At 32.5% G+C, this 57,671-nt stretch carries 53 protein-coding genes (1 of these 53 running past the window's edge); 31 read left to right on the forward strand and 22 right to left on the reverse strand.

Features of this window, described 5'->3' with window-relative positions:
- Positions 1 to 265: 265 nt before the first annotated feature.
- From recG to AAGV28_RS02010, 6 genes are all read left to right on the forward strand, one after another.
- On the forward strand, positions 266 to 2,377 hold the full coding sequence (recG, locus tag AAGV28_RS01985; protein ID WP_373405154.1) for an ATP-dependent DNA helicase RecG: 2,112 nt from the start codon (positions 266 to 268) through the stop codon (positions 2,375 to 2,377).
- Between the two features lie 477 nt (positions 2,378 to 2,854).
- Complete coding sequence (locus AAGV28_RS01990; RefSeq protein ID WP_373405155.1) at positions 2,855 to 3,910, forward strand: efflux RND transporter periplasmic adaptor subunit; 1,056 nt, start codon at positions 2,855 to 2,857, stop codon at positions 3,908 to 3,910.
- Between the two features lie 93 nt (positions 3,911 to 4,003).
- The gene (locus AAGV28_RS01995; RefSeq protein ID WP_373405156.1) at positions 4,004 to 7,099 is read left to right on the forward strand and encodes an efflux RND transporter permease subunit; all 3,096 of its coding nucleotides are present in this window, start codon (positions 4,004 to 4,006) and stop codon (positions 7,097 to 7,099) included.
- 45 nt (positions 7,100 to 7,144) lie between these two features.
- Complete coding sequence (locus AAGV28_RS02000) at positions 7,145 to 8,455, forward strand: TolC family protein (RefSeq protein WP_373405157.1); 1,311 nt, start codon at positions 7,145 to 7,147, stop codon at positions 8,453 to 8,455.
- Positions 8,456 to 8,616: 161 nt separating this feature from the next.
- Complete coding sequence (locus AAGV28_RS02005) at positions 8,617 to 9,480, forward strand: bestrophin family protein (RefSeq protein WP_373405158.1); 864 nt, start codon at positions 8,617 to 8,619, stop codon at positions 9,478 to 9,480.
- Between the two features lie 78 nt (positions 9,481 to 9,558).
- Positions 9,559 to 10,482 (forward strand): AraC family transcriptional regulator, encoded by a 924-nt coding sequence (locus tag AAGV28_RS02010; protein WP_373405159.1) that lies wholly within the window; start codon positions 9,559 to 9,561, stop codon positions 10,480 to 10,482.
- A 1-nt stretch (position 10,483) separates the two neighbouring features.
- On the opposite strand, the gene AAGV28_RS02015 is transcribed toward AAGV28_RS02010, so the two are convergent.
- Positions 10,484 to 10,858 carry a DUF779 domain-containing protein gene (locus tag AAGV28_RS02015; RefSeq protein WP_373405160.1) on the reverse strand — a complete coding sequence of 125 codons (375 nt, stop codon included), beginning with the start codon at positions 10,856 to 10,858 and terminating at the stop codon, positions 10,484 to 10,486.
- Positions 10,859 to 10,927: 69 nt separating this feature from the next.
- Complete coding sequence (locus tag AAGV28_RS02020; protein WP_373405161.1) at positions 10,928 to 12,433, reverse strand: aldehyde dehydrogenase family protein; 1,506 nt, start codon at positions 12,431 to 12,433, stop codon at positions 10,928 to 10,930.
- A gap of 265 nt (positions 12,434 to 12,698) precedes the next feature.
- Between AAGV28_RS02020 and pheT the strand changes: the two genes are divergently transcribed.
- The gene (gene pheT, locus AAGV28_RS02025) at positions 12,699 to 15,119 is read left to right on the forward strand and encodes a phenylalanine--tRNA ligase subunit beta (RefSeq protein WP_373405162.1); all 2,421 of its coding nucleotides are present in this window, start codon (positions 12,699 to 12,701) and stop codon (positions 15,117 to 15,119) included.
- 85 nt (positions 15,120 to 15,204) lie between these two features.
- Here pheT and AAGV28_RS02030 read toward each other — a convergent pair whose 3' ends face one another.
- Positions 15,205 to 15,759: a fasciclin domain-containing protein gene (locus AAGV28_RS02030; RefSeq protein ID WP_373405163.1), complete on the reverse strand. Its 555-nt coding sequence runs from the start codon at positions 15,757 to 15,759 to the stop codon at positions 15,205 to 15,207.
- A 336-nt stretch (positions 15,760 to 16,095) separates the two neighbouring features.
- Here AAGV28_RS02030 and coaD point away from each other — a divergent pair, with 336 nt between their 5' ends.
- Positions 16,096 to 16,551: a pantetheine-phosphate adenylyltransferase gene (gene coaD, locus AAGV28_RS02035; protein WP_373405164.1), complete on the forward strand. Its 456-nt coding sequence runs from the start codon at positions 16,096 to 16,098 to the stop codon at positions 16,549 to 16,551.
- A 183-nt stretch (positions 16,552 to 16,734) separates the two neighbouring features.
- Entirely contained in the window at positions 16,735 to 17,313 is a 579-nt protein-coding gene (locus AAGV28_RS02040; RefSeq protein WP_373405165.1) for a PhnA domain-containing protein, read from the forward strand.
- Positions 17,314 to 17,491: 178 nt separating this feature from the next.
- Here the strand turns inward: AAGV28_RS02040 and AAGV28_RS02045 are convergent, their stop codons facing one another.
- A complete protein-coding gene (locus tag AAGV28_RS02045; protein WP_373405166.1) occupies positions 17,492 to 18,841 on the reverse strand; it encodes a DEAD/DEAH box helicase in 1,350 nt (449 codons plus the stop codon).
- A 161-nt stretch (positions 18,842 to 19,002) separates the two neighbouring features.
- On the opposite strand from AAGV28_RS02045, the gene AAGV28_RS02050 reads away from it, so the two are divergent.
- The gene (locus AAGV28_RS02050; RefSeq protein WP_373405167.1) at positions 19,003 to 19,530 is read left to right on the forward strand and encodes a superoxide dismutase family protein; all 528 of its coding nucleotides are present in this window, start codon (positions 19,003 to 19,005) and stop codon (positions 19,528 to 19,530) included.
- Positions 19,531 to 19,646: 116 nt separating this feature from the next.
- On the forward strand, positions 19,647 to 20,846 hold the full coding sequence (locus AAGV28_RS02055) for an LETM1-related biofilm-associated protein (protein ID WP_373405168.1): 1,200 nt from the start codon (positions 19,647 to 19,649) through the stop codon (positions 20,844 to 20,846).
- 30 nt (positions 20,847 to 20,876) lie between these two features.
- On the opposite strand, the gene can is transcribed toward AAGV28_RS02055, so the two are convergent.
- The 3 genes from can to AAGV28_RS02070 all read right to left on the reverse strand — a co-directional run bounded on the left by can (position 20,877) and on the right by AAGV28_RS02070 (position 23,615).
- Positions 20,877 to 21,512, reverse strand: a complete 636-nt coding sequence (gene can, locus AAGV28_RS02060; RefSeq protein WP_373405169.1) for a carbonate dehydratase — start codon at positions 21,510 to 21,512, stop codon at positions 20,877 to 20,879.
- A gap of 107 nt (positions 21,513 to 21,619) precedes the next feature.
- The gene (locus AAGV28_RS02065; protein ID WP_373405170.1) at positions 21,620 to 23,248 is read right to left on the reverse strand and encodes a SulP family inorganic anion transporter; all 1,629 of its coding nucleotides are present in this window, start codon (positions 23,246 to 23,248) and stop codon (positions 21,620 to 21,622) included.
- Between the two features lie 73 nt (positions 23,249 to 23,321).
- A complete protein-coding gene (locus AAGV28_RS02070) occupies positions 23,322 to 23,615 on the reverse strand; it encodes a hypothetical protein (RefSeq protein WP_373405171.1) in 294 nt (97 codons plus the stop codon).
- Positions 23,616 to 24,256: 641 nt separating this feature from the next.
- Between AAGV28_RS02070 and AAGV28_RS02075 the strand changes: the two genes are divergently transcribed.
- Entirely contained in the window at positions 24,257 to 25,198 is a 942-nt protein-coding gene (locus AAGV28_RS02075) for a LysR substrate-binding domain-containing protein (protein ID WP_373405172.1), read from the forward strand.
- Positions 25,199 to 25,233: 35 nt separating this feature from the next.
- On the opposite strand, the gene AAGV28_RS02080 is transcribed toward AAGV28_RS02075, so the two are convergent.
- From AAGV28_RS02080 to mnmC2, 3 genes are all read right to left on the reverse strand, one after another.
- On the reverse strand, positions 25,234 to 25,434 hold the full coding sequence (locus tag AAGV28_RS02080) for a hypothetical protein (RefSeq protein ID WP_373391236.1): 201 nt from the start codon (positions 25,432 to 25,434) through the stop codon (positions 25,234 to 25,236).
- Between the two features lie 234 nt (positions 25,435 to 25,668).
- Entirely contained in the window at positions 25,669 to 25,866 is a 198-nt protein-coding gene (locus AAGV28_RS02085) for a hypothetical protein (RefSeq protein WP_373405173.1), read from the reverse strand.
- Between the two features lie 129 nt (positions 25,867 to 25,995).
- Positions 25,996 to 26,664: a tRNA (5-methylaminomethyl-2-thiouridine)(34)-methyltransferase MnmC2 gene (gene mnmC2 / locus AAGV28_RS02090; protein WP_373405174.1), complete on the reverse strand. Its 669-nt coding sequence runs from the start codon at positions 26,662 to 26,664 to the stop codon at positions 25,996 to 25,998.
- 299 nt (positions 26,665 to 26,963) lie between these two features.
- Here mnmC2 and AAGV28_RS02095 point away from each other — a divergent pair, with 299 nt between their 5' ends.
- The gene (locus AAGV28_RS02095; RefSeq protein ID WP_373405175.1) at positions 26,964 to 28,031 is read left to right on the forward strand and encodes a branched-chain amino acid aminotransferase; all 1,068 of its coding nucleotides are present in this window, start codon (positions 26,964 to 26,966) and stop codon (positions 28,029 to 28,031) included.
- A gap of 76 nt (positions 28,032 to 28,107) precedes the next feature.
- Here AAGV28_RS02095 and AAGV28_RS02100 read toward each other — a convergent pair whose 3' ends face one another.
- Positions 28,108 to 28,497 carry a pyrophosphohydrolase domain-containing protein gene (locus tag AAGV28_RS02100; RefSeq protein ID WP_373405176.1) on the reverse strand — a complete coding sequence of 130 codons (390 nt, stop codon included), beginning with the start codon at positions 28,495 to 28,497 and terminating at the stop codon, positions 28,108 to 28,110.
- A gap of 79 nt (positions 28,498 to 28,576) precedes the next feature.
- Between AAGV28_RS02100 and AAGV28_RS02105 the strand changes: the two genes are divergently transcribed.
- From AAGV28_RS02105 to AAGV28_RS02135, 7 genes are all read left to right on the forward strand, one after another.
- Positions 28,577 to 28,765 carry a hypothetical protein gene (locus AAGV28_RS02105; RefSeq protein ID WP_373405393.1) on the forward strand — a complete coding sequence of 63 codons (189 nt, stop codon included), beginning with the start codon at positions 28,577 to 28,579 and terminating at the stop codon, positions 28,763 to 28,765.
- 211 nt (positions 28,766 to 28,976) lie between these two features.
- The gene (locus AAGV28_RS02110) at positions 28,977 to 30,110 is read left to right on the forward strand and encodes an SRPBCC family protein (protein ID WP_373405177.1); all 1,134 of its coding nucleotides are present in this window, start codon (positions 28,977 to 28,979) and stop codon (positions 30,108 to 30,110) included.
- Positions 30,111 to 30,170: 60 nt separating this feature from the next.
- Positions 30,171 to 30,713 (forward strand): RNA polymerase sigma factor, encoded by a 543-nt coding sequence (locus AAGV28_RS02115; RefSeq protein ID WP_373405178.1) that lies wholly within the window; start codon positions 30,171 to 30,173, stop codon positions 30,711 to 30,713.
- Between the two features lie 33 nt (positions 30,714 to 30,746).
- A complete protein-coding gene (locus tag AAGV28_RS02120; protein ID WP_373405179.1) occupies positions 30,747 to 31,163 on the forward strand; it encodes a hypothetical protein in 417 nt (138 codons plus the stop codon).
- Positions 31,164 to 31,183: 20 nt separating this feature from the next.
- Positions 31,184 to 31,639 carry a sensor of ECF-type sigma factor gene (locus AAGV28_RS02125; RefSeq protein WP_373405180.1) on the forward strand — a complete coding sequence of 152 codons (456 nt, stop codon included), beginning with the start codon at positions 31,184 to 31,186 and terminating at the stop codon, positions 31,637 to 31,639.
- Between the two features lie 179 nt (positions 31,640 to 31,818).
- Positions 31,819 to 33,207: a hypothetical protein gene (locus tag AAGV28_RS02130; protein ID WP_373405181.1), complete on the forward strand. Its 1,389-nt coding sequence runs from the start codon at positions 31,819 to 31,821 to the stop codon at positions 33,205 to 33,207.
- A gap of 120 nt (positions 33,208 to 33,327) precedes the next feature.
- A complete protein-coding gene (locus tag AAGV28_RS02135; protein WP_373405182.1) occupies positions 33,328 to 35,289 on the forward strand; it encodes a KUP/HAK/KT family potassium transporter in 1,962 nt (653 codons plus the stop codon).
- Between the two features lie 137 nt (positions 35,290 to 35,426).
- On the opposite strand, the gene guaB is transcribed toward AAGV28_RS02135, so the two are convergent.
- From guaB to AAGV28_RS02160, 5 genes are all read right to left on the reverse strand, one after another.
- A complete protein-coding gene (gene guaB, locus AAGV28_RS02140; protein WP_373405183.1) occupies positions 35,427 to 36,899 on the reverse strand; it encodes an IMP dehydrogenase in 1,473 nt (490 codons plus the stop codon).
- 123 nt (positions 36,900 to 37,022) lie between these two features.
- Positions 37,023 to 38,423, reverse strand: a complete 1,401-nt coding sequence (locus AAGV28_RS02145; RefSeq protein ID WP_373405184.1) for a DUF5723 family protein — start codon at positions 38,421 to 38,423, stop codon at positions 37,023 to 37,025.
- Complete coding sequence (locus AAGV28_RS02150) at positions 38,420 to 38,932, reverse strand: hypothetical protein (protein WP_373405185.1); 513 nt, start codon at positions 38,930 to 38,932, stop codon at positions 38,420 to 38,422. Before AAGV28_RS02150 ends, AAGV28_RS02145 begins: the two co-directional genes overlap by 4 nt.
- Before the next feature lie 106 nt (positions 38,933 to 39,038).
- Positions 39,039 to 39,902, reverse strand: a complete 864-nt coding sequence (locus tag AAGV28_RS02155) for a beta/alpha barrel domain-containing protein (RefSeq protein WP_373405186.1) — start codon at positions 39,900 to 39,902, stop codon at positions 39,039 to 39,041.
- 274 nt (positions 39,903 to 40,176) lie between these two features.
- On the reverse strand, positions 40,177 to 41,196 hold the full coding sequence (locus tag AAGV28_RS02160) for a quinone-dependent dihydroorotate dehydrogenase (protein WP_373405187.1): 1,020 nt from the start codon (positions 41,194 to 41,196) through the stop codon (positions 40,177 to 40,179).
- A 309-nt stretch (positions 41,197 to 41,505) separates the two neighbouring features.
- On the opposite strand from AAGV28_RS02160, the gene AAGV28_RS02165 reads away from it, so the two are divergent.
- From AAGV28_RS02165 to AAGV28_RS02175, 3 genes are all read left to right on the forward strand, one after another.
- On the forward strand, positions 41,506 to 42,066 hold the full coding sequence (locus tag AAGV28_RS02165) for a hypothetical protein (protein ID WP_373405188.1): 561 nt from the start codon (positions 41,506 to 41,508) through the stop codon (positions 42,064 to 42,066).
- Between the two features lie 165 nt (positions 42,067 to 42,231).
- Entirely contained in the window at positions 42,232 to 43,503 is a 1,272-nt protein-coding gene (gene pepT / locus AAGV28_RS02170) for a peptidase T (RefSeq protein ID WP_373405189.1), read from the forward strand.
- Positions 43,504 to 43,755: 252 nt separating this feature from the next.
- Positions 43,756 to 44,214 carry a hypothetical protein gene (locus AAGV28_RS02175; RefSeq protein ID WP_373405190.1) on the forward strand — a complete coding sequence of 153 codons (459 nt, stop codon included), beginning with the start codon at positions 43,756 to 43,758 and terminating at the stop codon, positions 44,212 to 44,214.
- Between the two features lie 67 nt (positions 44,215 to 44,281).
- Here AAGV28_RS02175 and yajC read toward each other — a convergent pair whose 3' ends face one another.
- Complete coding sequence (yajC, locus tag AAGV28_RS02180) at positions 44,282 to 44,554, reverse strand: preprotein translocase subunit YajC (RefSeq protein WP_373405191.1); 273 nt, start codon at positions 44,552 to 44,554, stop codon at positions 44,282 to 44,284.
- A 31-nt stretch (positions 44,555 to 44,585) separates the two neighbouring features.
- Positions 44,586 to 45,497, reverse strand: a complete 912-nt coding sequence (gene nusB / locus AAGV28_RS02185; RefSeq protein ID WP_373405192.1) for a transcription antitermination factor NusB — start codon at positions 45,495 to 45,497, stop codon at positions 44,586 to 44,588.
- A 390-nt stretch (positions 45,498 to 45,887) separates the two neighbouring features.
- Here nusB and AAGV28_RS02190 point away from each other — a divergent pair, with 390 nt between their 5' ends.
- The 3 genes from AAGV28_RS02190 to AAGV28_RS02200 all read left to right on the forward strand — a co-directional run bounded on the left by AAGV28_RS02190 (position 45,888) and on the right by AAGV28_RS02200 (position 49,020).
- Positions 45,888 to 47,648, forward strand: a complete 1,761-nt coding sequence (locus AAGV28_RS02190) for an ABC transporter ATP-binding protein (RefSeq protein ID WP_373405193.1) — start codon at positions 45,888 to 45,890, stop codon at positions 47,646 to 47,648.
- Between the two features lie 72 nt (positions 47,649 to 47,720).
- Entirely contained in the window at positions 47,721 to 48,107 is a 387-nt protein-coding gene (locus AAGV28_RS02195; RefSeq protein WP_373405194.1) for a PUR family DNA/RNA-binding protein, read from the forward strand.
- Between the two features lie 109 nt (positions 48,108 to 48,216).
- On the forward strand, positions 48,217 to 49,020 hold the full coding sequence (locus AAGV28_RS02200; protein WP_373405195.1) for a sulfurtransferase: 804 nt from the start codon (positions 48,217 to 48,219) through the stop codon (positions 49,018 to 49,020).
- Positions 49,021 to 49,030: 10 nt separating this feature from the next.
- Here the strand turns inward: AAGV28_RS02200 and AAGV28_RS02205 are convergent, their stop codons facing one another.
- Entirely contained in the window at positions 49,031 to 49,372 is a 342-nt protein-coding gene (locus tag AAGV28_RS02205) for a tRNA-binding protein (protein ID WP_373405196.1), read from the reverse strand.
- A gap of 94 nt (positions 49,373 to 49,466) precedes the next feature.
- On the opposite strand from AAGV28_RS02205, the gene AAGV28_RS02210 reads away from it, so the two are divergent.
- Complete coding sequence (locus tag AAGV28_RS02210; RefSeq protein ID WP_373405197.1) at positions 49,467 to 50,024, forward strand: thioredoxin family protein; 558 nt, start codon at positions 49,467 to 49,469, stop codon at positions 50,022 to 50,024.
- A gap of 339 nt (positions 50,025 to 50,363) precedes the next feature.
- Positions 50,364 to 50,753 carry a GreA/GreB family elongation factor gene (locus AAGV28_RS02215; RefSeq protein WP_373405198.1) on the forward strand — a complete coding sequence of 130 codons (390 nt, stop codon included), beginning with the start codon at positions 50,364 to 50,366 and terminating at the stop codon, positions 50,751 to 50,753.
- Between the two features lie 146 nt (positions 50,754 to 50,899).
- Here the strand turns inward: AAGV28_RS02215 and AAGV28_RS02220 are convergent, their stop codons facing one another.
- The 3 genes from AAGV28_RS02220 to AAGV28_RS02230 all read right to left on the reverse strand — a co-directional run bounded on the left by AAGV28_RS02220 (position 50,900) and on the right by AAGV28_RS02230 (position 55,261).
- Positions 50,900 to 51,832 (reverse strand): peptidylprolyl isomerase, encoded by a 933-nt coding sequence (locus AAGV28_RS02220; RefSeq protein ID WP_373405199.1) that lies wholly within the window; start codon positions 51,830 to 51,832, stop codon positions 50,900 to 50,902.
- A gap of 43 nt (positions 51,833 to 51,875) precedes the next feature.
- Positions 51,876 to 53,030, reverse strand: coding sequence for an MFS transporter (locus AAGV28_RS02225; RefSeq protein ID WP_373405200.1), 1,155 nt, complete (start codon positions 53,028 to 53,030; stop codon positions 51,876 to 51,878).
- A 140-nt stretch (positions 53,031 to 53,170) separates the two neighbouring features.
- Complete coding sequence (locus tag AAGV28_RS02230) at positions 53,171 to 55,261, reverse strand: M3 family metallopeptidase (protein ID WP_373405394.1); 2,091 nt, start codon at positions 55,259 to 55,261, stop codon at positions 53,171 to 53,173.
- Positions 55,262 to 55,676: 415 nt separating this feature from the next.
- On the opposite strand from AAGV28_RS02230, the gene trmD reads away from it, so the two are divergent.
- The 3 genes from trmD to AAGV28_RS02245 form a co-directional block, all read left to right on the forward strand.
- Positions 55,677 to 56,357, forward strand: coding sequence for a tRNA (guanosine(37)-N1)-methyltransferase TrmD (gene trmD, locus AAGV28_RS02235; RefSeq protein ID WP_373405395.1), 681 nt, complete (start codon positions 55,677 to 55,679; stop codon positions 56,355 to 56,357).
- A 183-nt stretch (positions 56,358 to 56,540) separates the two neighbouring features.
- Positions 56,541 to 56,891: a 50S ribosomal protein L19 gene (gene rplS / locus AAGV28_RS02240; protein ID WP_373390936.1), complete on the forward strand. Its 351-nt coding sequence runs from the start codon at positions 56,541 to 56,543 to the stop codon at positions 56,889 to 56,891.
- Positions 56,892 to 57,163: 272 nt separating this feature from the next.
- Positions 57,164 to 57,671, forward strand: the beginning of a protein-coding gene (locus tag AAGV28_RS02245; protein WP_373405201.1) for an NADP-dependent isocitrate dehydrogenase. 1,730 nt of this gene lie beyond the right edge of the window; 508 of the gene's 2,238 nt are visible here — the first part of the coding sequence; the start codon lies at positions 57,164 to 57,166; its stop codon lies off the right edge, out of view.

The following is a 57,671-nucleotide window of genomic DNA, read 5'->3' on the forward strand; positions in this document are numbered from 1 at the left end:
TATTTTCAGTCCCTTTATTTGAATAACGAATAGCTTCGAAATTAGTATTCATAGTACTAAGCTTCTTTAATTAAATGTGTAAAAACACCTGAAACCACTGTTTTAAAGTTTAATTCTAACATGTAGGAAACCAAAAGTCATCTTTAAATTTTGTGATTTTAAGACCCTAATTTGCATTTTCAAAATTCCAAATTATAAACTATCTTCGTTTTTAAATTGAAAGATTAGACAGCAGTCATTGTCATTTCTAAATCTAAATCCCTAAATGTCTTCCAATAATCTCCTACTCACTCCTATCGAATACCTAAAAGGCGTTGGTCCTAGCAGGGGCGAATTGCTGCGTAAAGAATTAGGGATTCATAAATACGGAGATTTGCTCAATTTATACCCTAACCGCTACATTGACAGAACCCGTTATTACAAAATCAACGAACTACAAAATAATGTTGCTGAGGTTCAAATTATTGGCAAGATTATCAATATTAAAACTGTAGAATTTGCCAAAGGCAGAAAACGACTCGTGGCTACTTTTATCGATGACACAGGACAAATGGAATTGGTTTGGTTTCAAGGTCACAAATGGATTCGGGAATCTTTAAAGTTGAATGAGGTGATAGTTATTTTTGGCAAATGTACTTCGTTCAGCGGCATGTACAACATGGCACATCCCGAAATTGAGCAATGGAGTGAGCACGAACAAAGTTTGCGTTCGGCAATGCAGGCCGTATATCCTTCAACCGAAGCCTTATCGAATAGAGGGATTTCTAATAAAGTGATCCATAAAATGATGCAGCAGTTGTTTTTAGAAACACAAGCCTCATTTTCCGAAACTTTACCCGATTTTCTAACCCAAGATTTGAAATTAATCCCAAAGAATGCTGCCTTATTCAATATCCATTTTCCTAAAAGTGCCGATGCTTTGGCGAAAGCCCAATTTCGATTAAAATTTGAAGAATTGTTTTTCATCCAGTTGCAACTGATTATGAAAAACCTGATTCAGAAACATAAAATTAAAGGACATCCGTTTACCAAAGTGGGTGCGTTTTTTAATGAATTTTATCAAAAATACCTGCCTTTTGATTTGACCAATGCTCAAAAAAGAGTAATCAAAGAAATCCGAAATGATATGGGTACCAATGCCCAAATGAATCGATTACTTCAAGGAGACGTAGGTTCCGGAAAAACCATTGTAGCTTTTATGAGTATGTTACTAGCAATGGATAATGGTTTTCAGGCTTGCTTGATGGCACCAACAGAAATCTTAGTTAATCAGCATTTTATTGGACTTTCAGAATTAGCTAAAAATTTAAACATAAATGTTAAGATACTTACTGGTTCAACTAAAACTTCAGATAGAAGAATTATCCATGAAGAACTAGAAAATGGTAGTTTACAAATTCTCATTGGCACACATGCCTTACTGGAAGATAAAGTAAAATTCCAGAATTTAGGCTTAGCCGTTATTGACGAACAACATCGTTTTGGGGTAGAGCAACGCTCTAAATTGTGGAAGAAAAACGACATTCCGCCACATATTTTGGTCATGACTGCCACTCCTATTCCGAGAACATTAGCTATGAGTTTGTATGGCGATTTAGATATTTCGGTTATTGACGAATTGCCTCCAGGACGAAAACCCATTCAAACCGTGCATCGTTATGATAGTAATCGTTTAAAAATTTGGAAATTTATTAGAGACGAAATTGCTTTGGGTCGCCAAATCTATATTGTTTATCCGTTGATTCAAGAATCAGAAAAAATGGATTACAAAGATTTGATGGACGGATACGAAAGTATTTCCCGAGATTTCCCGCTACCTACTTATTCCATTTCCATCGTTCATGGCAAGATGAAACCTGCTGATAAAGATGCCGAAATGAAACGTTTTTCAGAAGGAAAAACCAATATTATGGTGGCTACAACAGTAATTGAAGTGGGGGTAAATATCCCCAATGCTTCGGTAATGATTATCGAAAGTGCCGAACGTTTTGGGCTTTCGCAACTGCACCAATTGCGTGGACGCGTGGGTCGTGGTGCGGAGCAAAGTTATTGCATCTTAATTACCAGCCATAAATTGAGCGCCGACAGTAAAACCCGAATGGAAACCATGGTTCGCACTAACGATGGGTTTGAAATTGCCGAAGTCGATTTAAAATTACGTGGCCCTGGAAATTTGATGGGGACACAACAAAGCGGCGTATTGAACCTTCAAATTGCCGATATTGTTCGCGACAGAGATATTTTGGCTCTAGCCAGAGAAAAAGCACTAAAAATAGTTCGTGATGATACTCCATTACAAAAACCAGAACACGCAGTCTTAAAAACCGTTTATCTGGAATTGACTAAGAAAAAAAATATTTGGAACTACATTAGTTAAAATACTAATTTAAAACTGGTTAGTATTGTTACTAAAAGAAAATGCTTTTGTTTTTATAAAACTCACTAAGAGCCTGTTTAAATTTATTAAAAAAAAGAAATTTTCTTTTTCCCCATCCCTAAAGGGTGAAAATTTCTTAAAAATTCATCAAAATTACACCCTTTAGGGATAGGGGAAATTAATTTTGATGAATTTTAAACAGGCTCTAATAAACCTTTCTTAAAAAAAGAAGTCATAATTGGATGTAGCAAAGACAACACGCTTTAAACAGTTGTTAAAAACAGCTGAATTCTGATATTTTTTTCTACTCGAAATAAATAAAAGCTAACTTGCATATCATTAAATTTAAATAATTTATAAAACACTTTTTTTAGTAAATTATAGATTTAATTGGTTAAGAATTGTTATCAAAAATTCTTTTTTTTAAACAAAATTTAATAACAGAAATAGCTAGAATACAGAAAACAAATTACTTATATGAAAATAAAAAACTTAGTTTACGCATTACTAATTATCGGTTTAGGTTCATTTGTTACTTATCGAATTTTAGAAAACAAAAAAAAATCGGAAAAATCCAAAGGCACATCTGACAAAACAAATCCAATTGTAGTAAATGTAATTGTAATAAAACCACAGATTTTTGAAAACAACCTTTCTTTGTCTGGTTCTATTGAAGCTAATGAACAAGTAGAAATTCGTTCGGAAGTTTCAGGAATTGTTGAAAGTATTAATTTTAAAGAAGGAAGCAATGTTAATAAAGGACAATTGCTTTTTAAAGTGAATGATGCCGAACTAAGAGCACAACTAAGCCAAACTACAACCCAAGAAAAATTAGCCGCTGAAAACGAAAGAAGAGCCAGTCTTTTATTGCAAAAAGAAGCCATAAGTCAAGAAGAATATGATATTTCCCGAGCAGAATATGCTTCGGCTAAAGCACAAAGTCAGTTAATTAAGGCTCAAATTGCAAAAACTTCGGTAAGAGCGCCATTTTCTGGAAAAATTGGATTGCGTTCTATTTCATCAGGAACCTACATTACTCCTACTATTTTAGTTGCCAAATTAGTGAATATCGAAAAAGTAAAAATCAGTTTTTCTATCCCTGAAAAATATGCAGCTCAAGTAAAAATGGGCTCTGTCATCGACATTAATGTTTCAGGTTCTACTAAAAAATATACTGCAAAAATATACGCTATTGAGCCCGAAGTAGAAATTACAACGCGAACTTTAAAAATCCGTGCTATTGCTGATAATGTTGATGGAAAATTATTCCCAGGAACTTTTGCCGATGTAAAATTGTCTTTAAGCACTATTAAAGATGCGATTGTAGTCCCTACAGAAGCGATTGTACCAATACAAGAAGGTAAAAAAGTCTTTATTTCAAACATGGGAAAAGCCAAAGAAATAATGGTCGAGGCAACCACAAGAACCGACGCTTCTATTTTGATTCTTTCAGGATTAAAAGCGGGAGATACCTTAATAACCAGTGGCGTAATGTCTCTAAAGAATGGTACTCCTGTAAAAGTAAAGTTGTAAATTTTAAAGAAAGTTATAAGTTAAGAGTTAGGTGTAAAACTCTTAACTCTTAACTCTTATCCCATAACCCATAACTCAAAAATCTATAACTCGATGAGTTTATCCACCACAAGTATAAAAAGACCTGTTTTAACAATAGTACTGAACCTTTTAATTATATTATTTGGTTTAATTGGGTACAGTTTTTTAGGTGTTCGTGAATTTCCTTCAATTGATCCTGCACAAGTTTCTATTCGTACTAATTATACAGGAGCTAATTCGGATATTATTGAATCCCAAATTACCGAACCCCTAGAAAAAGCAGTAAATTCAATTGATGGAATTCGAAATATTACCTCTTCTAGCAATCAAGGAAGTAGTAATATTACTATCGAATTTAACTTAGATAAAGATCTTGAAAGTGCTGCCAATGATGTTCGTGACAAAGTTTCACAAGCCGTTAGAAACTTACCTAAAGATATTGATGCTCCGCCGGTAGTTTCTAAAGCAGATGCTGATAGTGAATCGATTATTTCGATGACGCTACAAAGTGACACACGAAATGCCTTAGAATTAAGCGATTATGCCGAAAATGTAATTTCACAGAGATTAGAAACCATTCCGGGAGTTAGTGGAGTTCAAATTTGGGGACAAAAACGCTATGCTATGCGTTTGTGGATTGATCCTGTTAAACTAGCCGCTTATGGTTGCACCGTCGCCGAAGTTCGTGATGCCTTGAATGCTCAAAATGTAGAATTACCCTCAGGAAAATTAACAGGCAATAATACCGAATTAGCGGTAAAAACGATCGGTAATTTATCCAATGCTGAAGAATTTAATAATATTATAATTCGCTCAGAAGGAGACAAAATTATACGTTTTAGCGATGTGGGAAAAGCTAGTTTAGGTGCCGAAAATATCGAAACACAACTGACACAATCAGGACTTCCAATGATTGGTATGGCCATAGTTCCCATGCCAGGAGCTAATTATTTAGATATTTCTAAAGAATTTTATAAAAAATACGAAGCACTACAAAAGGATTTGCCAAAAGACATGAAAATCAATATTGCACTTGATAATACTGCTTTTGTAAAAAAATCAGTACTAGAAGTAGTTGAGACTTTAGGCATTTCAATAGTTCTGGTTATTATTATTATCTACTTGTTTTTTAGAGACTGGGCTATTGCTTTTAGACCTTTAATCGATATTCCTGTTTCATTAATTGCTACTTTTTTTATCATGTGGCTTTTTGGTTTTTCGATTAATGTATTAACACTTTTAGCAATTGTTTTAGCCACAGGTTTAGTAGTAGATGACGGAATTGTAGTTACCGAGAACATCTATAAAAAAGTCGAAGAAGGAATGTCACCTATTGAAGCAGCTATAAAAGGTTCGAACGAAATTTTCTATGCGGTAATTTCGATTTCAGTGACTTTGGCAGCTGTATTTTTACCCGTAATTTTCTTAGAAGGTTTCGTAGGTCGACTCTTTCGGGAATTTGGAGTCGTAATTGGTGCTGCGGTATTAATTTCAGCTTTTGTCGCTTTGACCTTAACACCTATGCTGAATGCTTATTTGATGAAAGGAGGCGAACAAAAAAAGTCTAAATTCTACATAAGAACCCAGCCTTTTTTCGAAAATTTGAACAGTGGTTATGCCGATTCTTTGCAACGTTTTATGGCTAAAAAATGGATTAGCTTTCCTATTTTGATTGTTTGTTTTGGTATTATTTATTTATTTTTTACCATTTTACCAAAAGAAACCGCACCTTATGACGATCGAAGCTCGATAGTGATGCGAATGAATACTCCTGAAGGCTCTTCTTACGAATATACCGATCGCTTTATGCAGGAAATTTCAAAATTAGTAGATGATTCTATTCCTGAGAAAAAAGTAAGTTTAGTAATCTCTTCACCCGGATTTAGTTCCGCCTCTATTAATAGTGGTTTTATAAGACTCACATTAAAAGATGTTAGCGAAAGAGAAACTTCGCAAAAAGAAATTGCTGATAAATTATCGCAATGGACTAAACAATATCCAAACGCTAAAACATCCGTAATTCAGCAACCCACTATTGCAGTAAACCGACGTGGTGGTTTGCCCATTCAATATATCATTCAAGCTCCAACATTTGAAAAACTTCGAGAAAAAATTCCTGTTTTTATGGACGAAGTAGGCAAAAGTGATGTTTTTTCTATTACAGACGTGAATTTAAAATTTAACAAACCCGAAATCAATGTGACCATCAACCGTGAAAAGGCTGAAAGTTTGGGTATTTCTATACTCGATATTGCTCAAACTTTACAACTTTCTTTAAGCGGTCAGCGTTTTGGTTATTTTATAAAAAATGGAAAACAATACCAAGTAATTGGTCAATTTGATCAAAAAGACCGTTCCAAACCTTTGGATCTAACGTCGATGTTTGTCAAAAACAACAAAGGCGAATTAATTCAAATGGACAATGTGGTAACTGTTGAAGAACAAAGCAATCCACCACAATTGTATCATAATAATCGCTATATGTCGGCAACAGTTTCGGCTGGTTTGGCAACTGGTAAAAGTATTAGTGACGGAATTGATGCAATGAATGAAATAAAAGCTAAAGTTCTAGATGATACTTTTACTACCGATTTAAGTGGAGAATCCAGAGATTTTGTCGAGAGTAGTTCGAATACTTCATTTGCATTTGGATTGGCTTTATTGTTAATTTTCTTAATTTTAGCAGCACAATTTGAAAGTTTTATCGATCCATTAATTATTATTCTTACTGTACCAATGGCGGTGGCTGGAGCCTTATTTTCATTGTGGTTGTTTGGTCAAACTTGGAATATTTTTAGCCAAATTGGAACTGTAATGCTTATTGGATTGGTAACCAAAAATGGAATTTTAATTGTCGAATTTGCCAATCAATTACGAGAACAAGGAAAGCCCAAATATGAGGCTATTATGGAAGCTTCAGAAGCTCGTTTACGACCAATTTTGATGACGAGTTTAGCGATTGCTTTAGGTGCTTTACCAATTGCAATGTCACTTGGAGCGGCTTCTACTAGTAGAATTGGGATGGGAGTGGTTATTGTAGGAGGAACTATTTTCTCTTTAATATTAACCTTATTTATTATTCCTGCACTTTATTTTATGTGGTCCAGAGCTAAAAAACATTATCCTGAATTTGATCGTATTGACGAATACGAAAAAGAAAGCAAATAATTTATTGGTCACAAATTCAATAATTAGTGGCAAAAGAAAATATCTATGAATACAAAAACAGTAATCAGCAGCCTCATTTTATTCTTGTTTTGCATTATAAAAACAAATGCTCAACAATCTTTATCTATTGAAGATGCTATAAAAATTGCATTGGAAAACAATTACGAAATTAAAATTGCTACCAATGATTTAAGAGTAGATCAAACCAATAATGCTATTGGAAATGCAGGAATGCTTCCTACGCTAACGGCCAATGTTGTGGACAACAACAACATTCAAAATTTATCTCAAATTCGTATCGATGGAACAGAAAACAGCTTAGATAATGCTAAAAATAATAGCTTGAATTATGGTGTAAGTTTAGGTTGGACCATTTTTGACGGAATGGGAATGTTTGCTAAAAGAGAACAACTGCAAGAACTTCAAAAACTGGGTGAATCTCAATTAAAACTAAGTATTTTGACCAAAGTTTCTGATGTTTATACGATTTATTACGATTTAGTACAGCAGCAGCAGCAGCTAACAGCTTTAGACTCGACCCTTATTATTTCTAACCAAAGATTGATTTTGGCACAAAATAGATTTAATATTGGCAAAGCATCAAAATTAGAGGTTTTAAATGCTCAAGTAGATTTGAATACAGACAAAGTGACTTTGCTAAAACAAAAAGAATTATTTATTAATACTAAAATTCTATTGAATCAAATTCTGGCTCGTGATACTAAAATTGATTTTACAGTAACTAATATAGTTAAAGTTGATACTGATTTACAATTAGCTGAATTAAGTGATTTGGCACAAAAACAAAACCCACAACTTGAAGCTCAAATCATTAATAAAAGAGTAGCCGAATTGCAATTGAAACAAGTAAAATCTACACGATACCCTACAATAAGAGTGAACACTGCATACAACTTTGGTGAAACAGAATCGAGTTTAGGATTTATCACTCAGTCTACATCAAGAGGATTTAATTATGGTTTTACTGCCTCTCTGAATCTATTTGATGGTTTTGCCCAACATAGAAATGAAAAAATAGCTCATCTAGCAATTGAGAATGCTAAGTTACAAATAGAACAACAAAATCTAAATCTGGACACGCAATTAGCAACAGCTTATCAAACCTATTTAACTAATTTAGAACTCATTGATTTAGAAGAAACAAACCAAGCCATTGCGAAACAAAATCTTTCAATAACCTTAGATAAATTTCATATTGGAACCATCACCACACTAGAATTTAGAACGGCACAACTGAATTTTGTGAATGCTACCGTGCGTTACAGTAATGCGCAATTTCAAGCCAAATTATCCGAAATTGCATTGAAAGAATTAGCCGGGAAACTGGATTATTAAATGGTGATAAAAATATTTTACAGTGCTTAAAAACGTTTTCTAAGCCTAATAATAAGAAACTCAAATCAATACCAGCAAGGTATTATTTGAGTTTTGTTTTATTATAAAAATCAATACTAAAAATCCAATTTATAAATTAAATTTACCTCAAATTAAACGATATGACTTCATACAACCCCAAAGATTGGATACGTTTTATCTTCTTTGTTAGTAAAGCAGATACTATTCGTAAATTATTTCCAATAATGATTCTTATTGGAATATATTCTGGAATTATTGGCTACTTAGAAATAGTATATTGGCATTTACCTAAGGATAGTTATGTAAAAAATATCTCTGTTATGCACAGTATGCTTGGTTTTGTAATTTCATTACTGTTAGCTTACCGAACCAATACCGCTTACGACCGCTGGTGGGAAGGACGAAAAATGTGGGGATCCTTAGTAAATAGCAGCCGGAATTTAGCCTTAAAATTATCGGCGATTTTAACAAACGAAAGTGACCGTAGTTTTTTTAGAAAAATAATTCCAAGTTATGCTTCTATATTACAGAAACATTTAAACGATAGCGATACTGCAAAACAATTATTTGACGATGTTGATTTAGAAATTGACCATCACAAACACAAACCCAATCAGGTTGCAAAAATGTTATTTCAAAAAGTAAATGATTTGTATGTTTCTAAAAAAATAACAGGCGATCAATTGTTTATTATCAATAACGAACTACAATCTTTTACTGATATTTGTGGTGCTTGCGAACGCATCAAAAACACACCTATTCCCTACTCTTACAGTGCATTTATCAAGAAATTTATTTTTATTTATGTACTTACTTTGCCTTTTGCTTATGTTTTTATTTTAGGGTATTATGTTATTCCTGTAGTGGTTTTTATTTTTTATGTATTAGCCAGTTTAGAATTAATTGCCGAAGAAATTGAAGATCCTTTTGGTTCAGATGCCAATGATTTGCCTACCAAAAAAATATCCGAAAACATAAAAAAACATGTAGAAGAATTAATTTAAAAAATAATAACATAAGCTTATTAATTACTATAAATTATTTTTATTAAATTTAAGGCACACTTGAAAAGTTTTAAGCTTATGAATGCAAATCGTGCTTTAATTACTCCTCCTAAATTATCAAATGAGAAATCATTGAAAACTTTAATTGAAAACAGAACCGTTTACAATTTAAATCACTGTGAATTAAACTTGTTTGAAACCTATAAATCCTCTACGTTAGTTCCTTTAAAATTTAATGATTTAGTGGTTACAAGTATGTTGAGAGGAAAAAAAGTAATGCACCTTTTTGATGATCCAGGTTTTGAATATTTACCTGGCGAAACAGTAATGATTCCATCAAATGTAGAAATGAAAATTGATTTTCCTGATGCTACTAAAAATAATCCTACGCAATGTCTGGCTCTTGCAATTGACCAAACAAAAATTAACAATACGTTACAATTCTTAAATGAACGTTATCCTAAAGAAGGAAACGATCAATTTTGGCATCTAAACTACCAAAACTATTATTTTTACAACAATGTGGAATTAGCCACAACGATGAATAAACTCATCAAGGAATGCATGAGTACATCAGTTACAAAAGATGCTCTTGCCGACTTAACATTACAAGAATTATTGATTAGAATTGTTCAAACACAAACAATAAAATCCATAGATGATGGTGTTTACTCTGAACCAAACTCTCCAATTAATGAAGTATTAGAATACATTCGAATGAATATTAGAGAGAATATAAATCTCAAAAAATTAAGCGATACCGCCTGTATGAGTACCACTTCTTTTTCACGATTGTTTAAGCGAGAATTGGGAATAAGTCCCATTGAATTTGTGATTAATGAAAAGTTAAAACATGCTAAACAATTACTTAAAAATCCAACAATACAAATAAACGAAGTGTGTTATATGGCTGGATTTGATGATAGTAATTATTTTAGTCGTTTGTTTAAAAAACATGAAGGTATTACTCCTAAACAGTACCAACTGCTTTATGTAAACTAGCTTATTCAATATATTTTACGGGTTCTAAATCCTGCTCTTCTTCTGCTGTAAAAATACGATATTCAATTTGGAATGTTTTTTTCAAAGGGGTTTCTAGTGAAAATCCACCTACACCAAAAGCATCAATTACTTTCAACGTAAAATGAGCATGTTTCCAATATTCGAATAAATCTTTATCAACCCAGAATTCGGTATCTTCAATAGTTCCAATACACACATCCCCCATACGTTGGTAAAAACCGCCTTTTTCAAAACATTGGGGCTGTGATCCTTCACAGCAACCTCCAGCTTGATAAAACATAAGCTCACCATGCTTTTCTTTTAGCGTTTGTATTAAGGAAATTGCCTCTTTAGTGGCGTCAATTCTTTTTATCATGGTTTGTGAAATTTATTTATAAAAAAAGGCAAGTTCGAAAACTCACCTTTTTTCAATTAACAACTATTTTTAAAAAAATCCTAGTTTCTTTTTATCATAAGAAATCAACATATTTTTAGTTTGACGATAATGTCCCAACATCATTTTATGATTCTCTCTTCCAATTCCAGATTGTTTATAACCTCCAAATGGCGCACCGGCTGGATATGAATGGTACTGATTTACCCAAACTCTTCCTGCTTGAACAGCTCTTGGAACTTGATAAATTTCGTGTGCATCGCGTGTCCAAACTCCAGCTCCTAAACCATAAATTGTATCATTTGCAATTGCAATTGCTTCTTCGGTAGTTTTAAAAGTAGTAACAGCCAATACTGGTCCGAAAATTTCTTCCTGAAAAATTCGCATTTTATTGTGCCCTTTAAAAATTGTTGGTTTGATATAATAACCGCCAGCATGATCGCCTTCAAAAACATTTTCGTCGCCACCAGTTAGAACTTCTGCACCTTCTTCTTTTCCTAATTTTATGTAAGCCATAATTTTCTCTTTTTGAACTAACGATGCCTGAGCACCAACCATAGTTGCCATATCCAAAGGATTTCCAGCTACAATGGCTTCTGTTCTTTCAATAACTCTAGCTATAAATTTGTCGTATATATCCTCATGAACTAATAATCTTGATGGGCATGTACAAATTTCACCTTGATTTAAAGCAAATAAAACGGCTCCTTCAATGGCTTTATCAAAGAAATCATCATCATGATCAGCAACCGATTTCATAAAAATATTTGGAGATTTTCCTCCTAATTCTAAAGTTACCGGAATAATATTTTCGGTAGCATATTGCATTACTAATCTTCCTGTTGTAGTTGATCCAGTAAACGCAGCTTTAGCAACTTTTTTATTTGTAACCAACGCGCGACCTAGTTCAGAACCAAATCCGTTCACGATATTTACAACGCCTGGAGGCAAAATATCGCCTATTAATTCCATCATTATCATAATAGAAATTGGTGTACTTTCGGCTGGTTTTAAAACCACTGTATTTCCTGCAGCTAAAGCTGGCGCAAGTTTCCAAACCGCCATCAAAATTGGGAAATTCCATGGAATAATTTGAGCAATAACACCTAATGGTTCACTTAAAGCAATAGAAACTGTATTAGCATCAAGTTCAGCAATAGAACTTTCTTCGGCACGGATTACACCAGCAAAATATCTAAAATGATCTATTGCTAATGGCATATCAGCATAAGTGGTTTCGCGAATAGGTTTTCCGTTATCAACTGCTTCCACAGCCGCTAAATACGCTAAATTATCTTCAAGAACTTGTGCTATTTTATTCAATAATATACTACGCTCCGTAACTGAGGTCTTTCCCCAAGTTTCAAAAGCTTTGTGTGCGGCATCAACGGCTAATTCAAGGTCTTCTTTTGACGAATGTGCTGCTTGGGTAAATACTTTTCCATCAATTGGAGAAACTACATCAAAGTAGTTTCCATTCACTGGAGCGACAAATTTTCCTCCAATATAATTATCATACTTTGCCTTAAAATCTGGTCTTGGTGCTATATTGCTCATAATCATTAATTTTTTAATTATTTCAAATTTACTTTTATGAAAATAAAAACAATAGCACAATCTGTTCAATTAATAGCACAAAATAACACATCTCTTTTTTTTAACTTATTATTATTACATTATTCGTAAATAATTATGATTTAAAACACAATTACACAAATAAAAGAAGAGATTCAAAGAACCTAAATATCCTCAAAAAACCAAAAAATTTGTTTCTTTCTCCAAGCTGCAATCCTTATATTTGCAACCTTATTAAAATTTACAAATGAAAATATCATACAACTGGTTAAAACAATTCATTAAAACCGATTGGAATTCAGAAGAAACAGCAGCCTTACTTACTGATCTAGGACTTGAAGTAGAAGTTGTTGAAAAATATCAATCTGTAAAAGGAGGATTAGAAGGTATTGTAGTAGGACATGTATTGACTTGCGATCCACATCCAGATGCCGACAGACTAAAAGTTACAACTGTTGATGTAGGAAATGAAACCCCAATACAAGTAGTATGTGGAGCTTCGAATGTAGCAGCAGGACAAAAAGTACCCGTAGCCACTATTGGCACAATATTGTATGATAAGGATGGAAGTCCTTTTACTATAAAAAAAGGCAAAATTCGTGGACAGGAAAGCCACGGAATGATTTGTGCCGAAGACGAATTAGGTCTAGGCGAAAATCATGACGGAATTATGGTTTTAGACCAAGATTTGGCTCCAGGAACTCCAGCAGCTAAAGTTTTCAAAATAGAAAATGACGAAGTATTCGAAATTGGCTTAACACCAAATCGTGCCGACGCCATGAGTCATTTAGGTACCGCAAGAGATTTGAGAGCTGGATTATTACAAAATGGCATTAGTGCCGAATTGATTACACCATCAGTAAGCAATTTTAGAGTGGATATGCGTACGTTGAAAATTGACGTTAAAGTTGATGCGCCGCTTTTAGCACCTCGTTACTGCGGAGTTACTATTTCAGGAATTACGGTAAAACCATCTCCTACATGGTTACAAGACCGTTTAAAAGCTATTGGAATCAATCCAAAAAACAATATTGTGGATGTAACTAATTATGTTTTACATGATTTAGGACAACCATTACACGCTTTTGATGCGGCAAAAATCAACGGAAAAATCCATGTAAAAACAGTTGAAGCAGGAACAAAATTCACTACTCTGGATGATGTGGAAAGAACATTACATGAAGAAGATTTGATGATTTGTGACGATAAAGGTCCAATGTGTATTGCAGGAGTTTTTGGTGGGCAAAATTCGGGAGTAACGAATAATACTACTGCTATTTTCTTAGAAAGTGCTTATTTTAATCCTGTAAGTGTTAGAAAAACAGCTAAAAGACACCAATTAAATACTGATGCTTCTTTTAGATTTGAAAGAGGAATCGATCCTACTATTACTGCTTATGCATTAAAACGTGCCGCTTTATTAATCCAAGAAGTGGCTGGGGGAAACATCACCTCAGAAATTATCGATATTTACACTAAAAAAATTGAAGATTTCACTGTGTTTTTAAATTTTGATAAGGTGACTAAAATTATTGGACAAAAAATCCCAAAAGACACTATCAAACAAATCTTAGTTTCATTAGACATAAAAGTAAATAGTGTTTCGGATGCTGGTTTGGGTTTAACCATTCCTGCTTACCGTGTTGATGTTCAAAGAGAAATTGATGTTATCGAAGAAATCCTAAGAGTTTATGGTTACAATAAAATTGATTTTTCGAATAAAGTAAACGCTACGATTTTTAATGCACCAAGAAACGAAGATTATAAATTACAAAATATAGTTGGAAATCAGTTGAATTCACAAGGATTCCACGAAATAATGGCCAATTCATTGACTACAGCTTCTTATATTCAACTTTCAGAAATGTTGAAAGAAGAACACAATGTAACGATGTTAAATCCATTGAGTAATGATTTAGCAACTATGCGTCAATCGTTATTATTTTCTGGATTAGAAGCCATTGCATATAATATCAATCGAAAAAATGCCGATTTAAGATTGTTCGAATTTGGGAAAACCTACCATAAATTCCTTTCTGGTTATGAAGAACACAAACATCTTACATTGTTTTTAACTGGAAACAAAAACCAGGAAAACTGGACTAATCCTCAAAAACCTTCTGACTTCTTTTTATTTAAAGGCTATGTAGAAGGGTTATTTTCGAGATTGGGAATTCAAAAAACACAAAATAGCCCTGTAATATCAGATGTTTTCTCTGAAGGAATTGCTATTGGAACTGGACATAATGTTTTGGTTGAATTTGGAGTAGTAAAAAAATCCATTTTAAAACATTTCGGAATCAAACAAGAAGTTTTTTATGCTGATTTTAATTGGGAAACGGTTTTAAAAACCATTCCTAACAAAATAAAATACAGCGAAATCACTAAATATCCTGAAGTACGAAGAGATTTAGCTTTGCTTATCGATCAAAATGTAAGCTATGATAGTATTTATGCTATTGCGAGACAAACAGAGAAAAGCTTGTTAAAAGACATCAACCTTTTTGATGTTTATGAAGGTAACAATCTACCTGCAGGCAAAAAATCATACGCTTTAAGTTTCATTCTTCAAGATGATTCAAAAACGCTTACTGATACTCAGATTGATAAAATTATGGGAAAATTACAAAAGAATTTTGAAACTGAACTTGGTGCAACTTTGAGATAAAAAAGTCTAAAAAACAGCTATTAAAAAACCCATTCGCTGCGGCGAATGGGTTTTTCGTTTTTAACAATCTAAACTAACAAAAAAACTATGATTTTGGTAATAAAACGGTATTTACAACATGAATTACTCCATTAGACTGATTAACATCAGCAATGGTAACTTCTGACATAGAACCTTTCTCATCCGTGATGTATAATTTTTTTCCTTTCATCCAAGCGGTCAAAGTCCCACCACTAACCGTTTTTAAAGTAGCTTTTCCTTTTCCTGCTTTTATCGCTTTAGCAACATCAGAAGCATTCATTTTACCTGCAACAACATGGTAAGTCAAAATGGTTTGTAACATTTTTTTATTCTCTGGTTTTAACAAAGTTTCCACCGTTCCTTTTGGCAATTTATCAAAAGCGGCATTTGTAGGTGCAAAAACAGTAAATGGTCCTTTACCTTGCAATGTTTCTACTAATTCTGCTGCCTTTACCGCCGCTACCAGTGTGGTATGATCTTTAGAATTAACTGCGTTTTCGATAATGTTTTTAGTAGGATACATAGGCGCTCCACCTACAGTTACAGCTTTTTGAGCATAAGAAGTTGCTCCGAATACTAAGGCAAAAAATGCTACTGATAAAAATTTTGTAGTTTTCATAAATGTACTTTTTTAAGTTATATAAAAGCATTTACGACAAGAGATTCAATTTGGTTTTAAAAAATAAAAAAAATCTATTTCATTATTTCCAAAGCGCTAATAACAATGAAGTTACAACTAATTATTTATGTCCATCATAATAAAAACCCGTTGTACACAGAGAACGTTTTTTTATGCTACTGGTAAAATAAACTCATAAAACTCTATTCCATACCTAGAAAAGGAGAATATAGACCAGAACAGTTGTAATAAATGCAGGAAACAGCTCCAAAGCACACTTTAACTCCTGAAAAAACTTTGTACATTAGCCGTTCAGAATCATAGAACCTCAAAAAAATGAGAAAAGCCATATTTCCTGGATCTTTTGATCCAATTACCTTAGGTCATGAAGATATTATTAAAAGAGGTATTCCTTTATTTGATGAAATAGTTATTGCCATTGGAATAAATGCCGAGAAAAAATACATGTTCCCATTAGCCGAAAGAAAACGCTTTATTGAGGAAACTTTTAAAGACGAACCTAAAGTATCGGTCATTACTTATGAAGGTTTAACGATTGATTTGTGCAAAAGGATCAATGCCAATTTTATTCTACGCGGTTTGCGTAATCCTGCCGATTTTGAATTCGAAAAAGCCATTGCTCACACTAACCGACAGTTATCTAAAATTGAAACTGTATTTTTATTGACTGCTGCAAAAACATCCTATATTAGCTCGAGTATCGTTCGTGATGTACTTCGAAATGGTGGAGAATACCAAATGTTAGTTCCTAAAGCTGTGAGAATATTGTAATTTTCAGTACTCAGAAAGCAGATTTCAGGAGACAAAAGGCAGAAATGAGAAAATGAGAATCCAGAATAAAAAAGACTTCCCATTTTAGACTAAGGACTTAGGACTAAGTACTAAACTAGAGACTAATAAAATCTTGTAAAAAGTCTTGAATAACCGTACTTTCGCAAAAAACAAAAATAAATAATGAGCATTGACAGAGAATTAAATAAACGTAGCGGATCAAAATGTGAACTTTGTGGAACGACAGAAAACTTAAAAGTGTACGAAATACTTCCTTCTAAAAAAGGCGGAATTGATGAGGCTGTTCAAGCTTGTACTACTTGTATCGAACAAATTGAAAATCCAGGCCACGAAGATTTAAACCACTGGAGATGCTTAAATGACTGTATGTGGAGCGAGCATACTCCTGTTCAAGTGGTAGCTTGGAGAATGTTAAGTCGTTTGCGTACTGCAGGTTGGCCACAAGAATTACTAGATATGATGTATTTGGACGAAGATGTTTTAGAATGGGCAAAAGCAACTGGCGAAGGAGAAGACGATGAAAACAAAATCATTCATAGAGATAGTAATGGTGTGATTTTAGAACACGGAGACTCGGTGGTTTTGATAAAAGACTTGAAAGTAAAAGGCTCTAGCATGGTTGCCAAACAAGGTACAGCAGTAAGAAACATCCGTTTAGACCATGAAAACGCCGAATACATTGAAGGAAAAGTGGATGGGCAACAAATTGTAATCATTACACAATACGTGAAGAAAATCTAGTTTAGTTTGCAGTGATCAGTCCCGAATTTTCGGGATTAGTGGTCAGTAAACTTAATGCATAAAAAAAACGTTAGCAATAGGTTTTTTGCTAACGTTTTTTTATTTCGAATTTTCTCAATCAGTTATTTGTTTGTTCTGTGCAATCATAAACTGCTCCCTAAAAGCTGCCTACTGAATACTACTCCTCTACTTTCTTAATTACATTTCGAGCAACTTGAATTTTATATTTCTTGCCTTTCATTTTTTCGTCCTTAATAAGATCTAGTAAATCTTTTACTTTACTGAATTTTACCGCGGCAAAAGAGATAAAATCTTTCACTTCAATCAATCCTAAATCGCCTTTTTCTAACTTCCCTTTTTGGGAAAAGAAACCTACAATATCAATTTTATTTAGCTTATTTTTCTTTCCACCACTAATATAAATGGTTTGAAATTGAGGTGGCTTAGGCAAAGATTTCGCATCTTCAACGGAAAAAACGGGTGTATTCTCATAATCCACATAATCCATTTTTTTCTCAGATTCATGTGCAATAATATAAGCCGTACCCGTAGCAGTCATACGTGCTGTACGACCGTTTCTATGTGTGAACTCGTCTTCTTTTAAAGGTAAATGATAATGAATTACATGATTCATTTCGGGAATATCCAGTCCGCGAGCAGCTAAATCAGTCGTGATTAAATAACTTACACTTCCGTTTCTAAACTGAATCAAAGCGCGTTCACGCTCTTCCTGATCCATTCCTCCGTGATAATAGGTAGAATAAATTCCTTTTTCGTTCAACGTATCGCTTATACGCTCAGCAGCATCACGGTGATTGCAAAAAACAATTGCCGCTTCTGATTTCAAGGAACAAAGCAATTGAAATAAAGTGTCTAACTTGTCTTTTTCCTTAGATACAACTAATTTGGTTGAAAGATTTGACTCTTCTTCATTTTCAGGAATAAAATCTAAAATTGTTGGGTTCACCACTCGGGTGTATTTTGGAATCTCAATATCAGATGTTGCCGAAACTAAAACGCGTTTATTTACCTTAGACAATTTGCCAATGATAAAAGACATTTGCTCATGAAACCCCAATTGCAAAGACTTATCAAATTCGTCTAAAATTAAGGTTTGAATTTTATCCAAACGAAAACTTCCTCTTTCTATATGATCGGCAATTCTACCTGGAGTCCCTATTAAAACCGCTGGCGGATTGCTTAAATTATTAATTTCAGTATCGATTGAATGTCCGCCGTAACAAACATTTACCTTGTAATGTGTACCCATTTTTTTCCAAACCTGCTCAATTTGCAAACCTAATTCGCGCGATGGAACTAAAATCAAACATTGTACGGAAAGAATTTCTGGTTGTAACATTTCTAAAATTGGCATCAAGAACGCCAATGTTTTTCCAGAACCTGTAGGCGAAAGCAGCAAAACATTGTTTTCATTCAAGATGGTTTCCTGAGCGGCCTCTTGCATTTCATTCAGGCTTTCGATACCTAAATTTAAAAGTATATTATTGGAGTGTGATTTCTTATTCATGCGGCAAAGGTAATTAAAAGATAAATAGATGTAAAATCGAATTTTTTTATAAATAACTACTCTTATTTTGAGAAAGGAAATCAAAATAGAAATGCTTTTAACTTGATTGTCGTTGCTTTTTATCGTATTTTTATTGATTAAAATCTTATTCTAAAAAAATCATGAAAAAACTCATTTTATTTACAATAACCATTAGTGCTCTTTTTATTGGTTGTAAACCTCAAAATAAATCGGCAGATACAAAAAAAATAAATATTGCATTCGAAGCCAAAAGTAATAGCAGTGTTGCAGGAACTGCTACTTTTATTGAAAAGGATGGAAAAGTAACTTTTGAAGCTAGAGTATCAGGTTTAAAGCCAGGAATTCATGCAATACACATCCATGAGAAATCAGATTGTTCGGCTGCTGATGGAAGTTCGGCTGGAGGACATTGGAACCCGACGTTTAAAAAACATGGAAAATGGGGTGTTGGCGAATACCATAAAGGAGACATTGGTAATTTTACAGCGGATGCGAAAGGAAATGGTTCTATTAAAATAACTACTGACGAATGGTGTATAGGTTGTGGAGATCAAACTAAAGACATTTTAGGAAAAGGATTAATTGTTCATGATGGAATCGATGATTTCACTTCTCAACCCGCAGGAAATGCAGGCGCCAGAGTGGCCTGTACGGCAATTATAAAATAAACCTACATAACAAAATTTAATACCATCTTAATTTAACAAAATTGAGATGGTTTTTTTATTTTTAGATAACATCAAAACTATAAAATAACATAGCTTTGTAGCATCAAAAAAAGACAATGATTAACCCTTCGGCATCTGGTTGGATTGATAAATTTTTTATCAAACAGGAATTCAAGAAAGAACATCTTTTCTTGGATACTGATTCTTTTTATAAAAAAACCAGAGCTACCGGATTTATCTACGGTCACATTATTTCGTTTGAAACTCCCGCACCAGTAGACACTAAAGGTTGGGTACAAAATGAAATTCCTAAAGTTTCCTTATTAAATACCTTGTATGGAATTTATGGTTTAGAAACTCATGATTTTGAACCAAGTAATTTTATTAAAAAATGCCTTGATTTTTATGACGAAATGCATCCTCAAGGCTATAATATATTTAAAAAAGTACTGCCTAACGGTGCTCCTTCCCTAAATCTAGAAAAGATAATTGATACTCGTGTCCAAACTAATGTGGATATTATCAATAAAAACTTCTCTCATATTGTAACAAATGCGTTGCTTTTTATAGATATTCTCGCTTTTAGACAATATTTAATCCACGGAAAAATCCCTGAGAAGTATCTCAAAAAAATTGAAGAAGCAGTTATTAATGTGGTTACTTTGTCCTTAAAAATCAAGACAAATAAATCCAATTATGATGATTTATTAATCAAACTTTTTGAAGCTTCGGTACGGTATAGCAAATTTTCTAAAATTAGTTCTCAAAATCTTGACGAACTCAATTTAGACTATTTTAGTTCTGATTTAGAAAAATACTATTTGATGGATATGGCTGGTATGGCTTTATGGAGTGATGGCGAGATTGAAAATGAAGAAATCTATTTTTTACATAAATTAGCTCAAAACATTAGTATTCCGGCTGAGTTTGTAACAGAGTGTATTAAAAATACCGATGCTTTTATAACTACCTATAAAAAACAAATTCCTTATTTTAATTATTCTAATCCTGTAAAACATTTTTACGACCAAACCACACAAAGTGTAATTACACTGATAAGCCGTAACAAAAATAGATTAGTTAAAGAAATCATACAAAGTAAAGAATTAATGCTATTATTAGCTTATTCTACCCGCAGAGACTTGAGTGAAAAAGAAAAGAAAAAAGTAAAAAAACAGTTGTTAGATGTTTGTAAAACCATACCATCATTAACTATTTTTTTACTTCCTGGAGGAAGTTTATTACTTCCTATTTTAATCAAATTTATACCTAAATTACTTCCATCTACTTTCAATGAAAATTTAGATAATGAATAAAAAAATCGCCTTAAAAAAGGCGATTTTTTATTATAAACTCAATTGATAAACTTCATCTAGTTCTGTATTAGAACTGATATTTACATTCAAATCAGTTACAAAACCTGAATTTAGTCCATAAACCCAACCGTGTAAGGTTAAATCCTGTCCGTTTTTCCAAGCATTTTGCACAATTGATGTTTTAGCTAAATCAAAAACTTGTTCTTTTGCACTAATTTCAACAAAGGCATTGAAACGTTCTGTTTCGTCTTTTATAGAATCAAGGTAAACATTATGCATACGATACACATCTTTAATATGTCTAATCCAGTTATCAATAATTCCTATAGATTGATTGCCCATCGCTGCTTTTATACCACCACAACCGTAATGCCCACAAACAATTACGTGTTTTACTTTCAAAACATTTACAGCATAATCCAGCACACTCAGCATATTCATATCAGAATGAACCACCATATTAGCAATGTTTCTATGAACAAAAACTTCTCCTGGTTTAGCTCCAATAATTTCATTTGCTGGAACTCGGCTATCTGAACAGCCTATCCACAATAATGGTGGTGTTTGACCTTTGGCTAAATCTGCAAAATAATTAGGATCTTTTTCTAATGATTTTACAACCCATTCCTTATTGTTCTCTAATATTTGTTTATAAAAATCAACCATCTTTTTTTATTTTAATATGTTTAGCGTTATTTATTTTAAATTAATCCTCTACTATTTGCAAAGAAAATAATTTATTTTAATCTAGTTTATTTCTGGAATTAAAAATTTTATTTTTTAACCATTGCTCGTTTTGCAACATCATAATAATGCTCAATAGAAACGTGATTAGGTACTTCTTCTGAATTTTCTAATTGATATGCTTTTTTGAAACCTTTCAATTTTACTTTAATATTTTCATCTACTGCTCGTGTTGTTTTAAATTCATTGATCAGATCTAAAATGTCATGAGCAATGTAAACCGTATCATGGGCCGTTATAACAACATTTGAATTTTCAGGAATTGATTTTAAAGTGCTCTTGATAGCTGCTTTATTTAAAAAAGAAACTTCTTGAGCCAAATTAATATGAATAATATCTCCGTCTACATACTCTTCTTTCTTAAAGGTATATGCTCTTTTTAAATTTCCTTTTAAAACAAAGATAACACTTATAATAATTCCTAACATTACTCCTTTTAATAAGTCGGTAGCCACAACGGCAATCATTGTTGCTATAAAAGGAACAAACTGGTATTTACCTTTTTCCCAAAAATGTTTAATGGTAGAAGGCTTTGCTAATTTGTAACCAACTAATATAAGAATAGTTGCCAAAGTTGCTAGTGGAATTTTATTTAAAACCACAGGAATAATCAACACACTCAATAATAACAATACACCGTGAATAATGGTAGACATTTTAGACTTGGCTCCTGCATTACTATTTGCCGATGAACGTACCACTACTGACGTCATTGGTAAACCACCAATAAGAGAACTTATAATATTCCCTATTCCTTGTGCTTTTAGCTCAACATTAGTATTTGTGTATCTTTTTTGCGGATCTAATCTATCAGATGCTTCAATACATAGTAAGGTTTCAATAGAAGCTACAATGGCTATTGTAATACCCACAGTCCAAACGGCGGGATTAGTAAATCCTGAAAAATTAGGAGTTACAACGATTGATTTAATGTCCTCAAATGAAGTGGGAACAGGTAGTGATACTAAATGATTATCAGCAATTGCTAAAGAACTTCCTGTGCGAATGAATATTTCATTTATAACAATACCAAAAATTACCGCTATCAAAGCTCCTGGAACCAATTTTATTTTCTTTAAAAAAGGAACTTTATCCCAAGAAATAAGTATTACTAAAGAAACTAAAGTTATAATAATTGCTCCAAGTTGGAAATGATTTAAAATCTTAAATAAAGACGAAAAAGTAGTATTCCCATCTGTTTGAAAGAAAGCTTCATCTCCTTCAAAATCAGAATCATAACCAAAAGCATGTGGGATTTGCTTTAAAATGATAATAATTCCAATTCCCGCAAGCATTCCTTCAATAACGTTGGTTGGAAAATAATTTGATATACTACCAGCCTTGACAAAACCTAATATCAATTGAAGAACACCAGCTATAAGAACCGCTGATAAAAAAACATCAAATGCTCCCAAATCAGATATGGCTGTTAAGACAATTGCTGTTAAACCAGCCGCAGGACCAGTAACACTAATATGAGACTGGCTGAAATAGCCAACCACTATACCGCCAATGATACCTGAAATAATACCTGAAAACAAGGGTGCGCCAGAAGCCATTGCAATCCCTAGACACAATGGCAAAGCCACCAAGAAAACCACTAAACCTGATGCAAAATCAGATTTAAGGTTGGCAAAAAGATTATTTTTTTTTGTCATAATACTACAATTAATTACGTTTAAATCTCAACTACAACATTAATAATTCGGTCAAGATTTCCTAAAAGTTAAATTAGATATAGTACATCATGTTAGGCGGAGGTGAAAATATTTTTCTTGATATATTATCGTGGATTGATATTTTTTTAGAAATAATTAAACATCCAATGGTAGTTGTTTTTGACTTAAAATTTGTGGGAGTAGCTTCAGTAAAAATTATGCTTTTCTCCTCTTTTTTTCCATTATCATCTTCTGAAACACTAAAAAACATAGGAGTATCATTAGAATTTTCTATCCAACTAATGATTGTAGGTGTGGATAAAAAAACTATAAAAAGAAATAAAAAAAAACGTGCTACTAATTTCATTGAAACAAAAATAAACTTAAAAAAATACAAATAATATAAAAACAGCTACTTTTTTTAAAAAAATTAACATTCAAAAAAAGGATAAAAAACAATAGTTCACACCTAAAAATTAAAGCATCATCTTTAAATTTTAGTTTATTATTAATTTAAACAAGCAGGTAGCTTCCTATTTGTTTTTCTTGATCTGCTGTAAAATCATTCATTATAAAAATTCTAACTTCATCAAATATTTTGCTAAACTATTTATAAGCTGTTGGTTGTTATTAATAAAAACATCAATTCGAGTATTTTTTTGTGCATTTCCGACCCCAACGTGACGGAAAAAAATATATCGAGAACCGTTTTTAATGAAATATTTCTTTTTCTCGATACGATCAAACGCGGCAAATAACTCGAACTAACGAATAATTAGCATCAAAAACTAATTACTCACGACTGATAAACATTATACATTTCTTCTAAATTTGAAAACACATTTAAAATTAAACAATAAAAAAATGCCATTCATTTACAATAATGCTTAATTCATTAAAATTGACCTAAAAAATTTTTTTGATAATAATTATTATTTTCTCAAATATAGATTTTTTAGCTATAAATTAAATTGATTGTTTTTATATTTGTATCAAAAATACCTATTTATGACAATTACTCAGCTTAAATATGTTCTTGCTGTTGCCCAATACAAAAACTTTACACTGGCAGCCGAAAAATGTTTTGTAACTCAGCCAACATTGAGTATGCAAATTCAAAAAATTGAAGAAGAATTAAATATTCAAATTTTTGATAGAACAAAAAAACCGATACAACTTACTGATATTGGACAAAAAATAGTTAACCAAGCCAAAAACATTGTTAATGAAGCTGATAGAATTCAAGACATTGTAGAGCAGCAAAAAGGATTTATTGGAGGCGAATTCAGGTTGGGCATCATTCCTACCATCATGCCAACTCTATTACCGATGTTTTTAAATAATTTTATAAAAAAACATCCAAAAGTTAAACTCATTATTGAAGAGTTGAATACAGAGGAAATCATTACAAAACTTAAAAACGGACACCTGGACGCGGCCATTGCTGCAACACCGTTAATGGAAGAAAAAATCAAAGAAATTGTTTTGTATTTTGAGCCTTTTGTAGCCTACATTCCAGAAAACCATCATAATTTTCAAAAAAAGGAAATAGAAATTACCGATTTAAACATTGACGAAATTTTACTATTACAAGACGGACATTGTTTTAGAGACGGAATATTAAATCTTTGTAAAAACAATACTCGAAACGAAGACAGCCATTTCCGAATAGAAAGCGGTAGTTTTGAAACACTAATAAAACTTGCCGACGAAGGTTTAGGAACAACCCTATTGCCTTATTTACATACTTTAGATTTAAAAGAATCAGATAAAACTAAATTGCGTCATTTTGTGGAACCAAAACCAGCCAGAGAAGTGAGTTTGATTTTTCCAAAAAGCGAATTAAAAATTCAAATTATTGAAGCTTTAAGAACGACTATTGCCGGAGTCATTAAAGGAGCAATCGTTTTTCAAAACGTACAAATAATAAGTCCGCTCCAAAAAAAATAGAGTCAAGATTTTTAATCTCCTGACTCTATACTGTTTTAGTTTTTTTCAACCACAAAAAGACATTGTTGTAATTCCGGCTTTTCTTTTGTGTAATAAGAAAGCCAATTCCTAAGATGATCAATTTCGTGCGGTAATAAATTCCTAACCGCTTTTTTAAGTTCTTTTACAAACAAATCTGGAGCAAAGCTCACTCTTTCAAGTATAGATTTCGTGTAATCATATATCATTCGTGGCATAACAAATATTTTTTTTAGTTATCAATTTAAAGTGATGTAATTTACAAAATACCGAGCTTAACTCAGATGCTACAACTAGTTAAAAAACACATAAATTAGAGCTAAAAAAGTTTTGTTAAATTTTCAGAATTATTTAACTAATCCAATAGTGCTTAGAAAAATCAGATTAAAAAAGCGCATCAAACCGAAACATAAATACATAAAAAAAAGGAATCGAAAACGATTCCTTTTTTTTTAAATATTAACAATCATTAATGATGGTTTCAACTCAGGTTTTTCTATTATAAAAGAAGTCAGCCATTCTTTTAACTGCTCTAATTCATATGGTAAGAGTGTTTTTATGGCTTTTTCTAATTCCTTACTAAAAAGTACAGGATCAAAACTCACTCTTTCTAATATCGATTTTGTATAATCAAACATGATTTTTGACATAATAGATAAACGATTTTTAAGGTTAAACATCAATTTAAGGCTTTGTAAAAATAATAATTTTGAAAATACGTTTCACACTTCAACGCTGTTTTTTAATTATTATTGTTTTTAGGCTACAAAAAAATATTTTTATTTTTTTAACTTGAAAGCTCTAAACATTTCTCGTTTTCCAGGAGGACCTTCGAGTTTTTCAACTCTAAATCCTACCTCAATCATACTTCTTTTTACAACTCCACGAGCTGCATAAGTCACCAGAACCCCATCCTCCTTTAAAGCGTCGTACATTTTTTTAAAAATCTCTGTACTCCACAATTCGGGTTGTACTCTGTAACCAAAAGCATCAAAGTAAATCAAATCAAATTGATTAACATCATCGATATCTTGAAAATATTGTTTCCTCTTGGTTAACGAAAAAGAATCACTTAACGCTATTTTTTCATTCCAATTGGATTTATGCATTTTCTCAAATATTCCCAATTGTCTTTTAGCATTCAATTCATCAACATAATTCATCGATAGAATTTCTTCTGAAGCGACTGGATAGGCTTCAACACCTACATAATTAATATTTTGTTCAAATGATGGTGCTTCAAGAAAACTAATAAAAGCATTCAATCCAGTTCCAAATCCTATTTCAAGTATAGAAATAGTTTTTCTTTTAAATAAGGAGAGTCCATTTTTAATAAAAACATGTTTAGCTTCCTGAATGGCTCCGTGTTTAGAATGATAACTTTCATTCCATTCTTCCAAATGAATCGTTGTCGAGCCATCTTGGGTTTGTATAATTTCTCTTTTCAATTTTCTTAAAATATTTTATTGAATCCATATTCATCAGTAACCAAAAATACTCAAAAAAGAAGATACAAAACCTTAAAACGATATCATTTATTGCAGATTTCATAGAAATGAATGTCTTTTTTTTGTTTTTTTTTTGAATATATGAAAATCCTATTCAATAGTAACAATTATTAAAGTTTTGGCAAGTTTTTTGTCCTTTTTTATTTAATTTTGCAGGAATCAAAGTTTAGTTCATTATAAAATGAAATTTCACACTTAAGCTACCTTTATACATTCAAAAAAATAAAAAAAACATTATTATGAGTACCACTCAAGCTAACAAAATTGAAATTATAAAAGCACCTAATACAAAAATTAACGAAGTAGATTTTGATAACATAAATTTTGGTTCTGTCTTTACTGATCATTTATTTGAATGTGATTTTAAAAATGGTGAATGGCAAAACCCAACAATTAAGCCTTATGCTCCATTTATGATGGATCCGTCATCGAGAGTTTTTCATTACGGTCAAGCTATTTTTGAAGGAATGAAAGCCTACAAAGATGATAATGACGCTATTTGGCTTTTTAGACCTGATGAAAACATTAAACGTTTTAATAGTTCCGCTGTTAGAATGGCAATGCCAGAAATTCCAGAATCCTTATTTATGGAAGGGCTTAACCAATTATTAAAATTAGACGAAGCTTGGATTAAAAAAGGTTTAGGAAATACGCTTTACATCCGTCCTTTTATGATTGCAACAGGTTTTGGAGTTGTAGCTAATCCATCTGAGGAATACAAATTCATGATTATCTTATCTCCGGCAAAAGCTTACTATTCAGGAGAAGTTAAGGTTCTTATTGCTGAACACTACAGTAGAGCTGCAAATGGTGGTATTGGTGCTGCTAAAACAGCTGGAAACTATGCTGGGCAATTCTACCCAACTAGTTTAGCTAATAAAGAAGGTTTCCAACAAATTATTTGGACTGATGATGCTACGCATACTAAATTAGAAGAAGCAGGAACAATGAATGTATTTTTTAGATTCAATAATACTTTAGTAACGGCTCCTACTAGCGAAAGAATTTTAGACGGGGTTACTAGAAAAAGTCTTATTGATATGGCAAAAAGAGAGGGAATTGCCATAGAGGAACGTCCAGTTCTTGTTTCTGAATTAATTACAGGAATAAAAGATGGTAGTTTGAAAGAAATTTTTGGCGCAGGAACTGCAGCTGTTGTTAGTCCTATAAAAGGTTTTGCATACAAAGAAGAATATTTTGAATTGCCTAAAGCTGAAGATTCTATCGCATTACAATTAAAAGAGAAATTAACAAACATCCAACATAAATTAGCCGAAGACCCATTTGGTTGGACAGTAAAAATATAATTTTCTTACTATTTAAGATAACAAAAAAGGCGATTTTCAAAATTGAAAATCGCCTTTATTTTTTTAAGATTTATTATTAAATCTCAGCTAATATTTTAGAAAAATCAGGTTTAAAATAATGAGGTCCTTTCATTACTTTTCCATCTTCACGATAAATAGGTTGACCATCTTCGCCTAACTTACTCATATTACTTCTTTGAATTTCGTCAAAAACCGCTTCTATCTTATCCTGAAGTCCATGTTCAATAATAGTTCCGCATAAAATGTACATCATATCTCCCAGCGCATCGGCAATTTCTACTAAATCATTGTTTTGAACAGCTTCCAGATACTCTTCGTTTTCCTCTTTCATTAAATGGTAACGAAGTGTATTTTTAGTTTCTCCTAAATTGGCAATAGGAGTTTCGCTATATCCTATTCCAAATGCTGTATGAAATTCTTTAACAGAATAAATTTGCTTTTGCATAATTATTATTGATTAAATGAAATGCAAATTAGCAACTAATATTAAACATTTACGTATTTTTGCAATAAATTTTTTCATTATGTTTAGTCAAGGTCAACTCATATTTTCGCTCTGTTTTTTAATAGTTTTTGTTATTACTATGATTTTTTCTTATCGAAAAGACATCAAAACACACAAACTCTTTTATAAAGGAAATTATAAAATTTTGATTGGTTTCTTTATTTTCATTGGATTATTATTTATTATAAAAACTTTTCTGAAACATTAACAAACTTAATCCACAGATAAACAGACGATTAATCTCAATAAACTAATTATTGACAGTTATTTCTATCAATCAAAAAAGAATTTAAATTTAGAAATACAAAAGGATATAATTTTGTTTTTACACCAAAACAACATCTTTTATATTTTTTGCACTCATAGACTTACATATTGATAAAATTTCTAACTTTACATCAGAAAACAATCAATTAATTATGAGAATTTTAAAATATATCTTTCTTTTATTACTACTTAGTATAGTTGCCTTATCCATTTTCATAGCTACTCAAAAAGGAGATTTCTTGGTAGAAAAAAGTAAGATTATTAATTCTCCTAAAGCATCAGTTTATAATTATGTAAACGATTATAGAAACTGGAGCGATTTTAGTTCTTGGACCACTGAAGATCCTGAAATAAAAATAAATTATCCTCAAAACACTGTTGGAAAAGGCGCTTCGTTCTCTTGGGAAGGCAAAGAAGGAAATGGTGAAATACATACCACTGCTGTAAAAGAAAACGATAGTATTGCACAAAAAATGGAATTTGAAGGAACTTCTTCAATGATTTCTTGGCATTTTAAAGACACTATTGGTGGAACAAAAGTGACGTGGAAAGCTAAAGGAAAAATGAGCTATTTCTTTAAAATTTATACTGCATTAAACGGTGGAGCTAATCGAGTAATAGGCGCTATTTACGAAAAAAGCTTAACTAATTTAGATAAAGCATTAGATTTTGAAATAAATACATTTTCTACCATTGATAACGGACTAGTTAAAAAACCTGTAATGAATTATATAGGTCAAACTTTCACTAGTGAATTGGTTAAAGTGACTAGAAATTTCAAAATTATAATTCCTAAACTAGAAACTTTTTGCAACGAAAACAACATTACTGTAAGCGGAAAACCTTTTATCATTTATCACACGTATGATGAGGTAAAAAAATTAGCTAAAATCACTATTGGAATTGGTATTCGTGATGCAATATTTTTAAGTACCGGAAGCGATATTGTTGCTGGGAAACTAGATGCTTTTGAAGCCGTTAAAACCACTTTAACTGGGGATTATTCGCATTTAAAAACAGCCAACACTAAATCTTTAAATTACTTAAACCAAAATAAATTAAGTCCAAACCCTGTTTTTTCTCACTTAGAAATATTCGCTACAGGCAAAAACAACGTTAAAAACCCATCTAAATGGGTTACTGAAATTTACATTCCTATTATACCAAAAGTAGTTCCCCAAGAAAAAACATATAATCCAGCTAAACCAGCAACACCTTCATTAGAAAAAAACATACCAATTGAAGAATCTAAGCCAAAAGCAACAGAAGAAGAATCGGAATTTTAAAAATTTTTTTTTCTTGATTAAACCTTATATTCACATTTACATCTAATTGAACAAAAGACTTTGCTGGACGAAAAGGAATTCATACAACAATTATTACATCCGAAAACACAAAACGATGCTTTTCAAAAACTGTTGTATACCTATCAAAAACCACTGTACAACCATATTCGGAACATTGTTTTGAATCATGATGATACCGATGATGTTTTGCAAAATACCTTTATTAAAGTTTTTCAAAATCTAAAAAACTTTAAAGGAGAAAGCAAGCTATTTTCCTGGATGTATCGGATAGCTACTAATGAGGCACTGACTTTTTTAAATCAAAAAGCTAAAAAAAGCGGAATTTCTTCAGAAACTTTGCAAAACAAAGCCATCGACAATCTTAAAGCTGATGTTTATTTTGATGGAAACGAAATCCAAATTGCGTTACACAAAGCCATTGCAACACTTCCACACAAGCAGCAATTGGTTTTTAAAATGAAATATTTTGAAGAATTAAAATACGAAGAAATCTCAGGAATTTTAGGAACATCTGTCGGAGCTTTGAAAGCATCTTATCATCATGCAGTAAAAAAAATTGAATCTCTCTTAACAACAAATTAAACCTTTTACATTTCATTCAGTCTAACCGATATCATGAAAGAATTTAAATTAAATAGTATCCCTAAAATTGAATCTGGTTTCAAAACACCAGAAGATGTTTATTTTGAAAAATTTTCGGCTAATTTATTAGATAAATTACCAGAAAACGAACCCAAAACAATCTCATTATTTCAAAGAAAAAAAGCCATTATAATGATGGTAGCCGCCATTTTTGTTCTTGCTTTAACTATACCCTCACTAATTAATAATGCTAGTCAATCTAATCAAATTGATTCCGTTACTTTAGAAAATTATTTGAGTTACCAATCTACTATAAATCAATACGACTTAATAAACGTATTGAATGAAGAAGAAATCAACAACATAAACACTAACATAGCCTTAGAAGATCAAACAATAGAAGATCTATTAATAAACAACAATAATTTAGAAAACTATATTACAGAATAATATTATAAAAAACACAGAAGATGAATTTTAAAAGAATTTTACCATTTTTACTATTACTTTTTACCTGCAATTTCTACGCTCAAGGAAATATGTCAGATAAAAAAGAACAAATCAAAGCTTTAAAAGTAGCTTTTTTCACTGCTGAACTAAATCTTAGTTCTCAAGAGGCAGAAAAATTTTGGCCACTTTACAATACTTACGACAATAAGCAATTTCAATTAAGGCACGAAAAAATGAAAGCTTTAAAAAGTAAAATGAGTGATGATGCATTGAATAAAATGAACGAAAATGAGGCTTCAATTTTACTGAACCAAATGGAAGCTACTGATGAAGAATTATTTTTATTACGAAAAAAATTAAACAAAAGCTTAAGAACAATTTTAGCTCCAGTCAAAATTTTGAAATTAAAAAAAGCTGAAGACAATTTCTATAGAAAATTACTCCAACAATATGGAGACAGGGGGAAAAAAAGATAAATACACAACTAAAAAAAGATTTTAAAAGCCATTTCAATATAAAGAGATGGCTTTTTTTGTTAGACGAGAATCGCTTTTAGGTGTTATAAATTAGTTTTCAAGAATAGCAAAAAAATACTTTAAATAAATTGGCACAGTAATTGAATATTTCAAAATATAAAATGTAAAAAACAATCGCCATGAAAAATAAAATTATATACTTAAGCATAATAGCTTCTTTTTTCATTATGCCAACAGAAGCTCAAAATAGAACTACAGTGAATGCAATGAATAACGAGATTAGTGATAATCTTGATTTAAGAGCCGTTGCATCTATTTTTGGAGAATCTAGAAATCTAGAAGATTTTGAAAGACGCTTAAACGACCCAGAACTTCAAATTTCTAATTTAGATTTAAATAATGACAATGAAGTAGATTACTTGCGTGTAATAGAATCCGTAGAATACAATACACATGTTGTTATTGTTCAATCGGTTTTAGACCGCGATGTATATCAAGACGTAGCAACAATCGATATTGAAAGAAACAATAATAGTGTACAAGTACAATTTATTGGAAACGAATACATGTATGGGCCTAATTACATTTACGAACCGGTATATCATTCCACACCATTAATATATGCTTCTTTCTGGGCTCCAAATTATCGTCCTTATGTTTCAAACTGGTATTGGAATTATTATCCATCTTACTATTATGCTTGGAATCCTTATCCAATATTCAGATATAGAAATAACATTCATTTAAGTCTAAATTTCAACAACAGTTATAATTATGTAAACTACAGAAGAAGTAACCTTGCTATTTCACTATACAACACGAGACGTACAAATGCTTATGAAAGACGTTATCCAAACTATGCATTTACTAAAAGATACAGCAATTACTCTAATCGTTACGAATTAGATCAAAGAAGAGGAACTAGATACAGTAACAACAATTCGACAAACAGAAATTCAACTGGAAGACAATACAGTAATAGTACTTCAAGAGGAGAAACACAAAGAGACTATATAACAAATAGAAACACGCCTTCAAGAGGAAATACTACGCTAAGAACAACTTCAAGAGAATATACTGACAACAAATTGAATACTTCTAGGCAAAACACAGCTTCTAGAAATTACAATCAAAACAAGACTAACAGTTCAAGAGAAAACGCGGCTCAAAGAACAACCGGAAGAGAGTACAATCAAAACAGCACTATTAGTAGTTCTAGAGAAAATACACCTCAACGAACAGCTAGTAGAGAATACAATCAAAATAATGCAAATAGCTCAAGAGGAAATACTACACCGAAAACAGCTAGTAGAGAGTTTAATCAAAATAAATCACAAAACCCAAGACAAAACATAACACAACAAACCCCGACACCTAGAACATACGCACCTAGACAAGAAAACAGTTCACAAAGCTCTCAAAGAGCACAAAATACGAGAGAAATCAATTCAAACAGAAGCGAAATTTCAAGACCTAGTTCTTCTGTACAACGAGTAGAGTCTACTAGGAATAATAGTAACCGACAAGAAAACAATAATTCTTCCAGAAATAATAATCGAAGAATCTAACAAATTAAAATGCAATTATTAAAAACACGACTAAACTGATCGTGTTTTTTTTATTTTTTAAAATATAACTTTTGAATTGTTTAAAAATGAGTAAATTTGAGGCGTTTACAAAAAAAATTCATGAGCGCATCAAATAGAAGTCTACACAGCAAGTTTACGTTAGGGGGTTTATTGATTACATTAGGAATTATATACGGTGATATTGGAACATCTCCATTGTATGTAATGAAAGCAATTCTAGGAACACACACCATAGATGCTGATGTTGTTCTAGGGGGGATTTCCGCAGTTTTTTGGACTTTAACTCTTCAAACCACCATAAAATATGTCATTATTACTTTAAATGCTGACAACCATGGAGAGGGAGGAATTTTTGCACTATATGCTTTAGTAAAGAAAACAAAAATTAAATGGCTTATAATCCCCGCTATTATTGGAGGTAGTGCCTTGTTAGCAGATGGAATCATAACACCACCCGTTTCTGTGTCATCGGCTGTAGAAGGAATTAGAACCTATTATCCTGAGATTAATACAGTACCAATAGTAATTGGAATTTTATTTATTCTTTTCACCATTCAGCAATTTGGAACAAAACTCGTTGGTAAATTCTTTGCTCCAATGATGTTAATTTGGTTCAGTATGCTTGGTGTATTAGGTGTGATACAAATTGTACAACATCCTTCTGTATTTAAAGCCTTCAATCCTTACTACGCTTATCATTTATTGTCTATTCACCCTGAAGGATTTTTTGTTTTAGGTTTTGTCTTTTTATGCACAACTGGAGCCGAAGCTTTGTATTCAGACATGGGACACTGTGGAAGAAAAAACATTAGAATCAGTTGGATTTTTGTCAAATTAACCTTGGTATTAAATTATTTTGGACAAGGCGCCTATTTAATTCATCATCAAGGTGAAACCCTGCAAAGTTTAGGTGGTAAAAATGGAAATCCATTCTATTTAATTATGGCAGATTGGTTCCAACCTTTTGGAATTGTAATTGCAACTATGGCGGCAGTAATTGCTTCTCAAGCATTAATTAGTGGGTCGTTTACGTTAATAAACGAGGCTATGAGATTGAATTTCTGGCCAAAAGTAAAAATAAAATATCCGACTGAATTAAAAGGACAACTGTACATTCCTTCCATTAACTGGTTGTTATTCTTTGGTTGTGTGGGAATCGTTCTTCATTTTGAAGAATCAAGCAACATGGAACATGCTTATGGATTAGCTATCATCCTTTGTATGATCATGACTACAATTTTACTGAATTTCTTTTTAATCATGAAAAGAGTAAAATTATACATTATGGTGCCATTAATTACCATATACTTATTAATTGAATTCAGCTTTTTGGCTGCAAATATTACTAAATTTAGCGAAGGTGGTTATGTAACCTTGATTATAGCATTAGTATTGATAAGTGTAATGACGATTTGGAATTCAGCTAAAAAAATCAACAAAAGCTATACTAAAATTGTAAAAATTGACGATTATAAAAAAGTATTGAGCGAACTGAGTGTCGATTTAAGTATTCCAAAATATGCCACTCATTTAGTTTATATGACCAATGCTGGACGAGCTGATGAAATAGAAGAAAAAGTTATGTATTCTATTTTACAAAAAAGGCCTAAAAGAGCTGATATTTACTGGTTTGTACACGTAAATATCCTAACCGAGCCCTACAAAACCGAATACAGAGTAACTGAAATTATGAAAGATGACTTGTATCGTGTAGATTTTAATTTAGGATTTAGAGAACCTACTAAAATTAATCTTTTATTCAAAGAAGTGATCAGAAATATGGTTCAAAACGGAGAAGTTGATATTAGAAGCCGTTACGAATCTTTGAACAAAAACAATATTATTGGCGACTTTAAATTTGTTCTTTCGGAGAAATTTTTATCCAATGACAACGAATTAAAATGGCATGAAAACATTATTATGAATTCTTACTTCTTGATCAAAAAACTAAGTTTATCTGAAGAAAGCGCCTTTGGTTTAGACAGTAGTTCAGTGAAAATAGAAAAATTTCCAATGGTACTCCATACCCCTGAAAATATTGATTTAACACGTTTAAAATAGTAAGTATAAAAAGTGACTGAATGATTATTATTTCAGTCACTTTTTTTTTTTGAAACTACAATTGTTCCAAATAACAAAAAAAGGCTGTTCAAAGTTTAACTTTTAAACAGCCTTTTTCTAATAAATTAAGCTTAATATTATCTAGAATAATTTGGAGCTTCTTTAGTAATAGTAACATTATGAGGATGACTTTCAGAAATACCACTTGAAGTTAAACGCACAAAACGTCCAGTTTCTTGCAAAGTAGCAATATCTTTAGCTCCACAATATCCCATTCCTGCACGAAGTCCACCTATGAACTGCAACATACTTTCGTTTAATTCTCCTTTGTAAGGCACACGACCTACAATTCCTTCTGGAACTAATTTCTTTACATCGTCTTCTACATCTTGGAAATAACGGTCTTTTGAACCTGTTTGCATCGCCTCTACCGATCCCATTCCTCTGTATGATTTGAATTTTCTTCCTTCAAAAATAATAGTTTCTCCTGGAGATTCTTTTGTTCCAGCTAAAAGCGAACCCAACATCACACAATCAGCACCTGCAGCAATAGCTTTAGGAATATCTCCTGTGTAACGAATTCCACCATCAGCAATTACTGGAACACCTGAACCTTTGATAGCAGCAGCTACTTCTAAAACCGCTGAAAACTGTGGAAAACCAACACCAGCCACGATACGAGTAGTACATATAGAACCAGGTCCAATTCCTACTTTTACTCCATCAGCTCCATTTTCAACTAAATATTGAGCCGCTTCTGGTGTAGCAATATTTCCAACAATAACATCTAAGTCTGGGAATTTAGCCTTCACTAATTTTAAAACATCAACCACTCCTTTAGTATGTCCGTGAGCAGTATCTATAATTACAGCGTCAACTCCCGCATTTACTAAAGCTGTAGCTCTTTCAACGGCATCAGCTGTAACTCCTAAAGCAGCAGCTACACGCAAACGTCCGTATTTATCTTTATTAGCATTTGGTCTTTGATTCAATTTAGTAATATCTCTAAATGTGATTAAACCTACTAATTTATTGTCTTTGTCTATTACAGGAAGTTTTTCAATTTTATGTCCTTGCAAAACTACTTCTGCTTGCTCTAACGAAGTTCCTTCGGCAACAGTAACAAGGTTTTCTTTAGTCATTACCTCAACAATAGGTCGAGTACTGTTTTTTTCGAAACGCAAATCACGGTTAGTAACAATTCCTTTTAGTTTTTGATTTTCATCAACAACTGGAATCCCACCAATACCGAATTCTTTCATTGCCGATTTTGCATCAGCAACAGTAGCATTAAGTGGCAAAGTAACTGGATCGATAATCATACCTGATTCGGCACGTTTTACTTTTCTTACTTTGGCAGCTTGCTGCTCAATACTCATGTTTTTATGTAAAACACCAATTCCCCCTTCTTGTGCCATAGCAATTGCCATAGAACTTTCGGTTACGGTATCCATAGCTGCAGATACAATAGGAACGTTAAGTGTTATGTTTCTTGAAAATTTTGTTTGGATACTCACTTCGCGAGGAAGCACATGGGAGTAATTAGGAACTAATAATACATCATCGTAAGTTAAACCTTCGCCGATAATCTTGGAGTTGTGTGCTATCATGTTGCAATTTCTAGTTGAATTGCGTGCAAATATAGCAAATTATTTTGAATTTTTATAATTCAAAATTCAAATTATTTAACAATATCTTCCCAATAACAAAGATAGTTTCTAATCCAGCTATTATCAATACGTCGGTTCATTATTGTCTGCAAAAATAAAATTAAATCCAAATTGGAATGAAAGACTATTCGCCTTAGACACATCGCGGTATTCTAATAAATTATCAGCCATAAAATACATATTGAACTTTCCTAGATTAGCGGACAATCCTAATCCCACATTTGTGTAGGAATAGGAATCAAGTGTATAAGTTGCTTTTACTTGGAATTGGTCTGAAATATTTCTTTGATAAAAACCCGTCAAGGCTGTTATAGGCATTCTGGGCGTGCTCATTACAAAAAGTTGTGCTCCAACTGCATTTTTATAACGCTTTTCACCAGCTATACAAACACAATCTTCATCAGTAGGAGTTCCATACGAATATTGATATGAAGCATTTAATTTCACGGGACGCCAAGTAGTGTATTTATTGTATAAAGTATCTAATTTAACCGCTTCCTGAAAATCGCTATACACCCCGTCCGGGTCGTCAACATCAGTGAAATTCGGATTGATCCCTTCGTATTTATAATACCCTTTATAAGTGAAATTTTCTATATCTTTAGTATGGTTTATAAAACCAATATCCAGTATACTCGCTGTAATTTGCGTATTTTTCTTTGGATAATAAGTAAATCCTAAATCAATTCCAAAACCTATATCACCACCTAGTAAAAGTTGTTTTTGCACATCAGTCGCCAAATCGCCATTGTAGTCTTCGGCAATATATTTTGAAATCCCCGAAGTATTCAGAGTCAAATCTGAATCCACAATTTGTTCATACATAGTGGTATTTGTAAGTCTGGTGGTTACTGAACCTGAATTGTTTGTGGAAGTTGCATTGAAACCACTAAAATAAATTTTACCTCTTGCCCCAACTATCATTTTTTCTGAAACATTTTTATGATAGCCCAAATGCAAGACCGATAACATTTCGGCTTTCACACTCAAATCAGATAAATTAAAAGATTTACCTATATAATTTTGGTTTCCATCCAAAGCTAAAACTGCTAAATCCTTAGGTATATAACTCCAAAAATCAAATTCCTGATACAATCCAAATGATAAATAGCCTTTGTTTTCAAGCCAATCTCCTAGTTTGATTCCACCATTAAAAATCTCGATTTGCTCGTTTACCGCTACGTGATCTCGTCTGGTTGTGGAATACACTACATTTCGCAATTTCTGATTAAAATCAACACCATCATTAGCAAATAAATCATAGGCGGAAAATCCGCTAGTTCCAACTTTGAACGACATTCCGGAAAGTAAAGGAACTCCAAAATAATACTTGTATTTGAAATCGGCTCCCGGATTATTCATCAACGACTGAGGAACTGAATTGAAATTATACAAAATCTGCTTGTTTTGAGAAAAACAATTTGCTGTAAGGAATAGTCCTAAAATTAAAAGTACTTTTCTCATTGTATTTTCAAATAAACAGTTGCGCTGGAGCGCAATACTAAACTTCCTGTACTATTTCTATCTAAAGCTGGACCTGAACCTCGCTCTAACTCTACTAAAAACCTCATCTTTCTAGTGCGCTTAAGCAAATCCAATCTGGTGTTTTGAAAATTTTCAGTTCTTGTAATCATACTAGTAGAGCCTAAATAGGCTGGGACATCAATCTTTATAGTTGTTAACTGATTATCATTGCTATCAAATAAAACGATACTTAATGAAAAAGCACGATTAATAGTATTGTTTATCTCAAAATAAAAATCGGCTCTTTGCAAATAACTATTAAAATACTTATCTCTAAAAACATCAAAATCTTGATCGTCATATCCCCAAAGTCGTTCAGAACCATTACTAGCAACAAAAGCAGTTGCAGGAACATCAAAATGACTAAAATTTGCCTCTACAACAGGCTCTAACTTTAAATCATTGACTTGATTAAAATCTAAATCACTGGAACAAGAAAAGGAACACATTAATATAAGTGTTAAACAAATTCTATTTATGTAATAATTTTTCATGTGTTTAGTTTCCTGTAATTTTTAGCTAAATATAAACGTAATTTTTGAAGAATTAGTATAACTAATAAAAACGTTTAAACACCTTTGAAGCTTCATTATACGCACTTTCAAAACTCAACGGATTCAACTTTAGATTTTCTCTGGTTGCGGTAAAATACGAAAGTAATTTTTCAGTTGGCATATTTCCCGTCAATTCGTCTTTCGCCATTGGACAACCTCCAAAACCCTGAATTGCTCCATCGTATCTTCGACAACCTGCGTGATGAGCCGCTTCAATTTTTTCAAACCATTTATCGTAAGTGGTATGCAAATGAGCACCAAACTCAATTTGGGGATATTTAGGAATTAAATTCGAAAACAAATATTGAATTACTTCTGGTGTTGAACTTCCAATTGTGTCTGATAGCGAAAGTATTTTTACTCCCATTGCCGCTAATTTTTCAGTCCAATCACCCACAATATCTACATTCCAAGGATCTCCATAAGGATTTCCAAAGCCCATAGATAAATATGCCACGACTTCCTTGTTACTCTTATCGGCTATTTCCAAAATTTCTTGTAAACTCACAATCGACTCAGCGATGGTTTTGTGTGTATTTCGCATTTGGAAATTTTCCGAAATGGAAAATGGAAAACCTAAATACTGTATGGAGTCAAATTGTGAAGCCATTTGGGCTCCCTGTGTATTAGCAATAATCGATAATAATTTACTGGTCGTTTTGGATAAATCCAATTGATCTAAAACCGCTGCCGTATCCTGCATTTGCGGAACAGCTCTTGGTGATACAAAACTTCCAAAATCGATTGTATCAAATCCTACCCGCAATAAAGATTGTATATACGCCACTTTATTCGCAGTAGGAATAAAGCTTTTAATACCTTGCATGGCATCTCGTGGACATTCTATAATTTTTATTGGTTCCATAGATTTCAAAGATACTAAAACTTGCAAAGTGACAAAATTTAGAACCAACAAAAAAAGCGCAACTCTATTAAAGAATTACGCTTTATAATTTATTAAGTCATCACACAAAGAAATTTAAAACTTTAACGACAAAGTTTTAAAAAGTTCTCGCAAAGTTCACAGAATTAAAAAACAATCCGTTTTAAGTAAAAAAACTTAGCGAATCTTTGTGTTTTCTCTTAGCGTATCTTTGTGTTTTCTCTTAGCGTATCTTTGCGTTATAATCAAGCCGCAATTACAAACGACTTAAAATCTTTTTGTTAATGGCTTTTACCAAGGCTGGACCTTCATAAATAAAACCTGTATATAGTTGAACCAAACTAGCTCCGGCTTCTAATTTTTCGATAGCGTCATCGGCAGAATGTATTCCTCCTACTCCAATAATTGGGAAAGCCTTATTGCTTTTTTGCGAAAGAAAACGAATCACCTCAGTAGAGCGTTTGGTCAATGGTTTTCCTGACAATCCACCCATTTCCGATTTATTACCCGACTGTAAACCTTCTCTAGAAATGGTCGTATTAGTAGCAATTACACCTGCAATTTGGGTTACAGCCACAATATCAATAATATCTAGTAATTGTTCATCCGTCAAATCAGGAGCAATTTTCAAGAGAATTGGCTTTTGTTTTGGTTTAGCCAAATTTTTATTCTGTAAAGTTTGCAATAACTGTTTCAACGGTTCTTTATCTTGTAAAGCGCGTAAGTTTGGCGTATTTGGTGAACTCACATTTACCACAAAATAATCTACATAATCGTATAATGCATCAAAACAGATTTCGTAATCTGAAGTAGCTTCTTCGTTTGGAGTTAATTTATTTTTACCAATGTTTCCACCAATTAAAACCCCTGGATTTGATTTCAGTCTTTCAACAGCTTCCAAAACACCACCGTTATTAAATCCCATTCGGTTAATAATTGCCGAATCTTCTCTTAAACGAAACAAACGTTTTTTGGGATTTCCTTCTTGCCCTTTTGGTGTTAAAGTACCTATTTCGATAAAACCAAAACCAAAGTTGGATAATTCTTTGTACAATTTAGCATCCTTATCAAAACCAGCTGCTAAACCTACAGGATTTTTAAATTTCAATCCAAATACTTCGGTTTCTAATCTTTTGTCATTTACTAAATAAAGTGATTTATAAATGGTTGAAAAACCTGGGATTTTAGAAGTTATACGCACTAACGAAAACGTAAAGTGATGTATCTTTTCTGGATCAAAACAAAAAAACAGTGGTCGAATAAGCAGTTTGTACATAGGATTTTAATTTGTGATGCAAAAATAGAATTATCTAATGGATAATTAAATATTTCTAAAAAAATTATAGCAACCGATTTAATTTTAATACCATTAAAGAAGAAATAACCTAAATAAACATTTGTTAAAAAACACATAAATTATCATCACAAAAAAAACACAAACAACTACACAACAACTACTTATGCCAGAACTATTTAATATCAGTATTTTTCAAATCAAAAAAATAGCTCTTTTAAAATGATTTTTCTTATCTTGTAAGAAGGGATGAGTTATTCAACTCATTTTATCAATTTAAAATACATTATTATGAAACTAAAATTAATTTTTGCAACCGTATTGCTTTCGAGTTTTCAACCTTTTTTTGCCCAAAACACTACAAATGACACAGTAAAGCTTGCTACAAAAACAACCATAACAACCGTTACAACAGTTAGAGATACGATAGTCAAAGTAGTTCCTGAAGTTAGCAATGCCTTAGCAACAGATTCAGAAAAAGAAGCATTACAAAAAGAAGCAAAAATGCTTAATGCAAAAATGAAAGAAGAGAAAAAAGCTTTAAAAGAAGCTAAAAAAACAGAAGAAGAGCTAAAAGACTTTGAAAAAGAACAAAAAGCGTTCGAAAAAAAACAAGACAAAATTCTCGCCGGTGAAAAATCTGTCAGTAAGTTAAAAAACAAAATTTCTAATGAAGAAAAAAGTTTAGAAAATCGAAAAGAAAAATTCGAAAATAAAAAATCAAGAGGAAAACTAAGTTCTACTGACATTGAAAAAGAAAATATCAAAATCAGTAAACAACAAATTAAAATAAACAAATTAAACGAAGACCTCTACAAAGCAGAAGATAAGTTAATTGAAACGAGAAAATAAATTAACACAAACTGAAAATTAGCCGCAAATTTGACAATAAACTCCATTGAAATGGAGTCATTAATTGATCAATTTGCGGTTTTTTTAATTGCCAATCACAAAACTTAGTTTTAAATTATAGTTAAAACATAAAAACTATCTTTGTCTTTCAAAAAACACCACTTTATGCAAGATATCATCGATCGTTTTATAAGTTATGTAACTATTGATACCGAATCCAATCCTGATTCAGAAACAACTCCAAGTACCGAAAAACAATGGGATTTAGCCAATAAATTAGTCGAAGAACTAAAAACTATTGGGATGCAGGATGTAACCATTGACGACAAAGCCTATATTATGGCTACTTTGCCTAGTAATGTTGAACATGAAGTTCCTGTAATTGGATTTATTTCTCATTTTGATACTTCCCCTGATTTTTGTGGAGCCAATGTAAAACCACAAATCATAAAAGATTACGACGGAAAAGACATTGTATTAAATGCAGAAAAAAATATTGTGTTATCACCAAGTTATTTTAAAGATTTATTACAATACAAAGGGCAAACTTTAATAACAACAGATGGAACTACGTTATTAGGTGCCGATGACAAAGCCGGAATCACAGAGATTGTAACTGCAATGGAATTCCTAATCAATAATCCTGAAATCAAACACGGAAAAATCAGAATTGGTTTTACACCAGACGAAGAAATTGGTCGTGGTGCCCACCATTTTGATGTGGAAAAATTTGGAGCTCAATGGGCTTATACCATGGATGGAAGCCAAGTGGGAGAATTAGAATACGAAAATTTTAATGCGGCTGGCGCCAAAATTACTTTCAAAGGTAAAAGCGTGCATCCAGGATATGCTAAGGGCAAAATGATCAACTCCATGCTAATTGCCAATGATTTTATCAATGAGCTGCCTTCTGGAGAAACTCCGGAAGAAACTAAAGGGTATGAAGGTTTTTTCCATGTGCATCACTTTAACGGAAGCATCGAAGAAACTGTTGTCGAGTTAATTATTAGAGACCATAACAGTAAAAAATTCGAAAAAAGAAAAGAGAAAATCCAGAAAATTGCCAGCAAAATCAACAAGAAATTTTCAAAGCAATTTGGAGAAGACATTGTAATTGCAGAAATAAAAGATCAATACTACAACATGAAAGAAAAAGTGTTGCCTGTAAAATACATTGTTGCCATTGCCGAAAAAGCAATGAAAGAATTAAACATCAAACCCATTATAAAACCTATTCGTGGCGGAACTGACGGTTCTCAATTATCGTATAAAGGATTGCCTTGCCCAAATATTTTTGCTGGTGGCCATAATTTTCATGGAAAATATGAATATGTTCCAGTAGAAAGTATGCAAAAAGCAGTTGAAGTAATTGTGAAAATTGCAGAACTTACCGCTTTACCTCACTTTGGTTTGGAAGCACCTAAAAAGGAAAAATAATTCTCTAACTCATTTATCAATAAACCGATGCAGCAATGTGTCGGTTTTTTTTGTATATTATGGATTAAAATCCGTTGCTACAGTATATTTCGTTCCTACGGAACTTAGAGTCGTAGACTCGACTCATTTTGTAATGCTGGACTTCAGTTTAAAAAACTTAACATTGAAAACCCATTTATAAATTGTATTTTTACTTACATTAAATTTACAATTACTTAACATTATATAAATTCATATAAATATTTTAACAAAATGATTAAAAAAGAAACAAACGACAAGGAAGCAAATGAAGCTGCTCCTCAGGAACCGTTAAAAGAAGTAAAACCTACAACTAGAGGTCCAAGAACGAAGCAAAAACCAGTTGTTCCAGCAATAGAAGAAACTCCGGAAATTATTGAAAAAACAATTGAGGAAGCTCCATCTGAAACCGAAGAGGTTATAATTACAGATACAACCGAAGATAGTGACGCAACAGTTACAAAAAAAACTAAAAAGAAAAAGATGAAAGACAAAGAAAAAAAGAAAGCTTTAAAAGCAAACGCAAAAGAAAAAGCGAAGGCGAAAGCTAAAAAAGCAAAGGCGAAGGCTAAGAAAGCTAAAAAGGAAAAAGCTAAAAAAGCGAAATTGAAAGCCAAAGCCAAAGAGAAAAAAGCCAAACAAAAATCTAAAAAACTAAAGAAAAACAAGAAGAACAAAAGCAAGAAAAAATAATTTTTTCAAGCAAGTAAAAGCCCCAATACTATATACAGCATTGGGGCTTTTTTATAATAATGTTGAATTATTTTTTAGCTAATGAAGCACTCATTTCCATAGAAATGGCAGAACGTTCCATTTTCAATTTTCCAGCCATAGTTTCAACAACTACTGTTGTATCGGCTAGTTCAGCCACTTTACCGTGAAGACCGCTTTTAGTAATGATTTTATCCCCTACTTTTAAGCTTCCTTCAAATTCTTTTTCTTGTTTGGCTCTTTTTTGTTGTGGTCTAATCATGAAGAAATAGATAACCACAAACATTAAGATAAACGGTGCAAATTGACTTAACTGTTCCATAATTTTAATTCTCGTTTTTTATTTATAAATATTACATTAAACCGCGACCGGCTTTAATCATTTTTTTGCTTGATTCTAATTCTTTAACTAGATTATCTAAAATTCCGTTGATGAAAATACTGCTTTTAGGGGTAGAATATTCTTTGGCTAATTCTAAATATTCGTTTAAAGTTACTTTAACCGGAATGGATGGAAATTTTAAAAACTCGCAAATCGCCATTTTTAAAATAATCGTATCCACCTCAGCAATTCTATCGCTATCCCAGTTAGGCGTTTTGTCTACAAATTCTTTGGCTAATGCCGCTTCATTCAAAACGGTTTTACGAAACAAATCTTTAACAAAATCCCTGTCTTCATTGTCTTTGTACAATTTTGGCACTCTAAAATTATCATTTTCGATAGGTTTCATGGCTTTCAATTGCTTAATAATTTGTGTATTCACCATCGGAATATCATCAATCCAAGTCAATTTATCGTCTTCTAAGAATTCGTATAATTTGTCATTTGGAACAATCACTTCAGTAAATAAATCAATAATCAACTCTCGGTCTTCTTCAAACGATTGCTTTGGATTACTCATGTATTTTTGATAAAACGAGCTTTCTTTAATAGCATTCAACAACAACAAAATATAGTCTTCGTGTAAATGCCAAGCATCAATTTTTCTAGTTTCTAAAGCAATACTTAAAGAATTGTTTTCGGCTAGAATTTGAAAAACACTGTTTTTGATAAATTTTTCGTTGGGTTGACGTTCGGCTGGAGTAGCCAAATGTTTTTGACTAGATAAATGCAAAAATTGAGTTTCTTTTTTACATATTTCTAGTAGGGAAGAAATCATTGTAAGGTATAAATCCTGAATATTATCGATACTGTAAAAAAGGAATTTTTCTTCCTTTTCTAGGTTATCAGAGCCGTTTTGATGCATTGCATAAATGGTTTGCATAACTTTAACGCGAATGTGTCGTCTATTTACCACCTTGTAAGAACTTTTATTAAATTAGTCTGCAAAAATAAGGATTTCCTTTTTCAAAATAAAATTTAAAGCCATAAAAAGCAGGACAGACACATAAGTTAATTTTACCGCTAATTCGCAAATTAAAATAATTTTAACCCCAGACTTTTAATTATATTTAAAATTACATCACTTCATTTTCAAATAAAAAATTTGCGAATTTGCGGTTAAAAAAAGAACTTAGATAAATTTATATTTTCTTTTTCACTCTTTTTACTTTCATTAATGAAACGTTAAATGAGACTTAACAGCAAGCGGATAGCTAGCAATTATTGCTTTTAAAGCTATATCTTTGTTTCATAAATACAGCCTAGTCTAGAAATGAAAGAATTACTCTATCTCAATAAATACTTTATCAAATACAAATACCGTTTTATTTTAGGAATTGTATTTACTATAGTGGCACAAATATTTTCTCTTTTTACACCTAAATTAATTAGTAAATCCTTTGCTTCTATTGAATCCTTTGCTAAAAACGAAAACGTATCAATTTCATTTGTTCGGGAGCAATTGACTTATAATATTCTGCTCATTATTGCTACCACAATAATCGCTGGTTTTCTAACCTTTTTAATGCGTCAAACCTTGATTGTTATGTCCCGTCATATTGAATTTGACCTAAAAAATGAAGTGTTTAGACAATACGAAAATCTATCTCAAAATTTCTACAAGAAAAACCGAACGGGAGATTTAATGAACCGTATTAGCGAAGATGTTTCTAAAGTTCGAATGTATGTTGGCCCAGCTGTTATGTACACGATCAATACCGTTATTCGTTTTGCTATCGTAATTATCTTCATGTATAGAGTATCTCCATTGCTTACTTTATACACGCTCTTACCTTTACCAATATTGTCTTATGCAATTTTTAAGTTAAGTACCGAAATCAATATTCGAAGCACCACTTTTCAGCAATATTTATCTAAAGTTTCCAGTTTTACACAAGAAATTTTTTCGGGAGTCCGTGTCATAAAAGCCTATTCTTTAGAAAACCAACATCAGGATAACATGCACGCTTTGGCTTTAGAAAGCAAAAGCAAAAGTTTAGATTTGGCCAAAGTACAATCGTTATTTGGTCCTTTAATGTTGGCGCTGATTGGAATTAGTAACTTGGTTGTAATCTATTTTGGTGGATTAATGTACATTGATGGAACGATTAAAAGCATTGGAACTATTGCCGAATTTATTTTATATGTCAATATGCTGACCTGGCCAGTAGCGTCTTTGGGTTGGGTTTCTTCGATGGTTCAAGAAGCCGAAGCTTCACAAAAAAGACTGAATGAATTCTTGAAAATAAAACCTGAAATTAAAAATAACAATCCTGAAAAATCGATTATAGAAGGCGCTATTTCTTTTGAAAATGTAAGCTATACATATGAAGACACCAATATTACGGCGCTTAAAAACATTTCATTTACTGTAAACAAAGGAGAAACGCTAGCCATTTTAGGAAAAACAGGTTCAGGCAAATCGACGATTCTATCGTTAATTTCAAGAATGTATGATGTAACCGATGGAGCGATTAAAATTGACCAAAAAGAAATTAGCCGTTTGAACTTATTTGATTTAAGAAACAGCATCGGAATTGTGCCGCAAGACGCTTTTTTATTCTCTGATAGTATTAAAAACAACATCCGATTTGGTAAAGAAGATGCCGAAATTGAAGAAGTTATGGCTGCTGCCAAAAATGCTGTAGTTCATGACAACATCATGGGTTTCAATAAACAATACGATACGGTTCTTGGCGAAAGAGGAATTACACTTTCGGGTGGACAAAAACAACGTGTTTCTATAGCGAGAGCTATTATCAAAAACCCTCCTATTTTACTCTTTGACGACTGTTTATCAGCGGTTGACACCGAAACCGAAGAGGCAATCTTAAACAATCTAAATGCTATTTGTAAAGACAAAACAACTATAATTGTGAGTCACAGAGTTTCATCAGCCAAGAATGCCGATAAAATTATAATTCTAGAAGATGGAGAAATCATTCAACAAGGTTCTCATAACCAGTTAATAAATCAAGAGGGCTATTATGCATCGCTTTATTTAAAACAACTTTCTGAAAAAGAATTACTTTAAATCTTGCTTAATACATATATTTTTATCATTTTTGGTTTCAATTAACAACCATATTATTGTACAGAACGGATTATGAGAGAAAATGACATGCTAGAAAAAGAGGAAATCTTTTCTAAAGTTTTACGTGCAGGACGAAGAACCTACTTCTTCGATGTGAGAGCTACAAAAGCTGATGACTACTACATTACCATTACAGAAAGTAAAAAATTTACCGAAGAAGATGGTTCATTTCACTTCAAGAAACACAAAATATATTTGTACAAAGAGGATTTTACCGCTTTTACCGAAATTCTAGGCGAAATGACTTCTTATGTTTTAAACCACAAAGGAGAGGAAGTTATCTCTGAGAGACATCAAAAAGATTTCAAAAAAGAATATGCTACGGAAAGAGGAAGTGCTGAAGAAGATGCTATTCCTGCAATATCCAGTTTTACCGATATTGATTTTGACGATATTTAAAATCTCAAAACAAATAAAAATCAAGTCCAAAAATCATCCGGTTTTTGGACTTTTTACATTAATAGTATTTGTATCTTAGTTTTCCGTTACAATTATAAAACATAACAATATGACAACTCCCATTGTATCTACAAACTGGCTCAAAGAAAACCTTCAGGATCCTGAACTAATTATTCTTGATGCCGTATTAGATACACCGCCTCATGATTTACAAATCGTTGGTGCACGCACTTTTGATATTAAAAATAAATTTAGCGACACCTCAAATCCTTTACCTAACACATTACCAAAACCAGAAGCATTTGCTGCCGAAGCTCGAAGATTAGGCATCAACAAGAACAGTAAAATTGTGGTATATGATACTAAAGGTATTTATTCCAGCCCAAGAGCCTGGTATTTATTTAAAAGTATGGGACATGAAAATGTTTGGGTACTCGACGGCGGACTTCCTGCTTGGATAAAAGAAGATTTACCAACAGAAAAAGTAGCTACAAAAAATTATTCAGAAGGGAATTTTGAAGCCAATTTCCAACCCGAAATGTTTAAAAACAAGGAGCAAATTTTAGAAAACATAAATTCTAAAAAAGCTGTTGTTATTGATGCCCGCTCATCAGATCGTTTTCATGCCGAAACCGAAGAACCACGTGAGGGCTTAAGAAGCGGACATATTCCAGGGGCAGTTAATCTTCATTTTTCGAAAGTGTTGAAAGAGGGGAAATTTTTACCTAAAGAAGAATTAGAGAAAATTTTGCCATTGCAAGACCAACCCTTATACTTATCTTGCGGCTCAGGAATTACAGCTTGTATTGATTTAATTGCATACGAATTGGTTGCTTCATATGCTCCAAAAGCAGTTTATGACGGATCCTGGACTGAATGGGGACAAGATCATAATTTACCCATAGAGAAATAAAAAAACAGTGTTATCCTATTCGTAAACCATTTTCAATTTTAAAATCGGGAGCTAATAGGATAACATCTCCTTCTTGACCTACAGCACCTAAAACCAGACATTCGCTCATGAATTTTCCAATTTGTTTTTTTGGGAAATTCACAACCGCAACAATTTGTCTATTTAAAAGTACTTCTTTAGTATATCTTTTGGTAATTTGTGCCGAAGTTTTTCTGATTCCAATAGTTTCACCAAAATCGATAGTGAGTCGAAATGCCGGTTTTCTTGCCTCAGGAAAATCGGTAACATGTATTATTGTCCCGACATGCATCGCTACTTTTTCAAATTCTGCCCAGGTTAAATTAGTTCCCATAATTGATTTAAAAAAAATATTATAAACTCAAAATTAGTTTTTAACTTCTAAATAGTCATCTATTTTAGTAACTTTAAACTCTAAAGAAAAAACTATGGCACGCACTCCATCAAACATGCTTGAATTAGGAACGATAGCTCCTGAGTTTTATTTAAAAGACACCACTTATAACAAAAAATGGTTCACTTTTGCTGATTTAAAAGGAGAGAAAGGTACGCTCGTATTTTTTATTTGCAATCATTGCCCTTTTGTACATCATGTATTAGATGAAATTATTCGAATTGCCAATGATTACAGAGTTCAAGGAATTGGAATTATTGCTATTTCAAGTAATGATGTGGTGAATTATCCGCAAGATTCTCCTGAGTTGATGACCGAATTTGCATTCGAAAATAACTTTGAGTTTCCATATCTATTTGACATCACACAAGAAGTGGCTAAAGCCTATGACGCTGCTTGCACACCCGATTTTTATTTATTTGACAACCAAGATAAATTAGTTTACCGTGGCCAACTGGACGATAGCCGTCCCGGAAACGGAATTCCTTTAAGCGGAAGCGATTTGCGCGGTGCAATTGACGGAATTTTATACAATAGAACTATTAATCCTGAGCAAAAACCAAGTCTTGGCTGTAATATTAAATGGAAATAACAGCATAAAGTATAAATCTTTAACTAACTTTGTTTTAGGAAAATCATTATTTATGACCACTATTCAACTTGCAGCGACACCTTCTTTTTTGTTTTCTTCTTCAAGAAAGCAAAACGTTGTTGCATTTTTTCCTCATAACAAAGCCTTTATCAATTAGACCTCCGCTCCATTCCATTTTTCTTCGAGGCGGAGGATTCATTTCTTTAATTACATATTTTATTTGATTGGAATTTCCCAATCAAATTATTCTTTCACTATTTTTTATTTCATGTGCTAAAACAATTGTAGCAACTGAGATAAGAGATTTTATTTTATAAATAACTTTTAAATTTAAATAGTATGAAACCCACTCCCATTTTAACAATTACAGATTACAACAAACTACGTGAATTAACAAAAAAAGCCAAAGACAGTAGTAACATTCGAGAAATTGCATTGCTAACACAAGAATTAGATAGGGCTATTATTAATGAAGAAAATATTTTAGACGAAAATATCATCCGAATTAATTCTCATGTTGTAATTGAAGATATAAAGACTAATAAACAAATGAGTATCCAAATTGTTATGCCTTCACAATCCAATCTTAAAGAAGGTAAAATTTCTATTTTAGCACCTCTATGTGTTGCTGTAATTGGTTTTAAAGAAAATGACGAAGTAGAATGGCAATTACCATCTGGAATTAAAACCCTAAAAGTAATTGCAGTGACTAACTCTAAAAACACCTAGTTTTATGATTTACAAACACCTCATCTTTATGAAGGTGTTTTTTTATGTCTAAAGTTAAGGCATAAAAAAATCCCAATCTCATTTTTAAAAACGAGTCGGGATCTTAATTTATATCAACTGACCACTAGAAACTTGATCACTGAATACTATTTTACGTCCATTAATTCAACGTCAAAAATCAAAGTAGCATTTGGTGGAATTACTCCTCCTGCACCACGAGATCCGTATCCTAAATGAGATGGAATTACAAAACGAGCTTTATCTCCTACTTGCAACAAAGCAATACCTTCGTCCCATCCTTCAATAACATTTCCTCTTCCTAATGGAAATTCAATTGGTTTTTTACGTGGGTAAGAGCTATCAAAAACTTTCCCATCAGGCAATTGTCCAGTGTAGTGAACAGAAACTGTTTTTCCGTTTTCTGCTTTTTTACCTTCACCTCTTTGGATGAATTGGTAACGCAAACCGCTTTCTGTTTTTTCAAATCCAGCAGCTAATTTTTCCATTGCTTCTTCAGCAGCATTTTTTTCAGCTTCCAAACGTTTTTTACGATTTCCTTCAAAGGAACGAAAAGCTTCAACAGCATTCCACTTTTGAGCTTCTTCTCCTACTCTAATAATTTCTAAAGTTTCTAAAGCATCTCCTTGAGCAACAGCATCCACTACATCCTGACCTTCTACTACATGACCAAAAACAGTGTGTTTTCCGTCTAACCAAGAAGTTGGTACGTGAGTGATGTAAAATTGAGAACCGTTTGTTCCTGGACCTGAATTAGCCATAGCTAAAATTCCTGGTTTATCGTGTTTTAAACTTGGATGAAACTCATCATCAAATTTATAACCTGGATCTCCTGTTCCTGAACCAAGAGGGCAACCTCCTTGGATCATAAAATCAGGAATAACTCTATGAAAATTCAATCCATCATAATATTTTGTCCCTTGAGGTTTTACATTATTTTCAAGATTTCCTTCCGCTAATGCTACAAAGTTACCAACAGTTCCTGGTGTTAAATCGTGAGTTAATTTTACTAAAACAGCTCCTTTTGAGGTGTTGAATTTAGCGTATATTCCGTTTTCCATTTTTTAAAATTTTTATTGAAGTGCAAATTTACAAATTAATTTTTTATCCGTTGTTGCTTTCTAATGCTTTCCGTTTGGATTTATAGGTTGTACCATAAACCGTAAATGCCAAAGCTGATAAAAGCAAACATCCTAAAGTTACTGCATGCCATCCGCCCAGTTCCCATAAAAACAAACCATAAGCTGAACCAGCAGCTGTTCCTAAAAAGCTAAAAGACATAAAAACAGTATTCATTCTGTTTCTGGCTTCAGGTACTATCGAATACACCCGGGTTTGATTCGAAATATGTACCCCTTGTAAACCAATATCAATCAAAACGATTCCGATTATTACACCAATAACACTTTGTCCTGAAAAATAGAAAATCATAAAACTCAGCGCAATAAATGCACAGCCGTAACCAACAGCAATACGGGAACCGCCTTTATCTCCTAATTTCCCCACTAAAGGTGCCGCCAAAGCCCCCGAAGCACCTACAATTCCAAAAAGACCAATAGTGGCACTATTAAATGAAAAGGGTTCTGCTGAAAGCAACAAAACCATCGTGGTCCAAAAAGCACCAAACTGAGCAAACGAAAACACATTGATTAAAGTAGCTTCGCGTAATAACGGTTGTTCTTTAATTAAGCTAAAAAGAGAAGAAATCAATTGTCCATAAGAACCTTTAAATTCTGGTTTATTATAAGGAAATTGTTTTTGGATAATAAAAAACAGCAGGAAACACAATCCAGAAGCAATCCAGAACATAGCGCGCCAACCTAATACTTCGCCAATAAATCCGCTCAGTGTTCGGGACAATAAAATTCCCACTAGCAAACCGCTCATAATAGTTCCCACCACTTTACCCCTTTGTTCAGGCTTACTCAACGAAGCTGCCAACGGCAAAATAAGTTGTGGTACAATAGAAGTAATCCCTATTAAAAGAGAAGCGATTTCTAAAATCAAGAAACTCTGTGCTGTAGCGGCAATTATCAAAGCAATTACAGTAGCAAAAGTGGTAATTAAAATTTGGCTTTTTCTTTCAATCTTATCTCCTAAAGGCACCATAAAAAACAAACCGATAGCATAACCTGCCTGGGTTAAATACGTTATTGTTCCTGCATCGGCATTAGGAATATTAAATTCATTCGCAATTAGAACAATTAAAGGTTGGCAATAATATAAATTAGCCACTATTAGTCCCGTGGCTACCGCCATAAAAAGGACATTTTTTTGAGATAAATTCATTTTGCAAAAATACTAATACAAAATAAAAAGTTATTTACTTTTCTTTAAATAAAACGAAGCACATATCAAATCAACCCAATCTTCAATCTTTATTTTAAATTCTAGAAAATTTATTTTTCCTGCGTTAATCCTGCATTATTCAAATAGGGCTCTATTTGCATATCATGTCCTATAAATTCCGTGAATGCTTGGTTTAAATCGACACTGTTACCAACAGATAAAATATATTTTTTGAATCGGTCACAATTAGTTCTAGTCATTCCACCGTTAGCCATCATCCAGTCATAAGCGTTATAATCTAAAGTTTTAGACCAAGTATAAGCATAGTAACCTGCCGAATAACCATCTCCGCCCCAAATATGTTGAAAATAAGTTGAATGATATCTTGGAGGAACTTCATTAACTAGTAAACCGTATTTTTGAAGTGCTTCTTTTTCAAATTCTAAAGTGGGTTTAAAATCAGATTCATTTTCTACCGTATGCCAAGCCATATCTAATATAGAAGCTGCTAAAATCTCGGTCACTTCATACCCTTTATTAAAAGTCTCTGCCTTTTTTATCTTATCAACTAATTCTTGTGGAATATCTTCTTTGGTTTGATAATGGATAGCATAATTCTTTAAAACTTCGGGATCTAAAGCTGCGTGTTCATTAATTTGAGATGGAAATTCTACAAAATCTCTTGGTACAGAAGTACCAGAAATGGAAGCATATTGTTGGCTCGCAAACAAACCATGCAACGTATGTCCAAATTCATGGAACATTGTTATCACATCATCAGAACTAATCAAGGAAGGATTTCCATCTACTGGTTTTGAGAAATTATAAACATTGACAATTACTGGTTTTTGTTTTTGATAAAAAGACTGATTTACAAAATTATCCATCCAAGCTCCTCCTTTTTTATTGTCTCTGGTATAAAAATCTAGATAATAAATACTTATTGATTTTTTATTTTCATCAAAAACTTCATAGACTTTGACATCTGGATGATACACTGGTAAATCCTGACGTTCTACAAATGTAATTCCGTACATTTTTTGGGCAGCAAAAAAAACACCTTTTTCAAGAACCGTAGTCAATTCAAAATAAGGTTTTATTTGGTTTTGATCTAAATCATATTTTGCTTTTCGAACTTGTTCCGAATAAAAATCCCAATCCCAAGGTTCTAGCTTAAATCCTCCGTTTTGAGAATTGATTAAATCCTGAATTGCTTTTGCTTCTTCTTTAGCTTTTGCCACAGCTGGAGTTGCAATTTTTGCTAACAAATCGATGGCTGGAGCGGGTGTTTTCGCCATTTGGTTTTGTAATTTCCATTCTGCAAAATTTGGCTTCCCCATCAATTTGGCTTTTTGCAAACGTAATTGTGCCATTTTTTCTAACACTGCTCGAGTATCTCCGTCATCCTCTTTCTCTGAACGATACCAAGAAGCTTTAAATATTTTTTCCCGCGTAGCTCTGTTTACAAGACTCACTAACAAAGGTTGTTGCGTAGTATTTAATAATGAAATTAAATATTTCCCATCTTGTCCTGCTTCGGTTGCTCTGTTTTTTGCTGCAGCAATTTCATCTGCACTTAATCCTTCTAAATCTTCTACATCATCAAATAAAACCGCACTATTTTTTCTGGCAACCAACAACTTGTTGTTGAATAAAGTGCCCAGTCCAGCTAACTCTTCGTTAGTTTTTTTCATTTTATCCTTATCCGCAGCAGACAAATTGGCTCCAGCCAATTCAAATTGTTGCAAATAATAGGCTGTCAATCTCTTATCTTCTCCTTGTAAATAATTCAAATCTAATGCTTTAATGCGATTGTAAAGCTTACTATTCAAGTACATTTTGTCGCTGTGAGCAGAAAATATTGGAGCAAATTCTTCTTCAATAGCCTGCAAAGTTGGATTGGTATTGGATGCTGCCAAATTACTAAAGATTGTCCTAGCCCTATTCAAATCAGATCCGCTTATCTCCAGTGCTAATACTGTATTTTCGAAACTAGGTTTAGCTGGATTATTAGCTATTTTATCGATTTCTTTTTCGTGTATCTTCAAACCGTAATCAAATGCTGGTTTAAAATGCTCGTCTTTAATTTTATCAAAAACCGGAGCCTGATATTGTAACTTACTTTCTTGTAAAAGTGGATTTGTCATTTTTGTGGAATTATTTTGGGCATTTATTTTTTGCGTTTGTAATAAAGCCAACATAAAAAAAGAGCTCATTACAATCATTTTGGGGAAGATTTGTATCATGAAGTTATTTATTTTAGAGCATAAAAATACTAAATAATTAAGAAGTATAGACAGAAACACAAGATTGAGTTATCTAAATTTTAATCCATTTTTTAATAATTAATTCCACAACAATGATTTAAAAAAAAGAACATTTTATATTTTTCAAAATTGTAAGTTTACCTTGTACTGAATAGCAATGAGAAACTATTTGCGAAACCTTACAATTTCTTTGTTTACCTTGTACTGAATAGCAATGAGAAACTATTTGCGAAACCTTACAATTTCTTTGAATTCCGCTTCTCATTCGAAAATAAAATCAACGCAAAAGAATGTCTTCTAAAAACAGTTGCAAATTGTATCTTTGCAGCCTAACTATTGGAAGATTATCATGCGAATTGACATTATTACCGTTCTCCCAGAATTATTACGAAGCCCGTTTGAAGCTTCGATTATGAAACGCGCCATCGACAAAGGTTTAGTGGAAGTTCATTTTCATAATTTACGTGATTACACCACTAACCGACAAAAAAGTGTGGATGACTATCCTTATGGCGGCGGTGCTGGAATGGTAATGACGGTACAACCTATTGATGCTTGTATTACCCATTTAAAAAGCGAAAGAAGTTACGACGAAATCATTTATATGTCGCCTGACGGAGAAACTCTGAACCAAAAAATGGCCAATACCATGTCTATGTATGAAAACATAATTATTTTGTGTGGACATTATAAAGGGGTAGATCAAAGAGTACGTGATCATTTTATTACCAAAGAAATCTCGATTGGCGATTATGTATTAAGTGGAGGCGAATTAGGCGCTTTGGTTTTATCAGACGCATTAATCCGATTGATTCCCGGAGTTTTGAGCGACGAAACCTCAGCTTTAACTGATAGTTTTCAAGACGGATTATTATCAGGACCTATATATACAAGACCCGCCGATTATAAAGGATGGAAAGTTCCAGAAGTTTTAACCAGCGGAAATTTTGCAAAAATTGACAAATGGCGTGAAGACATGGCTTTCGAACACACTAAAAATAGAAGACCTGATTTATTGGAAGAAAGTTAAAAGTTATTAGGTTAAGAGTTATGTGTCTAACTGTTTAAATAACTCCTAATTTTTTAACGAAAATATTTCACAACTCATAACTGATAACTCATAACTTTTTTTTACTTTTGCAGCCACATTTAATCAACCTCTGGCGATACCCGTGAATGTTGATTCGATTTAAAACCATAATTAGCAATTAAAATGGCAAATTTAGTAGATTTCGTTAATAGCGAATTTGTTACAAGAAAAGATTTCCCTGAATTCGGAGCTGGAGACACAATTACAGTTTACTACGAAATTAAAGAGGGTGAAAAAACAAGAACTCAGTTCTTTAAAGGAGTTGTGATTCAAAGAAGAGGTACTGGTAGTACTGAAACTTTTACAATTCGTAAAATGTCTGGTGCAGTAGGTGTTGAGCGTATCTTCCCTGTTAACTTGCCAGCTTTACAAAAAATTGAAATCAATAAGAAAGGTGCTGTACGTAGAGCTAGAATTTTCTACTTCAGAGAACTTACTGGTAAGAAAGCAAAAATCAAAGACAAAAGAAGATAATTTATTGTCTCTTTATCATAAAAGTCCCGACAATGTTGGGACTTTTTTTTGCATTATATCTAAATCCAGAACAGCATCCTCAAAGAAACAGGCATTCTTCAAAAAAAATAACATTTTAAAGCCTTGTAGTTAGTTATCCCATAATTCGCTTATTTCTATAACAAACCGGACGGTATTTTAGTCTGATTTACATATCTTTGCACTGCTTTTTTCAAAGCAAAAAATACATTTCACATTCTTTTTTAAAGGATTACGATTATAAAATTAAAAAAATGACACAAAAATCAAAGATTGTTTACACATTAACTGACGAAGCACCTTTGTTAGCTACTTATTCGTTTTTACCTATTGTTGAGGCTTTTACTGCAACTGCAGGAATCGAAATTGAAACAGAAGATATTTCTGTTGCTGCTCGTATCCTTGCTAATTTCCCAGAGTTTTTAACTGAGGATCAAAAAGTAAAAGATTCATTGGCTGAATTAGGAAAACTAGCTACTGCTCCAGAAGCAAACATTATCAAATTACCAAACGTTTCTGCATCTGTTCCTCAATTAAAAGGAGCTATTGCTGAATTGCAAGCACACGGATACAAAGTTCCTGATTACCCAGAAGCTCCACAAAACGATGCTGAAGCAACAATCAAAACAAAATACGCTAAAATATTAGGTTCGGCTGTAAACCCTGTTTTACGTGAAGGAAACTCTGATCGTAGAGCTCCAAAAGCAGTGAAAAATTACGCAAAAGTAAACCCACATTCAATGGGAGCTTGGTCTGCTGATT

It is taken from the genome of Flavobacterium zubiriense (genome assembly GCF_041729725.1).
In the GTDB taxonomy this organism is placed as follows: Bacteria; Bacteroidota; Bacteroidia; order Flavobacteriales; family Flavobacteriaceae; genus Flavobacterium; species Flavobacterium zubiriense.

Excerpts from the sequence above, each read along its gene's own strand:
- recG (WP_373405154.1), top strand. The coding sequence starts at position 266 with ATGTCTTCCAATAATCTCCTACTCACTCCTATCGAATACCTAAAAGGC.
- AAGV28_RS01990 (WP_373405155.1), top strand. The coding sequence starts at position 2,855 with ATGAAAATAAAAAACTTAGTTTACGCATTACTAATTATCGGTTTAGGT.
- AAGV28_RS01995 (WP_373405156.1), top strand. The coding sequence starts at position 4,004 with ATGAGTTTATCCACCACAAGTATAAAAAGACCTGTTTTAACAATAGTA.
- AAGV28_RS02000 (WP_373405157.1), top strand. The coding sequence starts at position 7,145 with ATGAATACAAAAACAGTAATCAGCAGCCTCATTTTATTCTTGTTTTGC.
- AAGV28_RS02005 (WP_373405158.1), top strand. The coding sequence starts at position 8,617 with ATGACTTCATACAACCCCAAAGATTGGATACGTTTTATCTTCTTTGTT.
- AAGV28_RS02010 (WP_373405159.1), top strand. The coding sequence starts at position 9,559 with ATGAATGCAAATCGTGCTTTAATTACTCCTCCTAAATTATCAAATGAG.
- AAGV28_RS02015 (WP_373405160.1), bottom strand. The coding sequence starts at position 10,858 with ATGATAAAAAGAATTGACGCCACTAAAGAGGCAATTTCCTTAATACAA.
- AAGV28_RS02020 (WP_373405161.1), bottom strand. The coding sequence starts at position 12,433 with ATGAGCAATATAGCACCAAGACCAGATTTTAAGGCAAAGTATGATAAT.
- pheT (WP_373405162.1), top strand. The coding sequence starts at position 12,699 with ATGAAAATATCATACAACTGGTTAAAACAATTCATTAAAACCGATTGG.
- AAGV28_RS02030 (WP_373405163.1), bottom strand. The coding sequence starts at position 15,759 with ATGAAAACTACAAAATTTTTATCAGTAGCATTTTTTGCCTTAGTATTC.
- coaD (WP_373405164.1), top strand. The coding sequence starts at position 16,096 with ATGAGAAAAGCCATATTTCCTGGATCTTTTGATCCAATTACCTTAGGT.
- AAGV28_RS02040 (WP_373405165.1), top strand. The coding sequence starts at position 16,735 with ATGAGCATTGACAGAGAATTAAATAAACGTAGCGGATCAAAATGTGAA.
- AAGV28_RS02045 (WP_373405166.1), bottom strand. The coding sequence starts at position 18,841 with ATGAATAAGAAATCACACTCCAATAATATACTTTTAAATTTAGGTATC.
- AAGV28_RS02050 (WP_373405167.1), top strand. The coding sequence starts at position 19,003 with ATGAAAAAACTCATTTTATTTACAATAACCATTAGTGCTCTTTTTATT.
- AAGV28_RS02055 (WP_373405168.1), top strand. The coding sequence starts at position 19,647 with ATGATTAACCCTTCGGCATCTGGTTGGATTGATAAATTTTTTATCAAA.
- can (WP_373405169.1), bottom strand. The coding sequence starts at position 21,512 with ATGGTTGATTTTTATAAACAAATATTAGAGAACAATAAGGAATGGGTT.
- AAGV28_RS02065 (WP_373405170.1), bottom strand. The coding sequence starts at position 23,248 with ATGACAAAAAAAAATAATCTTTTTGCCAACCTTAAATCTGATTTTGCA.
- AAGV28_RS02070 (WP_373405171.1), bottom strand. The coding sequence starts at position 23,615 with ATGAAATTAGTAGCACGTTTTTTTTTATTTCTTTTTATAGTTTTTTTA.
- AAGV28_RS02075 (WP_373405172.1), top strand. The coding sequence starts at position 24,257 with ATGACAATTACTCAGCTTAAATATGTTCTTGCTGTTGCCCAATACAAA.
- AAGV28_RS02080 (WP_373391236.1), bottom strand. The coding sequence starts at position 25,434 with ATGCCACGAATGATATATGATTACACGAAATCTATACTTGAAAGAGTG.
- AAGV28_RS02085 (WP_373405173.1), bottom strand. The coding sequence starts at position 25,866 with ATGTCAAAAATCATGTTTGATTATACAAAATCGATATTAGAAAGAGTG.
- AAGV28_RS02095 (WP_373405175.1), top strand. The coding sequence starts at position 26,964 with ATGAGTACCACTCAAGCTAACAAAATTGAAATTATAAAAGCACCTAAT.
- AAGV28_RS02100 (WP_373405176.1), bottom strand. The coding sequence starts at position 28,497 with ATGCAAAAGCAAATTTATTCTGTTAAAGAATTTCATACAGCATTTGGA.
- AAGV28_RS02105 (WP_373405393.1), top strand. The coding sequence starts at position 28,577 with ATGTTTAGTCAAGGTCAACTCATATTTTCGCTCTGTTTTTTAATAGTT.
- AAGV28_RS02110 (WP_373405177.1), top strand. The coding sequence starts at position 28,977 with ATGAGAATTTTAAAATATATCTTTCTTTTATTACTACTTAGTATAGTT.
- AAGV28_RS02120 (WP_373405179.1), top strand. The coding sequence starts at position 30,747 with ATGAAAGAATTTAAATTAAATAGTATCCCTAAAATTGAATCTGGTTTC.
- AAGV28_RS02125 (WP_373405180.1), top strand. The coding sequence starts at position 31,184 with ATGAATTTTAAAAGAATTTTACCATTTTTACTATTACTTTTTACCTGC.
- AAGV28_RS02130 (WP_373405181.1), top strand. The coding sequence starts at position 31,819 with ATGAAAAATAAAATTATATACTTAAGCATAATAGCTTCTTTTTTCATT.
- AAGV28_RS02135 (WP_373405182.1), top strand. The coding sequence starts at position 33,328 with ATGAGCGCATCAAATAGAAGTCTACACAGCAAGTTTACGTTAGGGGGT.
- guaB (WP_373405183.1), bottom strand. The coding sequence starts at position 36,899 with ATGATAGCACACAACTCCAAGATTATCGGCGAAGGTTTAACTTACGAT.
- AAGV28_RS02145 (WP_373405184.1), bottom strand. The coding sequence starts at position 38,423 with ATGAGAAAAGTACTTTTAATTTTAGGACTATTCCTTACAGCAAATTGT.
- AAGV28_RS02150 (WP_373405185.1), bottom strand. The coding sequence starts at position 38,932 with ATGTGTTCCTTTTCTTGTTCCAGTGATTTAGATTTTAATCAAGTCAAT.
- AAGV28_RS02155 (WP_373405186.1), bottom strand. The coding sequence starts at position 39,902 with ATGGAACCAATAAAAATTATAGAATGTCCACGAGATGCCATGCAAGGT.
- AAGV28_RS02160 (WP_373405187.1), bottom strand. The coding sequence starts at position 41,196 with ATGTACAAACTGCTTATTCGACCACTGTTTTTTTGTTTTGATCCAGAA.
- AAGV28_RS02165 (WP_373405188.1), top strand. The coding sequence starts at position 41,506 with ATGAAACTAAAATTAATTTTTGCAACCGTATTGCTTTCGAGTTTTCAA.
- pepT (WP_373405189.1), top strand. The coding sequence starts at position 42,232 with ATGCAAGATATCATCGATCGTTTTATAAGTTATGTAACTATTGATACC.
- AAGV28_RS02175 (WP_373405190.1), top strand. The coding sequence starts at position 43,756 with ATGATTAAAAAAGAAACAAACGACAAGGAAGCAAATGAAGCTGCTCCT.
- yajC (WP_373405191.1), bottom strand. The coding sequence starts at position 44,554 with ATGGAACAGTTAAGTCAATTTGCACCGTTTATCTTAATGTTTGTGGTT.
- nusB (WP_373405192.1), bottom strand. The coding sequence starts at position 45,497 with ATGCAAACCATTTATGCAATGCATCAAAACGGCTCTGATAACCTAGAA.
- AAGV28_RS02190 (WP_373405193.1), top strand. The coding sequence starts at position 45,888 with ATGAAAGAATTACTCTATCTCAATAAATACTTTATCAAATACAAATAC.
- AAGV28_RS02195 (WP_373405194.1), top strand. The coding sequence starts at position 47,721 with ATGAGAGAAAATGACATGCTAGAAAAAGAGGAAATCTTTTCTAAAGTT.
- AAGV28_RS02200 (WP_373405195.1), top strand. The coding sequence starts at position 48,217 with ATGACAACTCCCATTGTATCTACAAACTGGCTCAAAGAAAACCTTCAG.
- AAGV28_RS02205 (WP_373405196.1), bottom strand. The coding sequence starts at position 49,372 with ATGGGAACTAATTTAACCTGGGCAGAATTTGAAAAAGTAGCGATGCAT.
- AAGV28_RS02210 (WP_373405197.1), top strand. The coding sequence starts at position 49,467 with ATGGCACGCACTCCATCAAACATGCTTGAATTAGGAACGATAGCTCCT.
- AAGV28_RS02215 (WP_373405198.1), top strand. The coding sequence starts at position 50,364 with ATGAAACCCACTCCCATTTTAACAATTACAGATTACAACAAACTACGT.
- AAGV28_RS02220 (WP_373405199.1), bottom strand. The coding sequence starts at position 51,832 with ATGGAAAACGGAATATACGCTAAATTCAACACCTCAAAAGGAGCTGTT.
- AAGV28_RS02225 (WP_373405200.1), bottom strand. The coding sequence starts at position 53,030 with ATGGCGGTAGCCACGGGACTAATAGTGGCTAATTTATATTATTGCCAA.
- AAGV28_RS02230 (WP_373405394.1), bottom strand. The coding sequence starts at position 55,261 with ATGTTGGCTTTATTACAAACGCAAAAAATAAATGCCCAAAATAATTCC.
- trmD (WP_373405395.1), top strand. The coding sequence starts at position 55,677 with ATGCGAATTGACATTATTACCGTTCTCCCAGAATTATTACGAAGCCCG.
- rplS (WP_373390936.1), top strand. The coding sequence starts at position 56,541 with ATGGCAAATTTAGTAGATTTCGTTAATAGCGAATTTGTTACAAGAAAA.